The sequence below is a fragment of the Psychrobacter coccoides genome (genome assembly GCF_017498085.1).
In the GTDB taxonomy this organism is placed as follows: Bacteria; Pseudomonadota; Gammaproteobacteria; order Pseudomonadales; family Moraxellaceae; genus Psychrobacter; species Psychrobacter coccoides.
The window spans coordinates 57,672-100,046 of the sequence record NZ_JAGBKM010000010.1 but is presented as its reverse complement, the minus strand read 5'-3'; the positions used below and the strand labels follow the sequence as shown (position 1 = coordinate 100,046).

Annotated in this window: 36 protein-coding genes, 1 pseudogene and 2 riboswitches (1 of these 39 cut by a window edge); of the genes and pseudogenes, 16 read left to right on the top strand and 21 right to left on the bottom strand. The window is 44.5% G+C overall.

Annotated elements, in window-relative coordinates; genetic code table 11:
- From J3492_RS07155 to queC, 4 genes and pseudogenes are all read right to left on the bottom strand, one after another.
- A pseudogene (locus tag J3492_RS07155) lies at positions 1-329 on the bottom strand (transposase family protein); the annotation flags it as partial.
- Between the two features lie 8 nt (positions 330-337).
- Positions 338-778: a transposase family protein gene (locus J3492_RS07150; RefSeq protein WP_207990864.1), complete on the bottom strand. Its 441-nt coding sequence runs from the start codon at positions 776-778 to the stop codon at positions 338-340.
- A 180-nt stretch (positions 779-958) separates the two neighbouring features.
- Positions 959-1,288 (bottom strand): hypothetical protein, encoded by a 330-nt coding sequence (locus J3492_RS07145; RefSeq protein ID WP_207991119.1) that lies wholly within the window; start codon positions 1,286-1,288, stop codon positions 959-961.
- A gap of 213 nt (positions 1,289-1,501) precedes the next feature.
- A complete protein-coding gene (gene queC / locus J3492_RS07140) occupies positions 1,502-2,287 on the bottom strand; it encodes a 7-cyano-7-deazaguanine synthase QueC (protein WP_207991118.1) in 786 nt (261 codons plus the stop codon).
- Between the two features lie 415 nt (positions 2,288-2,702).
- On the opposite strand from queC, the gene ttcA reads away from it, so the two are divergent.
- Complete coding sequence (gene ttcA / locus J3492_RS07135) at positions 2,703-3,815, top strand: tRNA 2-thiocytidine(32) synthetase TtcA (RefSeq protein ID WP_207991117.1); 1,113 nt, start codon at positions 2,703-2,705, stop codon at positions 3,813-3,815.
- Between the two features lie 145 nt (positions 3,816-3,960).
- Here ttcA and J3492_RS07130 read toward each other — a convergent pair whose 3' ends face one another.
- The 6 genes from J3492_RS07130 to ccoN all read right to left on the bottom strand — a co-directional run bounded on the left by J3492_RS07130 (position 3,961) and on the right by ccoN (position 10,009).
- Positions 3,961-4,551, bottom strand: coding sequence for a FixH family protein (locus J3492_RS07130; protein ID WP_207991116.1), 591 nt, complete (start codon positions 4,549-4,551; stop codon positions 3,961-3,963).
- A gap of 188 nt (positions 4,552-4,739) precedes the next feature.
- A complete protein-coding gene (gene ccoG, locus J3492_RS07125; protein WP_207991115.1) occupies positions 4,740-6,149 on the bottom strand; it encodes a cytochrome c oxidase accessory protein CcoG in 1,410 nt (469 codons plus the stop codon).
- A gap of 382 nt (positions 6,150-6,531) precedes the next feature.
- Positions 6,532-7,701 carry a cytochrome-c oxidase, cbb3-type subunit III gene (gene ccoP / locus J3492_RS07120; RefSeq protein WP_207991114.1) on the bottom strand — a complete coding sequence of 390 codons (1,170 nt, stop codon included), beginning with the start codon at positions 7,699-7,701 and terminating at the stop codon, positions 6,532-6,534.
- Positions 7,698-7,880: a cbb3-type cytochrome oxidase subunit 3 gene (locus tag J3492_RS07115; RefSeq protein WP_207991113.1), complete on the bottom strand. Its 183-nt coding sequence runs from the start codon at positions 7,878-7,880 to the stop codon at positions 7,698-7,700. The genes ccoP and J3492_RS07115 overlap by 4 nt, the downstream gene beginning before the upstream one ends.
- Positions 7,880-8,518: a cytochrome-c oxidase, cbb3-type subunit II gene (gene ccoO / locus J3492_RS07110; protein ID WP_207991112.1), complete on the bottom strand. Its 639-nt coding sequence runs from the start codon at positions 8,516-8,518 to the stop codon at positions 7,880-7,882. The genes J3492_RS07115 and ccoO overlap by 1 nt, the downstream gene beginning before the upstream one ends.
- A gap of 9 nt (positions 8,519-8,527) precedes the next feature.
- Positions 8,528-10,009 (bottom strand): cytochrome-c oxidase, cbb3-type subunit I, encoded by a 1,482-nt coding sequence (gene ccoN, locus J3492_RS07105; protein ID WP_207991111.1) that lies wholly within the window; start codon positions 10,007-10,009, stop codon positions 8,528-8,530.
- Between the two features lie 1,020 nt (positions 10,010-11,029).
- Between ccoN and J3492_RS07100 the strand changes: the two genes are divergently transcribed.
- Positions 11,030-11,419: an SCP2 sterol-binding domain-containing protein gene (locus tag J3492_RS07100; protein WP_207991110.1), complete on the top strand. Its 390-nt coding sequence runs from the start codon at positions 11,030-11,032 to the stop codon at positions 11,417-11,419.
- A 168-nt stretch (positions 11,420-11,587) separates the two neighbouring features.
- On the opposite strand, the gene J3492_RS07095 is transcribed toward J3492_RS07100, so the two are convergent.
- Complete coding sequence (locus J3492_RS07095; RefSeq protein ID WP_207991109.1) at positions 11,588-12,559, bottom strand: hypothetical protein; 972 nt, start codon at positions 12,557-12,559, stop codon at positions 11,588-11,590.
- Between the two features lie 493 nt (positions 12,560-13,052).
- Between J3492_RS07095 and J3492_RS07090 the strand changes: the two genes are divergently transcribed.
- Together J3492_RS07090 and lolD are read left to right on the top strand one after the other, a co-directional pair.
- Positions 13,053-14,288 (top strand): lipoprotein-releasing ABC transporter permease subunit, encoded by a 1,236-nt coding sequence (locus J3492_RS07090; protein WP_207991108.1) that lies wholly within the window; start codon positions 13,053-13,055, stop codon positions 14,286-14,288.
- A 116-nt stretch (positions 14,289-14,404) separates the two neighbouring features.
- Positions 14,405-15,085: a lipoprotein-releasing ABC transporter ATP-binding protein LolD gene (gene lolD, locus J3492_RS07085; RefSeq protein ID WP_207991107.1), complete on the top strand. Its 681-nt coding sequence runs from the start codon at positions 14,405-14,407 to the stop codon at positions 15,083-15,085.
- 36 nt (positions 15,086-15,121) lie between these two features.
- Here lolD and J3492_RS07080 read toward each other — a convergent pair whose 3' ends face one another.
- Positions 15,122-15,682 (bottom strand): DUF2062 domain-containing protein, encoded by a 561-nt coding sequence (locus J3492_RS07080; protein WP_207991106.1) that lies wholly within the window; start codon positions 15,680-15,682, stop codon positions 15,122-15,124.
- 238 nt (positions 15,683-15,920) lie between these two features.
- On the opposite strand from J3492_RS07080, the gene J3492_RS07075 reads away from it, so the two are divergent.
- From J3492_RS07075 to J3492_RS07060, 4 genes are all read left to right on the top strand, one after another.
- Entirely contained in the window at positions 15,921-18,941 is a 3,021-nt protein-coding gene (locus J3492_RS07075; RefSeq protein WP_207991105.1) for a ComEC/Rec2 family competence protein, read from the top strand.
- A gap of 210 nt (positions 18,942-19,151) precedes the next feature.
- Entirely contained in the window at positions 19,152-20,213 is a 1,062-nt protein-coding gene (gene sppA, locus J3492_RS07070; RefSeq protein WP_207991104.1) for a signal peptide peptidase SppA, read from the top strand.
- 141 nt (positions 20,214-20,354) lie between these two features.
- Entirely contained in the window at positions 20,355-21,242 is an 888-nt protein-coding gene (locus J3492_RS07065; protein WP_207991103.1) for an alpha/beta fold hydrolase, read from the top strand.
- 162 nt (positions 21,243-21,404) lie between these two features.
- Positions 21,405-22,223 carry a CPBP family intramembrane glutamic endopeptidase gene (locus tag J3492_RS07060; RefSeq protein WP_243453153.1) on the top strand — a complete coding sequence of 273 codons (819 nt, stop codon included), beginning with the start codon at positions 21,405-21,407 and terminating at the stop codon, positions 22,221-22,223.
- 215 nt (positions 22,224-22,438) lie between these two features.
- Here J3492_RS07060 and dusA read toward each other — a convergent pair whose 3' ends face one another.
- The 3 genes from dusA to J3492_RS07045 form a co-directional block, all read right to left on the bottom strand.
- Complete coding sequence (dusA, locus tag J3492_RS07055) at positions 22,439-23,410, bottom strand: tRNA dihydrouridine(20/20a) synthase DusA (protein WP_207991102.1); 972 nt, start codon at positions 23,408-23,410, stop codon at positions 22,439-22,441.
- Positions 23,411-23,471: 61 nt separating this feature from the next.
- Complete coding sequence (locus J3492_RS07050; RefSeq protein WP_207991101.1) at positions 23,472-24,773, bottom strand: MFS transporter; 1,302 nt, start codon at positions 24,771-24,773, stop codon at positions 23,472-23,474.
- 193 nt (positions 24,774-24,966) lie between these two features.
- On the bottom strand, positions 24,967-26,712 hold the full coding sequence (locus tag J3492_RS07045; RefSeq protein ID WP_207991100.1) for a phospholipase D family protein: 1,746 nt from the start codon (positions 26,710-26,712) through the stop codon (positions 24,967-24,969).
- 451 nt (positions 26,713-27,163) lie between these two features.
- Here J3492_RS07045 and J3492_RS07040 point away from each other — a divergent pair, with 451 nt between their 5' ends.
- From J3492_RS07040 to J3492_RS07025, 4 genes are all read left to right on the top strand, one after another.
- Positions 27,164-28,429 carry an O-succinylhomoserine sulfhydrylase gene (locus tag J3492_RS07040; protein ID WP_207991099.1) on the top strand — a complete coding sequence of 422 codons (1,266 nt, stop codon included), beginning with the start codon at positions 27,164-27,166 and terminating at the stop codon, positions 28,427-28,429.
- Positions 28,430-28,503: 74 nt separating this feature from the next.
- Positions 28,504-28,833 (top strand): YbaB/EbfC family nucleoid-associated protein, encoded by a 330-nt coding sequence (locus J3492_RS07035; protein WP_207991098.1) that lies wholly within the window; start codon positions 28,504-28,506, stop codon positions 28,831-28,833.
- Positions 28,834-28,938: 105 nt separating this feature from the next.
- Positions 28,939-29,532: a recombination mediator RecR gene (gene recR / locus J3492_RS07030; protein WP_207991097.1), complete on the top strand. Its 594-nt coding sequence runs from the start codon at positions 28,939-28,941 to the stop codon at positions 29,530-29,532.
- 128 nt (positions 29,533-29,660) lie between these two features.
- On the top strand, positions 29,661-30,992 hold the full coding sequence (locus tag J3492_RS07025) for a ribonuclease D (protein WP_341534092.1): 1,332 nt from the start codon (positions 29,661-29,663) through the stop codon (positions 30,990-30,992).
- 3 nt (positions 30,993-30,995) lie between these two features.
- Here the strand turns inward: J3492_RS07025 and J3492_RS07020 are convergent, their stop codons facing one another.
- The 6 genes from J3492_RS07020 to gcvT all read right to left on the bottom strand — a co-directional run bounded on the left by J3492_RS07020 (position 30,996) and on the right by gcvT (position 38,500).
- Positions 30,996-31,670: an esterase/lipase family protein gene (locus J3492_RS07020; RefSeq protein WP_207991096.1), complete on the bottom strand. Its 675-nt coding sequence runs from the start codon at positions 31,668-31,670 to the stop codon at positions 30,996-30,998.
- Positions 31,671-31,738: 68 nt separating this feature from the next.
- Entirely contained in the window at positions 31,739-32,443 is a 705-nt protein-coding gene (locus J3492_RS07015; RefSeq protein ID WP_207991095.1) for an alpha/beta fold hydrolase, read from the bottom strand.
- A gap of 171 nt (positions 32,444-32,614) precedes the next feature.
- Complete coding sequence (gcvP, locus tag J3492_RS07010; protein WP_207991094.1) at positions 32,615-35,509, bottom strand: aminomethyl-transferring glycine dehydrogenase; 2,895 nt, start codon at positions 35,507-35,509, stop codon at positions 32,615-32,617.
- A gap of 113 nt (positions 35,510-35,622) precedes the next feature.
- The gene (locus tag J3492_RS07005) at positions 35,623-36,375 is read right to left on the bottom strand and encodes a nitroreductase family protein (protein ID WP_207991093.1); all 753 of its coding nucleotides are present in this window, start codon (positions 36,373-36,375) and stop codon (positions 35,623-35,625) included.
- Between the two features lie 401 nt (positions 36,376-36,776).
- Positions 36,777-37,157 (bottom strand): glycine cleavage system protein GcvH, encoded by a 381-nt coding sequence (gcvH, locus tag J3492_RS07000; protein ID WP_207991092.1) that lies wholly within the window; start codon positions 37,155-37,157, stop codon positions 36,777-36,779.
- A 152-nt stretch (positions 37,158-37,309) separates the two neighbouring features.
- The gene (gene gcvT / locus J3492_RS06995; protein ID WP_207991091.1) at positions 37,310-38,500 is read right to left on the bottom strand and encodes a glycine cleavage system aminomethyltransferase GcvT; all 1,191 of its coding nucleotides are present in this window, start codon (positions 38,498-38,500) and stop codon (positions 37,310-37,312) included.
- A 168-nt stretch (positions 38,501-38,668) separates the two neighbouring features.
- Positions 38,669-38,824: riboswitch (glycine riboswitch) on the bottom strand.
- A gap of 70 nt (positions 38,825-38,894) precedes the next feature.
- A riboswitch (glycine riboswitch) is annotated at positions 38,895-39,005 on the bottom strand.
- 214 nt (positions 39,006-39,219) lie between these two features.
- Between gcvT and J3492_RS06990 the strand changes: the two genes are divergently transcribed.
- The 4 genes from J3492_RS06990 to J3492_RS06975 all read left to right on the top strand — a co-directional run.
- Positions 39,220-39,540, top strand: a complete 321-nt coding sequence (locus tag J3492_RS06990; RefSeq protein WP_207991090.1) for a YcgL domain-containing protein — start codon at positions 39,220-39,222, stop codon at positions 39,538-39,540.
- A 420-nt stretch (positions 39,541-39,960) separates the two neighbouring features.
- Positions 39,961-40,554 carry a hypothetical protein gene (locus J3492_RS06985; RefSeq protein WP_243453152.1) on the top strand — a complete coding sequence of 198 codons (594 nt, stop codon included), beginning with the start codon at positions 39,961-39,963 and terminating at the stop codon, positions 40,552-40,554.
- 245 nt (positions 40,555-40,799) lie between these two features.
- Positions 40,800-41,666, top strand: a complete 867-nt coding sequence (locus J3492_RS06980) for an AAA family ATPase (protein WP_207991089.1) — start codon at positions 40,800-40,802, stop codon at positions 41,664-41,666.
- A 10-nt stretch (positions 41,667-41,676) separates the two neighbouring features.
- Positions 41,677-42,375 carry the 5' portion of a vWA domain-containing protein gene (locus J3492_RS06975; RefSeq protein ID WP_207991088.1) on the top strand. The gene runs 534 nt beyond the window's last position, so 699 of the gene's 1,233 nt are visible here — the first part of the coding sequence; the start codon lies at positions 41,677-41,679; the stop codon falls past the right edge of the window.

Below are 42,375 nucleotides of genomic sequence, written 5' to 3'. Positions count from 1 at the left end.
TAGCGCTGACGACGGTTGCGATATTTATGAGCCACGATTTTAAACAACTTGATTAAGCCTATTTTGTGTTCAACCACAATACGGAACTTTGCCAGATACTGATTGGCTTGTTTGCATATCTCCAATAACTGACCACCACGAGGTTTCTTAAATGGTGTGAAAGTTTGGTTATGTCGCTTTGCTAACCCTTGATAACCACTGTCTGCTAGATAGTTAGTGTTCTCAGGTAACCAATCAGGACAAGTATCTTTATACAGCTTAAAATCGTGGATGGACCCTTTACAGGTTTGCACATCAAGTATCAAACCGGTTTGCCAATGAACGATAACCTGCGCTTTTAAGGTGTGTTGTTTTTTCTTGCCGCTGTAGTAGTCTCTTTGGTTTTTTTTGGACGCTCAATTGGGGTTTCGGTGGCATCGACAATGACGACTGACCAATTGATGTCCTCATCGACACGACTAGGCAGCTTTTTGGGCAATTCAAACTTGCCAGAGTTAATCAGTGTGTCTTCTACTTTACGAATGATACGGCTAGCAGAAGACTCATGAATACCAAAGTCCATACTGATATGATAAAGCGTGCGGTATTCACGCCAATAAGTCAGGGCTAGTAGTATCTGCTCCTTAAGACTGAGCACACTTGGTCTACCTGATTTGGTCTTAGATGCTTCATGCTTTTGCATGGCCTCAAGCATGTCATAAAAAGTGGCTTTATGAATGCCAGTGTAGCGTTTAAAACCAGCGTCACTTTGTTTGAGTAGCTTATCTATGTTTGGCATATCTATTAAGTAAGTAGAGTTCAATAATATACGTTGTGTCTGACAACTACTTTTGCAAGAGGTCTAATAGATTAGGTATTTATTATCAAAGATTAGTTTCACACTTTGTTCTTTTATTAGCAAGCATAAAAAAGACTGACGATTGCCAGCCTTCTTTGTGGTAACTTTTTGGAAATGCAATTAAGCAGGTTTTTGAGGCTGCTTTAGGTCCAGTCCTTTCGTACACTGCTGTAAGTCTTTTTGCATTTTTTTGACATAGGGCAGTGAAGATGGGTCTTTTTTATCCTGTGCGTAGCTCTCGATCTCCCACATTTGACCGATGGTCATCTGACTACGAACATTGATAGTACAGTTACATAGTTTAGTCGCAGTGCTCTTATCAGCAACATTGTATTTGACCGCACCACTGACGCACTGATTGATATTGTCTTGCTTGATATCAGTCGCATTTGCCTGTGGTATGGACATCAGGCCGATTAGAGCTAACGGTAGGACTCGCAACAACTTCATAAACATTCTCTCAATTACTATTAATACAGTGGCTCATACGATAGCAAGTAAATCTACTAAATAACACCGTGCACATGCTGTCTTGATGCAAGTAAATGTTACGCTTTTGTTTATAAGGTCGTCAGATACTCTGTAACGAGACGTATTTACCTTACTTATTAATGCTTAATTCATGGTGTTGGGCGTGCATTTGCAAAGTTTAAGTCGTTTAAGTCACGCCTGATAATGAGTAGGATCAGAGACACCCGCTTGAGCAAACCCTTGACGGCGTAGCGTGCAGCTATCGCATACTCCACAAGCACGACCTTGAGAGTCTGCTTGGTAACAAGAAACCGTTTGTGCATAATCCACTCCCAGTGACAGCCCAAGCTCAATCGTCTTGGCTTTTGACAGCTGCTGGAGCGGCGTCTGGATGGTTAAGCGCTGACCGGTAACCCCAGCTTTGGTGGCTAAGTTTGCCATACGTTCAAAAGCAGCAATATACTCTGGACGACAATCAGGATAGCCTGAATAGTCGATTGAACTGACACCAATAACAATATGGTTGGCATCGGTCACCTCTGCGACAGCGAGCGCATAGGATAAAAATATCGTATTACGGGCAGGCACATAAGTATTAGGAATCGCCTCGTTATCGATCGCATTATGTTTTTTATGAGCAAGATTATTAGCATCACTGTCTGGCACGATCATGGTGTGGTCGGTCAACGAAGAGCCACCCAGCTGAGCGATGTCGATATCAATGATACGATGATTGACTGCCGCTGTTTCGGCAATCCTTTTTGCTGCCATAAGCTCACTATTGTGACGCTGGCCATAGTTAAAGCTGACAGCGGTGACAGATGCATAACGTGCTTTTGCCCAATACAAACAAGTGACTGAGTCCAGTCCACCTGATAGCAGAACGACCGCATTTTGACTGGGTGCAGGTGCAGATAAGGTAACCTCAGGCTCTGATACTTGAGGAGATGAGGAGGGTTGCGACGAAACATGGGTCATAATTTTAGTCTGTTTTTTAGTAAAGGATAAAAAATGCGTATTTTAGCAAACTTAGTAGCACTACATAACCTTTGAGTACAGAGCGCAGCAGTAGGGAAGGATGAAGGTTGGCTGTCACACATTTGCTCGCATAATTTAATTGTCGTCTTTTCAATCTGTTAGCAAAATTTGGTATAATCACTGAGCTTTTTGTAAAGCGATTTTTTAATCTAGCTATAGTCGATACTACATAAAATGGATACGTTACTTAATAATGCGAAACGGGTATAAATTTTTCTAGCTTGCTGTGCCTACGCCGACAGAGGCTGCAAAACCAACATTAAAAAACTAAGCATCCCAGTTCCGCTGTATCTTTTTCATATTAGATTGACTATATTTATTTGCAAACCCTTCCTGTATAGATATTGAGTAATATATGACTGCAGCTAATATATATGTGCCTAAGCTTTCACCATCCTCTGATGTCGAATCTACTGAGATTGAATCATCTGATGAGGGATTGGTTGATAAAGGTATAAAAAAAAATATTACTGAGCAAGTAGCGACCGAGTCAGCCGATTTTCGTAAGTTACAAAAAAAGCTGCGTCGTCAGGTATCGTGGGCGATTCGTGATTTCAATATGATCGAAGACGGTGATGTGGTCATGGTCTGTGTATCAGGAGGCAAAGACAGTTATACGTTGTTAGATATTCTGCTGCTACTAAAGCGCATTGCCCCGATTAGCTTTGATATTGTGGCAGTGAACTTAGACCAAAAACAGCCTGGTTATCCGGAGGATATCTTGCCTCAATACTTAAATGAGCAAGGTATCGCTCATTATATTTTGGAAAAAGACACCTATAGTATCGTAAAAAGCGTGGTACCAGAGGGTAAGACTTATTGTTCGGCGTGCTCACGTCTGCGTCGGGGTTCGTTGTATGGATTTGCCAAACAAATTGGCGCTACCAAAATCGCCCTTGGCCATCATCGTGATGATATTTTAGCTACTTTCTTTCTTAATCTCTTTCATGGCGGTGCTCTCAAAGCGATGCCACCGAAGCTATTAAGTGATGATGAACAAAACATTCTTATCAGGCCGCTGGCTTATGTCGAAGAAAAAGACATTATCGAATATGCTCGCATGAAAGCGTTTCCGATTATTCCGTGTAACTTATGTGGCAGTCAAACCAACCTACAACGTGCCATCATCAATGATATGTTACGCGAATGGGACGATGCTCACCCACAGCGGTTAGCGTCTATCTTCAAGGCCATGCAAAATGTGGCACCATCGCAGCTGGCAGATCGGGACTTATTTGACTTTGAAAAGTTGAGTTTAAATCGTGATGATGATGAGCGCTTATTTGAAGGTGATAACATTCAAGCAGGGCAGACTGACAGCCTTGCTGATATCGGGCTGCCAGTTGCACCAAAAACTCAGACCTTTAACCCAAAGTTTGCGACAGGCACTGAGTCATCAGATAGATATAGCATCAATGATGACCATAAAAGGCCTCAGAAAATACCGACAATTAATCCTGTCATTTAATCACATTAGCTCGTAATGTATGATCGTAACGCATAAAAACACCCCCATAAGTTGTGTCTAACTTATGGGGGTCAGCTCATTGATAGCTGGTTTTTATATATAGGGGTCTAAATCTTAAGGCCTGACAGTTTAGTCAGGATAAAACCTAGGAGCTTTTTTCAAATACCGGTAATGGGTTAAACTTCACCGTTGCACTTGGTAGCTTAGCGACATCTTGCATGCGCCAATCATCTTTGCCATCATTGCTGACTTGTAGATAGTATTTAGCTTTGAGTGGATCAAGATCGACTTGTGCACTGTACTTATTGCCACTTTGATGCTTAAGAATCACATCACGGTCTTTTTTGATATCGGTCGCATGCGAGATAGATAACTCCAACTTATCTGGATAAGTGAGCGGCTCACCATTTAAAAGCTTGCCAGTTTGTAGGCTTTGCTCTGGATAGTTGAGCTCAAAGACGATATTCCCTTCAGGCGAAAACCGTAAGTCACCACGCAAGTCCAGATCATAAGTGAGCTTATCACGTGAGACATCATGGTATAGGGTTTTACCATCCATATACCAGTCATCACGTACCACGCTATCACGGATTTGATAAGAGTAATAAACGAAAAAAATACAAGCCACCACGACAAAGGCGGGTAGCCCAATCACAAAGATAATCACCATGTAGTTTTTATACCATGGCTGGCTATCTTGATGTTTAAAGTTAGGTGCTTGAGTTGATGTAGACATAATATACCTATTAACTGTAGCGATTACTTAAAATCACTCGATAAATAGCGATAAGTGCAAATAAATCATAACGATCAGTATAGCTTGATTGTAAGCGCTCTGCATCTACCGAGTAGGTACAGAGACCTACTTAGCGTATTAGATCAGAGCTTGTATTACTACTGGCCGGGCCAATAGTAATGGTTGAATTATTGCCCTTGGGTAGTAAACACATTTTGCTTGCTCACTTTGTACTTGCCGTCCTCACTGGTTACGGTTAGTACAATAGGAGTCTGGCCTGATGCAACCACATCGGGATCACCATAGATACTGACGGGCATATCAAAGCTTTCTCCTGCTAATAGTGGCACATCGTTAAACCGTAATTGCAAACTTAGACCGTCTTGTGGTTCAAGTGTAATCCTGTAGGTATGTTCATCTTGAGTTTTATTGGTTAATTTTACGATGTAGCTGTTTTCAATCATGCCTTCTCTATTAATAGACGACAACTGGTTACGATCACGGCGGATATCAATTTCTAATGGTACTCGGCCTATGAGCGTATATAAGAGTCCACCACACAATAAGGTAAGTACTGCCAAGTAGGCAAAAAGGCGTGGACGAAAGACACGACTGGGTTCGTTTTCTACTAACTGGCGCTCAGTCGTATAGCGAATGAGTCCACGTGGGTAGCCCACTTTATCCATGATCTCATTACAAGCGTCGACACAAGCTGCGCACTGAATACAAGCCACTTGCAGACCATCACGAATATCAATACCAGTAGGGCAGACCTGCACGCACATGGTGCATTCAATACAATCACCCAAATGCTCTGGGTTTGTGCCTTTTTTACGAGGGCCACGAGGCTCGCCGCGCTCATAGTCATACGAGACGATCAGGGTGTCTTTGTCAAACATCACACTCTGAAAACGGCCATAAGGGCAGATCTGTACACACATTTGCTCACGCATGTAGCCGGCGTTTGCATAAGTAGCGAAAGTAAAGATAAACATAGAAACCCATACCCATGTTGGCCAATCGGGGAATGGGACGAAGCCTATCATTTGCCAACTGCCATACATAAAATCAGTACCGGCAACATAACTGACAAAGGTGGCGGCGGTGATGACTGACAATACAAACCAAATAAAATATATTAAAAAACGCTTAAAAACTTTAGTTGCGCTCATTGGCGACTTATCGAATTTGATACGTTTATTACGGTCACCAATTACCCATTTCTCAACATATTGATAAAGATGAGTCCAGATGGTCTGTGGGCAGGCGTAACCACACCAGACACGACCTGCATATACAGTCACCATAAATAAAGTAAAAGCAGAGATAATGGCGAATGCTGCTATAAAATAGAAGTCTTGCGTCAGGAAGGTTAAGCCAAAAATATAATAATGCTGAGAGGGAACATCAAACCAAATGGCTTGTCTACCATTATAACGTAGCCACGGCAGTATCAAAAACGCAGCCAAAAGGGCATACATGGTAATGACACGGATGTTTTGATAAAACCCAGTCACAAATCTAGGATGAACCCGTTTTTTTTCGGCGTTGAGATCTACTTGTTGTACGGGGATTTTATTGGGTTGTTGTGCTGACATAAACTTGCCTCTTTAAATAAAGAATCAGTCTGCTGGCATGGGTAACAAGCACCTACGATACTATGTGTTGGCTTGAATTGTTATCAATGTCAGTAAATAGACGGATGGTCTTTTATCGACCTATTTATCTATCAAATGAGCGATTGTAAGTAACTGATTATTATAGTAACTATTTTATCATCTTCCTTCTTATAAGTGGGGTAGGCGAATGAAAAAACAATCGATATAAAGTATTAGGGTTTTGCTAGGTTGTTCCTATACTCTTGGGTTTAACAAAAGAGTAGATATAAAGTTAAAAAGAAAAAAGGAGAACTGAAATGACAGTCCTCCTTTTATAAAGCTTTCCAAATGATCTTAGATCTCGAGTATCAATAAAGCGTTATTAATTCGTAACAGTGGTTTCGCTGGTAGAGGCTGCTGTAGCCGTCATATTAGCGTTGGTTGCAGTAGATGCGTTGTCTGATAATGAGTAAACATAAGCAGCAAGTAGCATAATGCGTTCATTACCTAACTTGGTTTGCCATTCAGGCATGACACCAGCACGACCATAACGCAAGGTATCACGAATAATCTCACGTGTCCCGCCCCATAACCAAATGTCATCCGTCAGGTTTGGCGCTCCTGTTGAGAGCATACCTTTACCATCTTCACCGTGACAAAGCACGCAGTTGGTTGGCTCTTTAAACAGTACCTCACCTTGCGCAACCATCGTCTGATCTAGATCATAATCATTTTGATTACCAGAGATTGAAAGCACATATTCCGTTACAGCACGTATGCCATCTTCACCAAGGTCTTCACGCCAAGCAGGCATCGGTAAAGCTTCAGGATTTTTACTGTAGTCGATATCAGCATTACGACCATTGTGCAGCGTTAACAAGATGTTTTCAGGCTTGCCGCCATGAATCCACTCATTATCCGTCAGGTTTGGATAACCCGTAGCACCTTTGGCGTTCGAGCCGTGACATACAGCGCAGTTCTGCAAGAAAAGACGACTACCCACTTTCAGTGCATTTGGATCTGAAGATAGCTTTTCGACGTAAGGGGCCAACTCAGTGACCTTTTCATCAATTTGAGTCTTTAAGTCTGCAGGTGGCTCTTCGCTGCGACGCAATGTTTTTTGCATATCAGCCAACTGTGCCAGTGTTTGTGTCGCATCGCTGGCATTGGCTCTGGCTAAAATGTTTTTTTCAAAGTTATCGGTGAATACTTTGTTGTTTTCTTCAAGCTCACTGTATAACTCGTTTTTAGACGTCCAAGGCACGGTTTCGCCATCGACTTCTACCGTAGCAATACCCTTCCAATTCGCTGGTTGGATAGCAGGGAAGAAAATCCAGTAGGCGGCACCCCAAATGATTGAACCAAAGAATATTACTAACCACCATTTAGGCAGCGGCTTATCATATTCTCGGATACCATCGTACGTATGACCAGTCGTACCGTCTTCTTCAAGGTCTGGCTTGTATTTTAATACAAATAACAAAACCCCAAGAATACCTGCCCAACACATGATACTGAGGATGGTAATCCAAGAACTCCAAAAAAATGTCATCGTTCATCCTTATTGCGCTGCTCTTCAGATAAGGATTTTTTATCCTCGTCATCAAGCGCAAGTTTTGCATCTTCTTCGAAGCGTTTTTTGTTTTTTGGCGAATACGCCCACCATGCAACGCCTATAAACGCAATGAAGGCAGAGACGGTTGCGATTGTTTGTAATTCACCAATACTCATTAGCGCTGTCCTTCCATCGCAGTACCTAACTGTTGCAGATAAGCAACTAAAGCATCAAGCTCAGTAGCGCCAAGCACTGCATCAGGTGCGCCGTCGATATCTTCTTCAGTATAAGGGACGCCGAAACGATCGCGGAATAGACGCATTTTAGTTTGGACTTTTGCACCGTTAACTTCGTTGGTGGCAAGCCATGGGAAACCTGGCATCACTGATTCAGGGACGAGTGATTGCGGGTCTATCAAATGCTGTTTTTGCCACTCTTCAGAGTAGCGCTGACCAACACGTGCCAGGTCAGGTCCAGTACGTTTTGATCCCCATAAGAAGGGATGATCCCATGTTGACTCAGCAGCGCGTGAGTACGGTCCATAACGCTCAACTTCAGCACGTAATGGGCGAATCATTTGAGTGTGACAGACGTGACAACCTTCACGAATATAAATATCACGCCCTTCAAACTCAAGCGCTGTCCAAGGCTCCATAGCAGGCAGGGGGGCATTTACCCCGCCTTCTTCAGGGCTTTTGTTATCATAAATCAGTGGTACGATTTCTACCAAAGTTGCAAAGCTGATTGCGATGACAATAAAGATGACCAATAAGCCTGTATTTTTTTCAATAATTTCATGCGGTGTACCAGCCATGATCGCTCCTTATACGTTAGCTGTCTGTGGTGCATCGACACTAGGTTTATGATCTGTTGGATCAGCCACATCAACTGGTTTACCTTCTGGCATTTGCAGTGTCTTATAAACGTTATACGCCATAACGAACATACCAGTCACATATAATAGACCACCAAAGGCACGACCGATATATGGGAAATGCGAGAACTCTACTGTATCAACAAAACTATATACTAATGTACCATCTGGATTGGTTGCAAGCCACATCATGCCTTGACCGATCCCTGAGATCCACATAGATACAATATAGAAGATAGTACCGGCGGTCGCAAACCAAAAGTGGGTATTAATCAAGCTGATAGAGTACATTTTTGGCTTGTTATAGATACGTGGTAGCAGTACATATAGCGAACCGATTGTAATCATTCCGACCCAGCCAAGTGCGCCTGAGTGTACGTGACCGACTGTCCAATCAGTGTTATGCGATAGCGCATTCACCGTCTTAATAGACATCATTGGGCCTTCGAAAGTTGACATCGCATAGAACGACAATGCCACAATCATAAAGCGAATGATCGGATCAGTACGTAGCTTATCCCAGCTACCAGACAAGGTTAAAACACCGTTAATCATACCGCCCCAAGAAGGTGCGAATAAGATAATAGAGAACACCATCGCTAAAGACTGTGTCCAATCTGGCAGCGCTGAATAATGCAAATGGTGTCCACCAGCCCACATGTATGACGCAATTAATGCCCAAAAGTGAACAATAGACAAACGATAAGAGTAAATAGGACGACCAATCTGTACCGGAACGAAGTAATACATCATTCCAAGGAAAGCAGCTGTCAAATAAAACCCTACTGCGTTATGCCCGTACCACCACTGCACCATGGCATCGGTCGCACCGCCAAACAGTGAGTAAGATTTAAACGCACTAACAGGAATGGCCATACTATTTACGATATGCAGTAGGGCAATCGTAATAATAAACGCGGCAAAGAACCAGTTGGCCACATAGATATGTGAGGTTTTACGCTTAATCAAAGTACCAAAGAAAACGATAGCATAAGATATCCACACCAAGGCAATCATAATATCGATTGGCCATTCAAGCTCAGCATATTCTTTAGTCGATGTTAGACCTAATGGCAATGTAATAACAGCGGCTACGATAACCGCCTGCCAACCCCAAAAGGTAAACCATGCCAAATATGGCGCAAAAAGCCTGGTTTTACAGGTGCGCTGAACGATATAGTAAGACGTTGCGAACAGGGCAGAGCCACCGAACGCAAAAATGACGGCATTGGTATGCAGTGGTCTGAGACGACTAAACGTCAGCCATGGAATGTCAAAGTTAAGTGCTGGCCATGCCAACTGTGAAGCAATGAACACACCAAGACTCATGCCGACGATGCCCCATACTACGGCCATGATCGTAAAAAAACGTACGATAGTGATTTCGTATTCACGGTCCACTGGGGCGACTGCTGTGTTTTGTAAACTCATTGGATGATTCCTTTACAGCCCGAATTATCAACAGAATTAACGAACTTTACGTGATGTGTATGCTATAGCAATATTCTAAAAAAGCCATGGCATCATCGCAGCACATATTGTGGTCTTTCTCGTTTTTCACTGTAACGGTTTATTAACTATCTGGTTGGATTCTCGTGGTACCAGTTGGAGCTGATAAGAGATAAGTGTAGAAAAACACATGATCTCTGTCGAGCACAACTAAGATGATTAATACATCGTTAAAGTTGATTGAGAAGCAAGCTGTCTTTTAGCATCAAACATCTACCTATATCTCAGTAGCGATACTTAAAGGAATATAAAGAAGCTTTTAGTATTCATATCAGTATCTATAAATGTATGCTAGCGGCAGCTGACAAAAACATGTTTACGTAACGTTTGGTTAAGACTCCCGACTCTGTTTGCAGGTATTGTAACGCAATCTTAATGAAATATCATTAGGACTATACGTCAAATACGAACTCTTTTATAAATTATCTAACCAACAATTTTTGCTAGTCATTTAGTAATGTGCTGATTACCCGTTACGTCTGATGCTAAAGCAATCGTGTGAAGCTCTATTGCACAGGATCAATAGGCGTAGGTAACCATATGATTTAACTTATGATACTCCGATAAAGCATAGATGTTAAGGGTAAATTTATCAAAGACTCGTTCTATCATGTTGGCTAAATGCGACAATATGACAGTGGCACTAAGCGCTTAAGGCAGTACTTGGCTATGATTAACGCCGCTTATCATAGCAAATTAAATGAACATATCAATATGAGAGGTAAGGGATTGTTATTGTAATCAACAAGACATCTCTAGTGCGCCAAAGACTTATAGCAGAAACCTAAAATGAGAGTCCATTAATCCGTTTTATGACAGATTAATTTATGATAATTTGTTACAATTCGGCACACAGTCGCACTTATGAGTTTTACTTACTTATAAAACCACGCCATAATGAGGTGGGGTAATATCAATCGATACTTTTTAAGGGATAATAATATGGCAGTTTTTTTAACAGACGCATGGTTTGAGCAAGTCGAGCAATTGGGGAGTGAAGCTGGTGAGCTGAACTTGCCACCTGCACTGGCCAACATGGTGATCAATCTAAAAGTGTCCGATACTGGACAAGATATTGAAGCGAACTATGCGGAAGGTTTACTGCATAAGGGACTAAACGACAACGCTACTACCACTTTATTGTTGGATCGTGATACTTTGCAGTCTATCGTCACTGACTTTGATATGAATCAAATTATGGGTGCATTTATGAGTGGTAATATCCGTGTTGAAGGGGATATGTCACAGTTGATGGCGCTACAAAGTGCTCGTCCAAGTGAAGAGCAAAAAGCACTATTCAAAAATATTAAGTCAATGACAACATTGGCTTAAAGCGATTAATTTGGTCTAAGGACTCTTTATCTAGAAAACAAAAAAGCCCTCAGCGATGAATTCTGAGGGCTTTTTGTTTATTTCTATTCATATGGCCGATACAAAGCCATAGGGCGTGTGCCAGCTTTATTTACAATAGACTATATCTTGAATGAACGTCGATAGTCATCAGCTGGCTTGTGACTGCTCTTGCGAGGTCTGGTTTTCTTTATAAATAGCCGCTTGTAACCAGATGTTGGCCTGAATATAATCATTGACTTCGATAGCTTGAGTGTCTGCTGTACTTACTGCTCCGATTCGCACCACAAATGGCGTAGCATCTTGTTCTCGTAAGATAACCACATCAAACAAGATAATCGGCTTGCCGTTAAAGGTTGAGTCTTGTTTGCCTAAAACCTGACCCTGACACCAAGCCTCGTCTTCTTGCCCTAAGGTGTCGCCAAATAAATAAGCGCACATATGACCTAAGTTAATCTCGACTGGCGCCATTTGTTCTTTGGTTTCTGGCTGCCAATCTTTGATTTGCTCTTGGATATCGTCTGGTACCTGTCCATCGTTAGCAGCGACAATGTCATTAAAGGCACGGTGATAACGAATGGCTTCTTGATCCTCAACTAGAATAACTTCATCTTGTTGGCTGATAGCAATCTCGTAGGCCCAAGCGCTAAAGTTGACAAAATATGGTGTGTTTTGTTGATATAAATGACGGTTTGCAGTGTATAGCTGATCAAAAGCATAAATGGTGCTACCATCAGCGCTACGCAGACGTAGTACGGCATCTTGTGTGTTGTCATTGACGACCATACGCTCAATGGTACAGGTGAGACCATAGGGGCCATCAATGCAAGGGTAGGCGTTAATAAAACACTCCGGCTTACCTTCTTTCATGGCCAAGACTTGTTTGATATGGCAGGGCTGCTCCTCTGACAGCAATAAGCAGCTGTCTTGAGTACTCACGTTAGGGTTTAGCCCTTTTGGCAACGTCGCCTGCTCGATCATTTGCTGTAGCCACTCTGGGACGTCTTGACTGATGTTTTCAGTTAAAATACGCCAATGATCAGCATGACCAGCAGTTTGCTCGTCAGAGAGGGTGATTTTTATAGGAGACTGTACGTTCTTATATTGATAATTGATGGTCATGAAAACACTCAAACTTTAGTCAGCAATGTCGTTTGGACGCCAAGCTTGTTTGCTAGTATATATGACTAGCGCAGTCAGCCTTGTCTAAGCAATCTCTTATAATCTTGCTAGCTAGTGTGCTATGTTTGTGCAGCAACATCAGTAGCAAAAGCGCAGCAAACGGCAATAATGGGTTAATGACAATTGTCCTTAGCATATAATATATAGGTATAGACACAACCAATAGCAAGTCCCTCACAAAAAAATAATAACAAAGTGAGTGGTTTTACTGGAAAATACCGGCAGTTTTTATTAAAGGTATAGCAAATATTGGATAAGTTGTGTCAAACTAGCCCCTTTTTGCCAGTTGCTATTAAGTATAATGCGTGACATCAAGTAAGTCCCCAATAAAAAGCCAGATCAGTCACTGGCGTGTCTTAAACCAGATGAATGTACCTAACAAAACCTTACTACATAGACTGATAGGTATGTGCATAAGAAAAAGAGTTTGAATATGTTTCGTCCTTTAGCTTTATTTATCGGTTTACGGTATACCCGAGCAGAGCGTAGTAATGGCTTTATTTCTTTTATATCGCTGATATCAATGGTAGGCCTGACTCTAGGCGTTGCAGTGCTGATCACTGTGCTGTCAGTTATGAATGGCTTTGACCGTGAGCTAAAAACTCGAATTCTAGGCATGGTGCCACAGGCAACAGTGACTTCTCCTGAGGTTATTGGTGATTGGCAGCTGCTGGCGGATCGGATTGAAGAGGATCCGGAAGTCACCGCTGTTGCGCCTTTTATCCAGCTACAAGGTATGCTGACATCCAATGGTCAGGTTGCTGGTATTATGGTGACTGGCATAGAGCCAGAGTACGAAAAAAACGTCTCTATTATTAATGAGCACATGACCGAAGGCAGTATCGATACCTTAAAAAACGGTGATTTTAGTATCGTGCTTGGTGAGGAGATGGTGCGTTCGCTGGGTTTAGGTATTGGCGATAAGGTAACTTTGGTTTTGCCAGAAGCATCGCCATCACCAGCTGGGGTAATACCACGTTTTAAGCGCTTTACCTTGACGGGTATTTTTAGTATCAGTCCAGAAGTCGACAGTCTGATGGCTTTTATTCCGATGAATGATGCGGCTAAGCTTTTGCGCCTACCAGAGGGTGCCCAAGGCGTACGTATGAAGCTCGATGACTTGTTTAATGCACCGATAGCGGCACAAAAAGCGGCGGCTATTGCTCCAGATCAGCTGTATCCAAATGACTGGACACAAACACATGGCAATCTGTTTGGGGCGATCCAAATGGAAAAGGCGATGGTTGGTTTATTGCTGTTTTTGATCATTTTAGTGGCGGCTTTCAATATTGTCTCAAGCCTGGTTATGCTGGTAACAGACAAAAAAGCAGACATTGCTATTTTAAAAACCTTTGGCGCCTCTCCACGTTTGATTACACAAGTGTTTATGGTGCAAGGTGTGGTTATCGGAGTCATTGGCACTGTGGCTGGGACTATCTTAGGGGTGGTGTTTGCGCTTAGTGTCAGTGATATCTTAAGCTGGGTTAATCAAAGCTTTGGCTTAAATTTATTTGATGCTTACTTTATCAACTATCTGCCGTCACAGTTGCGTTTGGCTGATGTGGTCTTGATTACGGGGGCGTCGTTTGTTTTGAGCTTTTTGGCTACCATATACCCTGCACGTCGTGCCGCCAAAATTCAGCCTGCACAAACACTACGTTATGAGTAATATGCCCTCATGGTTTTTGAGGTTTTATTCATCAGTAGTCTAGCGACTCAGACAGTTATAAATTCTACAGCTCAGTTTTGATTGAGCTGGCGGTAAGTGAAAATCAAGGAAGCAGTATGGCAGCGATATTAGAAGCAAGTAACATCAGTAAGATATACGATGAGGGGGCGGTACGTACGCAAGTTTTGACTGGTCTAGATCTGTCTGTCAATGCTGGCGAGCGCATCGCTATCGTTGGTACCAGTGGTTCAGGTAAAAGTACCTTGTTGCACTTACTGGGTGGCTTGGATACCCCAACCAGTGGCGAAGTATGGCTACACGGCAAGTGTTTGAACCATATGAACGAGACGCAGCGTGGGGCGATGCGTAATCAGTACTTGGGGTTTATTTATCAATTCCATCATCTATTAGCAGAGTTTACAGCGGTAGAAAACGTGGCGATGCCTTTATTGATGCGTCCCAAAGTATCTACCACTGATGCTAGGCAGCAAGCGATTGATATTTTAGAAAACGTGGGCTTGGGACATAGGTTGGATCATAGACCAGGTGAGCTATCAGGCGGCGAGCGTCAGCGGGTGGCTATCGCCCGTGCTCTAGTGACTAAACCGTCCGTTATATTGGCAGATGAGCCAACGGGCAACTTAGACTATGATAATGCTCAAAGTGTTTTTGGATTGTTGTCAGAGTTGCAGAGTACCATGCAGACAGCATTACTGATGGTCACTCATGATCGGAGCTTAGCGGCATTAGCAGATCGGCAATTATTATTGCGCAATGGGCATTGGGAAGACTATTAGGGTCTGTCAAATCTTTAGATAAGAGACGAATAATGATTATTTCTTAGGATTGCGTTGACGCTTTTGCCAACTGGTAACGGTCTTATAGCGCCAAATACCTTTAAAAGCCAAACCGCAGATGATACTAGCGACGATAGCGAGTATCGTGAGTCCAAGACAAAAAGCGGTTAAGGATACAGTGCCCTGATAAGTGACAAATGGGTTGGCGCCATCAGATAATAGCCACAAGCTAAAGTCGGCAATCATCCTGCCTATCACTCTTAAACTAATCATAGGCTCACCCAAAATCTTGGCGCCGACATAGTAGCCGGCATAAAAAATAGGTAAGGTGGTGAGCGGATTGGTAATCCATGTCAAACCAAGTGCCATAGGGACATTGGCACGAAAGATAAGCGCTCCAATCAAGGCCAACAACATCTGTCCGGGTAAAGGAAAAAAAGCACTGAGCACGCCGATATATACTGCCTTGTTTAGACTATGACGGTTGAAATGCCACAAACGAGGATCGACAAGATGTGGCGCAAATAACTTTAACGTGCGACTCTCTAGTATGGTTTCGGGCGTGGGCAGCAGTTTTTTAAGACGTTTATTGGGCACAGGCTTGCCTTAAATCATTATCTACATTCCGCTAGATTATTGCGAAAGACTGGTGTTTAGAGTGTAAGTAGAAAAAAAGACGGACAGGGTAAAAAATAGTGAATAAATCTATTCTTTAAAAGGTGCAAATAGTATAGGGTAATATAGTGATAAATGCTATTGTCGGTACTTGATTGTCGGATATAACAACGGCGACTGCGGATAAAGCGGTACTATTTTTTATAAGCAAGGAGCGCTGGTGTACTGGCTAGTTAGCATCTTAGTGATTACGGTCATGATGGCAATATTAGGCGTCGCTGACGATGTTGATTTGCCAGCTAATTCTTTATTAGACAAGCTGCTGATAGATAGCCTATCAATAATCAGTTTACCCAAAGCGTTCACTTGGATATTCCTGATCCTCGTGACTGCTGTTTTATTATTGCTGCTTCAGCGTAACGCTTTTTTATCAGACGTCAGTCATTGCCATCGCCAAAATAACCCATCAGCCCCTAAGACGTTTATCGTTCGGTTTTTTCGTTATTTGCCGAGTCGTTTATTTACAATGGCAATAGCGAGTCTTGTGGTCATTGGCAGTGCGCTACAAGCATTATCTGCTCATCAGCAAGCAGCATCTACAGCAATTACAGAACCCATGCGGGTACAAGCTTGGGTCACTATTGAAGGTATTAGTGACAGTGTATATGACCCTGCTAGCAATAGTGGCTATCGTCAAGTGGCGACAATACAAGCATTAACACCGTTGGTCTCAGAGTTAACTCGTCAAGATTTAAACGCTCAAACATTAGATTATCTGAGTAAAAACAGCCTAAATAGCTCAGATAAAGATACTGATAAGACATATCGGGTGCTGTTGAATGCTTATCCGCAACAGCACAGTAGTCATGATAAAGAGTTGCAGGCGCTAAACGATTTGGCGCCTAACGACAAGCTACTGATGACCTTGAAGCTTATGCCTTTGGCAACCTCACAAACGGCTGTGAATAATCCATCAGGTTTTGATAGCTATCAATGGTTGCGTAGTCGTCATATCGACGGTGTGGCGACTGTCATAGCGACAGGAGTACCTGTTGCTCATGTCTATCAGGATTCGACTTTAACCCCTGCCACCACTGCGGCTATACCTGCATTTGGCTCTGGCTCTGCATCTTATCTCAGACGCATACGTATCAGCATTGACCAATGGCGCTGGCAGCTGCGACAGCACTTCTATCAGGACTGGTCATCACAGACCACAAGCCAGCAGCAAGCAACAGCGGTCACTCTCAGTCTGCTTACCGGAGATCGAAGCCTAATCAATCGTGATACCAAAGACCTCTATCAGCTGGCAGGGATCTCACATTTACTGGCGATTTCAGGAACGCATGTTTTGTTTTTAGCGATTATGTTGGCAGGTGCTGCAGTACTGCTATTCGATCGTCTGTGGCCTCCACTGTATCGTCTCTTGCCACGTTGGCAAGTGCGCTGGTGGGTAATGATGAGTGCTGCTTTTATTTATGCCTTGTTCACAGGGTTTGACGTCCCTGCGGCACGTACAGCGTGGATGTTGTTGGCAATCGGGCTCATGAGGTTAACATTACTGCCTATTAGCACCATGCGTATATTGCTGGCGCTGGCAGTAATAATGGCTTGGATGGACCCTTATGTGTTGTGGCAGGCAGGGTACTGGCTGTCATTTATTGCGGTGGCGCTGTTACTAAAGTACGATGACAGTGCATACAAACAAGCCAGTGGCCAATCCATTAAAGGGCAATCAGCTCCTTTGCCTTTATCTCAGCAGTCCTATACAAGCCGAATTATTGTCAATAAGGTGGGCGTCATAGCAAAGCGCCTCGTCAAACTGCAGTTTTGGTTATTCATCGCCTTACTGCCTATGACATTGTTATTGTTTGGTAAAGCATCGCTATGGGGATTGGTGATTAACCTATTTGCCATTGGTTTATTTGGTTGGGTGATAGTGCCACTGAACCTACTAGCAGGGCTTTGTTATCTATTATTGCCTAGTGTTGCCGATGGTCTCTGGGGTTTGGTCACTAAGATAGTTACTGGCTTGCACGAGTTGATAGCATGGCTCACGTCAGTGCCAGCGCTGTCGGAGGCTTGGTTGTATACACCAGTAAATATGGCAATGATAATCATGGCTTTGATGGCTATGTCGCCTTGGTTGCTCCCTCGAGGGCTTGTTAGCCGTTGGTTGGTGTTGCCACCATTGGCGTTATTGATGATGACAGTTTATGCCAATCAGCAGTCATTTTATAAAGCACCAACCTTGTATATGCTACCAACAGGAGATGCCTACATTAGTGCAGCGCTGCTGCAGTATCCGGTGAGTGATAGTCAAAGTGGCACGGTTGACCGGCAGCAAGCAACTGCAGACAACGTCAGCTGGTTGTTTTTAGCAGATCATCGCCGACAAGACAAACCGACAAGAGCAAGTACGCTCACGGCTCAAAATCTCTCTGCGACTTTAGAGCAACAACTGCGTACCTTGTCCATAAAACGTATCGAGGGTATCGTGGTGCAGACCAGTGCCCTTAGCTTAACTGATACATTCGCCAAGCCGTCTCAAAAGAATTCAGCGCCTGAGCTACTTCCCATGGTGGTTTTGCAGTTAAGTCAGAGCCTGCCGACTAAACAATATTGGCAAGCGGGGCGTCATGAGCGTTGGTCGAGCTATCTACAGCTATATAGTGACAGTCATCCATCTACCATAAAAGCCACCATCAGTGCGCAGCGCTGTGATCAAGGTAAGCTCTGGCAGCTGCCAAACGGGGATTTGGCATTGCAAGCCGTGACAGGTTGGATTGAAGTTGAAGATAGGAGTGTTTGGGACTGTAGTATAGCGATCCATAGTGAACAGCCTATAGAGGTGGTTAAATACAATGCCGCTAATCCACAGCAGCCCTTACTACCAAATACTCAGCAGCTGATAGCGCCGCCAATACTGCACAGCCAGTCAAGTGTACAGTCCAGAGTCCAGCCATCTGAGCAGTGGCAAACACGATTGGTGCTTGATACGGCGACGCATCAGCGGGTATGGCAGCTGTGGTCGCTGCTATGTCCAGCTGAGTCGTTGGACACTGAGCGGCCAATCATGGGCAACCATGCCAGTGCTGCATCTAAACGCTCGACTCAATGGCTGGCTCACAGTGCCTCACAAGTCTCTGCTGATATATTAGGCCATCAACACGCCATAAAGGTTATGAGCTATGACGATAAAGACTTAGCAGTGGCGCTATCGCTTAGCTCTGCACCATAAAGCATGTACCATAAAGATGCGCATGTCTATTTTATGTATAACTGGTTATAATATTGCTAATTATATAATAACATGTCACGTTTTCACTATTGAACCCTAACCAAAAAGCCACCATACTTAGCAGCTTATTGTTTTATTAGTATCTATTTTATATCAGTATTAAATAGATATTCTTTTATTGTTTAGATTGATTCTTACCTAGGAAGTGTTATGCCTAACTGGCCGCCAGACCCTAATAAACGTCCTGAAAACAGGACTAATCAGCCAGCACCAATCCAACAAGTGTCGCCAAACCAACCGAGTGGGCAGGAGTGGCGCCTGATTGAAAAAACCCTACTCGCTAGCGTGGAAGAGCAACGTCGCTCCAGACGCTGGGGTATCTTTTTTAAGCTGTTAACATTCGGTTATATCTTACTGGTGTTTTTATCTATCGGCCGTGGCTGTAGTACTGACAAACCGGCGACCTTGGATGGTATCGATACCAGTAAGCCGCATTTGGCGGTGGTGGAGGTTCAAGGAACGATAAGTGCGAACGATATCGCTAACGCCTACGATATCAGTAAAGCCTTGACCCGGGCCTTTGAAAATAAAAACTCAAAAGCGGTGGCACTAGAAATAAACTCACCTGGCGGCTCACCAGTACAGTCGGATGAAATCTGGCAGACCATGATGGACTTGCGCCAGCAGTATCCAGATAAAAAGCTGTATGCGGTCATTGGTGATGTTGGTGCCTCTGGCGCTTATTATATCGCTTCTGCTGCTGATGAGATCTATGTCAACCCTTCAAGCTTGGTGGGCTCGATAGGCGTCATTATGCCAAGCTATAATATTGAGAGCCTGATGGATAAGTTGGGTATTGAAGATCGTACCTTAACTGCAGGAGAGTATAAAGATATCCTAAGTTTGTCACGGCCCCTAAGTGACTATGAGGAGGAGCACGTCGAAAAAGTGCTAGACAATACTCATAAGCACTTTATTAATGCTGTCAAAGAAGGCCGTGGTGAGCGCCTAAAAGACCCAGAAGACAATAAGCTGTTTTCAGGGCTGTTTTGGACAGGTGAGCAGTCGATCGAGCTTGGATTGGCAGACAAAAAAGGCAGTATCGCTAGTTTAGAAAGACAATTAGAGCTTGATAATGTGGTCAACTATTCGCCGCGAGATCCCTTCCAGTTATTTATGGAGCGCTTTGCTGTCAAGCTGGGCGCAGGTGTGGGCTCAAGTATTAATCTTGATGTACTGCCAAAAGAGGATGGTCATGCTGAGATGCGCTAAGTCCTTTATATCCTAAATTTTATGTGTATGATTGTGAAGGCTGAGCATGGGTTTATGCTCAGCCTTAATTGTATCAGTGTTTAGACTCTGTTGAATACGATAAAAATAATAAGCCATTATATGACCTTGCGAGAGCCTGTTATGAGCCAGATAACGCCCCATACCTTTGCTTCATTGCCTGTATCACAAAAAACCCAAAAACCTGTGATACATTTTGCCCATGCTAATGGGATGCCTAGTGCCGTTTATGAGCCGTTTTTTGTTGGTTTAGCTGAGTTTTTTACCATCGAATATATTCCGATGCTCAGTGTGGACCCTGATTATCCTGTTGATGATCATTGGCGTAGTCTTACTCAGCAGGTGATTGATAGCGTAGAGCGTACTTGCGAGCAACATGGGGTCGCCAAGCTGGTGGCTGTGGGGCATTCATTGGGGGCTATGTGTACGCTACAAGCTTTGTATCGTCAGCCCAAGCGTTTTGAGCAAGCGGTACTGATGGATCCACCGTGGATTTATGGTACGACCAGCTTGGTTTGGCATTTGGCAAAGATAGCAGATAAGCTGCCTTTGATGAATAATCGCTTTATGGATAAATTATCGCCTTCTGGTATTTCTAAAAACCGCCGAGACGTCTGGAATAGCCGTGAGGAGGCTTATGAGAAGATGCGTCATAAAGGGTTTTTTAAAAACTTTGATGAGCGCAGTTTTCAAGGTTATATTGAACACGGTCTGCATGAGCGAGCAGATGGTAAGGTGACTCTCGCCATCCCTAAAGCAGCGGAAGTGGCGGTTTTTCGTACCAATCCCTCTTGGTATTGGTTGGTACCAAATCGTCGACCCAAACCGCCTGTGACCTTGCTCATTGGCGAGGACAGTCTGTTTTTGAAACGTCAGTTTCCAAAAATGGTACAAACCAGATTGGGCATTCCTTATGTCACGCATGCAGGCGGTCATATGTTCCCTTTAGAATATCCAGAATCTGTCTCCATGCAGGTGTTGAAGCTTATCGAACAGCAATTGGTGCCTTAAAGGGCATGTCTATGCGCTCAGAACATATACTAGTGTGCATGGACATGGTATGAATGGACAATGATCTCAGGGTTTTTGGATGAAAGGTTTTCTAGAGACAGTGTTGTTAGGCGACGGACTGTCCGTATGCGTTAATAGATTGCGATTGCGAGTGTCTTTTTTATGACAGATCGATCTAAAGTTAGTGCTTTTTCTCATGCAGATTACACGATAGGGTCTAAGCGTTCGTCTTTGTTTTCACCTTTGGGCGCATTTGTGCTAGTCATCGGTATGGTGGCAGCGTTTTTTCTCAGTCAATTGGTAGGGGTTTATTTGGCTGGCAAGTGGCTGTTGCCAACCGTCAAAACGATGACAGTCGGTGATGTCTTTGTTTTTGGGGGAAGTAATGGGACGGTAGTGAGTGTATCGATCGTCATTAGCTGTCTGCTGATCTTGCTTCTTAGCGCCTTGATTTTACGTCTCAAGTCTGCTGATGTTTTTCAGTATTTGGCATTCAAGCCTTTTTCGTTAGCGGTTGGCATGCAGATGCTTGGGCTGCTTATTCTCTTTATGGTGGGTAGTCAAGTACTGACGTATGCTTTGGATAAGTCTCCCTTGGTATTTGTCGATCCTTTATATCACTCTGTCAGCTCAGTGTGGCTGCTGGTATTTGCAATGGTAATAGTTGCGCCGATATATGAAGAGCTTGTCTTTCGTGGCATCTTATGGACGGCCATTGCTGAGCAGTTTTCTACGCCAAAGCACTTAAAGCGGCGCAGCTTAAATAGAGCACGTGGCGCATTAGCCGCTAGTATGATTACCAGTGCGATCTTTGCAGTGATGCACCTACAGTACGGTATCTATGAGATTGGTACTATCATGGTGTTGGCTTTGATATTTTGCTATGCGCGTTTCAAGTCGGGCTCTTTAGTCCTACCGATGTTGTTACACATACTCAATAATGGTGCAGCGATGTGGCAGTATTTATCGCAAGTGTCCTAGGGCATGTCTTCAATTCGAACGAGAAGATCTAAATGGGCTAAAAATGGCTAAATCTTGACAAACGTCGTCAAATAGCTGGCTAACACCTTGATATTATCGGCGTTATTTTGCTTGTTTGACATCGATTTATCTCATTCTTATTACCATCTTTAAAATGAAGGCACGCCCTAGTCTGAAGCTTAGTCTTTTAGTCTGGTGCTGAGCCTTATACAGGTTTAAGCCTCTGGGTTTAGTGCTAGCACTTCGGACGCCGCTTGCTTGATATCGTCAAGCGTGAGACTTGGCTTGCCGCTCAAAGCTTGTCGCCATTTACGAGCACCCTTCAAGCCTTGAAACAATCCTAAGTAATGACGTGCCATCGTAGGTAGGGCCTCACCTTTTTCGACTTGTGCTTCGAGGTAGGGATAGAGGCTCGCCAAAATATCTGAGCGTTTGGGTACGGGCTCGCCCCATAAGCTGTTGGCCTGCGCTAGTAGATAGGGATTGTGATAAAAAGCCCGCCCAATCATGACCCCATCGATGTGCTGTAGATGGGCAGCAATGTCTGCTACTGTGTCGATACCGCCATTGATTTCAATATCAAGCTCTGGGAAGTCTTGTTTTAACCGGTAAACATCATCATAGCGCAGAGGGGGTATTTCACGGTTTTGTTTGGGGCTTAGCCCTTGTAGCCATGCCGTGCGTGCATGTACGATAAAGCGTGTACAGCCAGCTGCTGCGACGGTTTGTACGAAGTTTGACATAAACTCATAACTGTCAAAATCATCAATTCCGATACGATGCTTGACTGTTACCGGAATATCCACCGCCGCTTGCATATGCTTGACCAGCTCGGCCACTGTCTGAGGTTCAGCCATCAGACACGCACCTATCTTGTTATGTTGAACACGGTCTGATGGGCAGCCAACATTAATATTCACTTCATCGTAATCATACTGCTGCGCAAACTGGGCGCACTGCGTCATCTCATCAATATCTGCACCACCAAGCTGCAGCACTAGAGGGTGTTCTAGCGTATCAAAGCGCAGATGTCGAGCACGATTGCCATGAATCAGTGCACCTGTACTGATCATCTCGGTATACAGGTAGACATGGGGGTTAAAGAGCCGTGCAAAATAACGATAATCAGTCGTGGTCCAGTCAATCATAGGAGCGACCGAAAGACGTTTGTTGGTCATATCAACCATAGTATTACCCTTGAATGTATTATGCATGTGCTATCGACCTGATATGAGTATTCATGCAAAATTAAATCAGCTGATCGATTTTTTTGTATTCTTGTAGATTGTAGAAATAAAGCCCAATGATTATCCCAATAAATCCAATAAATGCAATATAAAGCGCTGGTGAAAAGCTTACAAATACAGTGGCATAGCTAAGAGCAAAGGGCAGTAGGCCACCCACGATACCATAGGTCACGCTATAAGAGATCGCCATCCCCGTTAAGCGCACATTTGTAGGAAATAGCTGGACAAAAATTGCCGGTATCATACCAATGATGCCGGCACAAAAACCAAGCAGCGCATACATGATGAGGATATAGTCGCCACCAGCTTCTAAGTGATAGAAAAAAGCAAAAACTTGGGTGATAAGTAACACGGAACCCATGACTAAAATCTTACCAAAGTTTTGATAATTGGAGAGGATGCCATAAAAAAGACAGCCAAAAATCATAAATATAACACCAAGACTATGCGAAAAACCAAACAAGTCACTGTCGATGGTGAAGCGTAGAGTGATCAGCTTTGGCAGGAGCAGTACGACTACGATGGTTATACTAGAAATCATCAGTGTCAGTATCATACCGATGAATAATGAGTGCTTACAGTGGCTAAAGAGTAGGGTGAAAGGTTTAGCAAAGCACTTACTAGGTTTTTGTTTCTTCATTTCAACAAAAAATGGCGATTCGCTAATATAGCGCCAAGCCAGTAGTGGTAAAAAGCTGAGAATAGCGGCGGCGATGAACGGTAAGCGCCAGCCATTTGTCACTAACTGCTCGGTGGTCATAGACGCAGTAAGCCATGTAAAAAAAGTACTGGCAAACAATACCCCTATCAAAAAACTGGCTATGACGTAGCTACATCCAGCCGATAAGTACTGACGCGGGACATGCTCAGCTACAAAAATCCAAGCCAATGGAACAAAAATTCCAAAAGCCATGCCTTGTATGATACGCAATATAATAAATAGGATCGGTGCGGACAGCCCCCATTGAGCATAAGTGGGCAGACAGGATATCGCTAGCATACACGCTGCGGTCACCAGCATACTGATTAACAGGACTGGTTTGCGGCCATATATATCGCCGTAGCGACCAAAAATCACACCACCTATAGGACGGGCCAAATAGCCTATAGCAAATAATCCAAGCCCTTGAAGTTTTGTAATGCTAGAGCTGGTATCAGCAGGAAAAAAAGCTGCCGAGATAACATCTACCATAAACAAATAAATCAAAAAATCAAAGAACGCCACAGCACTGCTAAAACAAACAAACAGTACAATGTTTCTGTCTTTTGGATCCATTAATGCATATTGAGAACGAGAAGGCATAATAAATCACACACTCACACATAAAAAAGCGGTCATTAAGTCAATTGTCATAGTGACAAGCAACCTCATAAAAGCGATAAGCCATTATGGGTCAGTAGTGGCTCAACACAGAGAGTTGTAAAGGGTCTAAATGGAGTAGCGTTAGAGTAAGTCAAGCCTTAGAGTCATTAAATCTTAAAACAAGGCCTTACCATTAAAGCAGCCAATCGATAGGTAACCATGACATAATGGTCAGCCAAATATGATCAGTAAAATCTACCCGTGGCTCTGAGGTATATACGACCTTTTCGCCATTCTCAAGGGTATGCCACTGCAGCTGGTTGTTATCTGTTAACCTGACTTCATAGGCCTGACTCAACAGGTTGTCGTCAAGCGTTTCGTGTAACTGCCGTGCCAATTCATCATCATTGATAAGTACACCCATCTCAGTATTGATATTGGCAGAGCGAGGGTCAACGTTGTACGACCCGATAAACACCTGATGGTCATCGACTGCAAAGGTTTTGGCGTGCAGGCTCGTCGACGACTGGCTGCGAGCTTTCCAAAGTTTGTTTTCTCGTTTTTCTTCACCAGCCGTGGATTTTAACTCATAAATTTTAATGCCTGATCTTAACAGTTTAGGCCGCCATTGACTGTAGCCAGAATGTACTGCAGTGACGTCGGTGGCGTCAAACGAGTTGGTTAAAATCTTGATATCGATTCCAGACTCTGCCAGCTGCACTAAAGTATTCACACCGTCTTTGGTAGGGACAAAATATGACGAGATAATGGTTAGGTTTTTGGACGGGTTGCCTAACAAAGTACGCAGCTGATGGACTAGATTGGTATCGGCTGGTACAGACTTGGTCAGCTTGCCGACATCATCACTCAAAAACTGCATGTCTGTCCAGCGAAAGGGCACTCGCTTATTGACCAAGTCAGAATCAATAGAAGAGTCTTCGATAGCCGCTTTATATACTGCTAAGCTGCTGCGAGCGTTACTTTTTTCATCTTCATCTAGCTTATCTAATCCAGTCAAAAAGTCAGAGGTATCTCCCTTGTTCAGGGTTGCCAAGGTTTCGATATCAAAAGAGATGGGCGCTGACCAATAGCTGGCAAAGCTATTATCAATATCAGCCACCACCTTGCCTATCAAGAGCACGTCTAGGTCGGCAAACTGGCTGTTTTGATCGTTACTTAGATATTCGTTACCAATATTACGGCCACCGATAATGGTGATTTGCCTATCAAAGGTCATGCTTTTATTGTGCATCCGTCGATTGATACGAGGTAGTCCGGTAATATAATTGAGCGACTGAAACTTACGATGCATCAATGGGTTTACAATACGAACCGCAATATTAGGGTGGCTTGAGAAGCGCAGCAGGTGCTGATCAAACTTGGCATCATTGTTAAAGTCATCCAACAACAGGCGCACAATGACCCCGCGTTCAGCAGCTTCCCACAAGTCCTTTAGCATCAACTGACCGGCTTGATCGTTATGCCAAATATAGTACTGTACATCAATACTACGGGTGGCCATATCCGTTAAAATACTACGTGAAGCAAAGGCATTGGCGCCAGTAACGATAGGGTGATAGCCAGACAGCTCCGGGTGGTTTTCGTTTTGTTCACTGATGGCTTCTACCAGTTCGGTCTCGGGGCTCGAGTGTTCATCAATATCATTATCGGTCTTAGAGTCAGAGCTTGAAGCCTCGGCATTGTCATTCATGTTTATATTTTGAGGGCTTATATTTTGAGGGCTTATATTTTGAGAGTTTAGTAAGTGGCTTTCCTCATCACGCTTTGATTGATATAAAGCATTAACACGTGCCGACAAGGCTTGGCTCTCAGGTAAATGAGGCTCGATAGGCAGACTTTGACAGGCACTAAGCCCCAATGTCAGACCAAGCGTCAGGCTTAGCGATAAATTGCCGGGCTCTATATTTAATATGGACATAACTGTGTTTACCTTGATGCGCTTGATTTGATATAAAGTGTACTGTAATTCAATAAGATGAATCCAGTCCAAGCTATGCAACCGACTCTGAAAGTATGGCTCAAAACCGCAGTGAAATGACTGCTCAGCTTAACAGGTATGAGGATATCTGCCTATAAAAAATATGGCCTCCTTTAGCTCTATCCTGCATGTAGTCGGTGATAATCTGCAGGGTAAAGTGTGGATATGCCCAGTTTTACTCATCCGATTGAATAGTCATAAAACCGTTTTGTAACTCATCAAAATAAGATGTTTGGAATAAAGTGACGTGATATGATAGCGCTGCATTTACAGCAACTCTATAGTCAGGGATTAGAGAGTCGTTGATGAGTTTTAGTTGTGGTTAACAAACCCCAGTATAAACGCTAAGACGAGTATAAACGCTAATATCAATAATAGTAATGGAAGAGTTATGAGTCAGTCGCAGACATACGATGATAATGGTTTAGATTTAAACTGGCGCAGTGACGCTTTAGACCTAGGTCTTGATTATGGTATGCAAACCATAGCAGTACGAGCAGGCCAACATCGTACCGATGAAGGTGAGCATTCAGAAGCCATATTTACGACCAGCTCTTATGTCTATGCTTCAGCAAGTGATGCCGCAGCACACTTCAATGGGACTAAGACCGGCAACGTCTACTCACGACATACCAATCCTAGTGTGCGCACGTTTGAACGTCGTTTAGCGGCACTCGAAAACGGCGAGCGTGCTGTGGCGACCGCCTCTGGTATGGGTGCTATTTTGACCATGTGTTTGGCATACCTAAAAGCGGGAGATCATCTACTGGCTGCCAATCAATTATTTGGCTCATCTATTGGCTTGTTTAATAACTATATGACGAAGTTTGGTGTTGAGGTCAGCTATGTCGACTGTACCGACAATGAAGCTTGGGCTCGTGCTGTACAGTCAAACACCAAGGTGATTTATTGTGAAAGTCCGAGCAATCCTTTAGCGCAGATTTGTGATATTGGCTATTTGAGTCAACTGTGTCAAGCCAACGATATTTTATTGGTCGTTGATAATTGTTTTGCTACACCGGCGCTACAACGTCCACTAGACTTGGGTGCTGATGTGGTTATTCATTCTGCCACCAAATATTTGGATGGGCAAGGTCGAGTACTTGGCGGAGCGCTGGTAGGCAGTGATCAGTTAATGCAACAAGCATTCACAGTCGTACGCTCAGGCGGTATCAGCATGAGTCCTTTCAATGCGTGGGTATTTACCAAGGGGCTTGAAACACTCAAGCTGCGTATGCAGGCCCACTGTGCCAATGCAAATAAAGTCGCCGCGTTTTTGGTCAGTCATCCTAATGTCAGTAAAGTCCATTTTTCAGGCTTGTCTGATCACCCCGCTCATGAGCTGGCAAAACATCAGCATCATATGAGTGATGGTTATGGCGCTATCATGGGTTTTGAGGTGCAGAGCGGCAGCAATCGTGATGCGACTGCGGCTGCTTGGCATATCATTGATGCGACCAAAATGATCTCAATCACCAACAATCTGGGCGATGCCAAGACCACGATTACTCATCCTGCTACCACCACGCACTTTCGCCTGACTCCTGAAGCACGGGCCGAAGCAGGTGTTAATGACAGCCTGATTCGTCTGTCAGTAGGGCTAGAGGATGTAGAAGACATCATTGATGATTTGGCACGTGGTTTAGACAGTTTGTAAAGATGACTGTATAATCGCTGCTATCGTACTGGTTTTATGATTCAACACATCACCTATCATACAAAGAGGCAATTATGAATATTCAAGCATTAATGCAGCAAGCACAAACCATGCAAAAGAAAGTCGAAGCAAACGTAGAAAATGCTAAAAAAGAGCTGGCCAATAAAGAAGTGCAAGCGGAGTCGGGTAGTGGTCTGGTCAAAGTCACCATGACAGGTCGCCATGTCGTCAAGCGTCTAAGTATTGATCCAAGTCTGCTTGAAGATGAGCCTGATATGATCGAAGATTTGATTGCTGCTGCCATCAATGATGCGGTGCGTCAAGCGGACGAGCTGTACGAAGAAACCATGGCTGGCGCGACCTCAGGCATGGGTCTGCCACCAGGTATGCAAGGTTTGTTCTAAGCTGTAGTTTGGTAAACACAGCATATTGAAAGCCATAATGGGGTTGTTATCTGGACGATGCGACCCCATTTTTATAGCTACGGTTTATAGAGAAAGGAAACCACCTTGCTAACAGCCAAATTTGATCAACTGGTGAAACAATTGCGTGTTTTGCCTGGTGTCGGCCAAAAAAGCGCCCAACGTATGGCGCTACATCTGCTCAGTAAAAAACGTCCACAAGGCATGGCGCTTGCGCAAGCACTTGATGAGGCGATGCGTGATATCGTAGAGTGTCAGCGTTGTCATAGCTTTAGTGATGATGCGATTTGTCCATTATGCCAAGACCCAAGGCGTGATGGTACAGTGCTGTGCGTGGTTGAAACCGCTGCCGATGTGATGGCTATAGAACAAACAGCAAATTACCGTGGGCTTTATTTTGTGTTAGGTGGACATCTGTCACCCATCGATGGTATTAGCGCAGATGATTTGAATATCGATCAGTTGGTATGGCGGGTCAAGCAGGAGCCTATTGAGGAGCTGATATTGGCAACAGGTACCACTGTGGAGGGTCAGACGACCGCTCACTTTATCAGCGAGGCGGTGAGCCGCCATGTCAAAAAAACCACTCGTTTGGCGCAAGGGGTGCCGATGGGCGGTGAGCTTGAGTACCTTGATAGTATGACTCTTGGGCAAGCACTGCAAAATCGCTCTTTCTTATGATATGTTATCGCTTCTCCAGTTAATGGAACTTTTGTAGACCAAAAATCACTATAGACTGAAAGCTCAGTCTTTTATCTAGGCGCTATTTTTAGCGCTTTCTTTTCTTCTAATTATGCAGGTATCTGCCCGTGTCTGACCCTTTATCCAATATAAATACTCAATCTGACTCTTCCTCATACACTAACTCTGCTGATTCTATGCAAGAACAGCAGGGAAAAACAGCGACAAGCACAAATGATGCAGCGTTACCTGCTGAACCTGATATCGATGCATTATTAGACGTTGCGGACGAAGTCGCCATCACGTGGGTGCGAGAGCAAAGACAGTTGGATGAAGTGATTGATGCGTTAGAGACTTGCGGGCGAGTGGCACTTGATACAGAGTTTATCAAACGTGATACTTATTATCCTCGTTTGGCTTTGGTGCAGCTCAATATCGGCGATCATATTTATCTGTTAGATGCCCCCAAGCTGCAGTTAGAGGAGTTGTGGCAGGTGCTAAGCGAGGTTGATATCGCTATTTGGCATGCTTGCGGAGAGGACCTTAGTATTTTTTATCTGTTGTCTGGCTGCCCTCCATTGACCAATATCTTTGATACTCAGATAGCCTTGTCTTATCTGACAGGACAGCTACAGATGGGCTATCAGCAAGCGCTTGCTGAACAGCTAGATATGCATATTGATAAAGAACACAGTCAGTCTGACTGGTTACAGCGTCCTCTTACAGAAGAGCAAGAGCAGTATGCGATTGATGATGTGCGTTATCTGCCTGCCTTGTATCTTAGTATTGAGTATGCACTAAAATCGCAAGGATTATATGATTACGTGTGGGCAGACTGTCAGCTTTATGCTGATGAGCTATATCAGGCGCAGCAGGTTGCAGATGACGCCATGTATCATACCATGGCGGATTATCGCTATACCTCGCAGCAGATGGCGATATTAAAGTCAGTGTCTACTTGGCGTGAAGAGCTGGCACGAGCGACCAATCAGCCGCGCACTTTTATAATCAAGAAGCAAGCGGTGCGAGAGATCATCACTGAGCAGCCAAAGAGTATGCGTGAGTTGGCGCATAAAACCACGATGCATCGCAGTATGCTCAGACTGTATGGTGAGGAGCTGCTGAAGGTCATCAAAGACGCCAAAGCGCTTGCACCCGTTGAGCAGCCCAAGCCGCCACTACCGCCTTATCGTTCAAAAAACAAAGCGCTGGCAAAAGCCGTACAAGCGGCTGTCGATAAGCAGGCTGAAAAGCTTGGTATGCCAAGTACGGTATTAATGCGCAAAAAATGGCTGCATCAGTTGTATGAGGTGGTCGCTTATGACAAGGACTTATCTGAGATGCCAAAGGGGTTGCAAGGCTGGCGTTTTGAGTGGGTCACCCAGACTTTGATACCTGTCATTGAGACGCACAAGGCTGAGCTGCAGCAGGGTATGGGAGTAAAAACTAGAGACGCTTGACCATTAACGTTTAAACTGTCCGTTTTTTAAGAAATGTGCTGTCTGCCAAGCGACCTCTTTATTGATCAGCATACCCGTATGCGTAACGGGCATAATCAGATGGTCGCTTGCAGCGTCCAGCTTGGTCTCTGAGACGTACACCGTGCCATCGTGAGCCAGTTCATCATCTGTCAGTACCGAGCCTGCCTTATGTTGCTTACGATTATGATAACTCAAAAACGGCTGTCCCAATCCTTGGGGTTTATTGCCCGCAATGACGCCCAACTCTATGTGCTCAGGTAGCGGCGCCACGCTGCCATCTAAGGCGTTTTCATATGACTTGCCGACGATCGCTGGTGTGAGTTGCCAGACATAATCTGCGCAGACACTGCCATTGTGCGGGGTGCCAAGTGTCACACAGCGCCCAATCTGCCACTGTGGATAATTATAAATAAAGTCACGAACAATTAACCCACCTAAGCTATGTGCTACTAAGTCTATCATCTGCTCAGGATGGTGGTTGGCTTCAAGCCAACTATTGAGGCGAGCGCTGTTGGTCTTGATACCATCACGCATACTGCGATAGCCATATCGATGCGTACCAAACCCTTGTGTTTGTAGGCGCTTGGCCATAGGGCGCATGATAAAGGGTGCTTGGTGTAGACCATGGATAAGAATCACCTGGTTTTTTTTGCTCATGTTTAATCCAAGGTTTTTGGTGAAATTGGTGGATATAGCTACCACATTTTACAACAGATGCTATAAAACTATCTCTTAAATTTGCCCTGCTTTAAAAAGTAAGCGGTCTGATAGGCGACTGTATCATCTACTAGCATCTCCATATGTGAGACCGGCAAAACAATATGATCTGCAGCGCTTGGCAGCCGTGTCTCATAGACAAAAACCGCGCCATCGTGCTCACGTTCATCGAGAGTCAGTTTGGCCTGATAGCCATGATACACCAAAACCACTTGACTCAGGTTATTAGGGACATTGCCTGCAATGACGCCCATACAAATTCCTTTTTTTAGGGGTGCTATATTGCCGTCTAAAGATTTTTCGTAAGACTTACCAATCAGAGGGGGTATTAGATCTTTGATGTATTTCGCTTTGATACTACCGCTGTGCGGTGTCCCTAGAGTGACGCAGCGGCCAATCTGCCATTGTGAATAGCGAGCGATGAAGTCTCTGATCACCAAGCCACCCAAACTATGCCCCACCATATTTACGGTCACCTGTGGGTCGTGGTGGGTTTCTAGCCAATCGTTTAAGCCATCACTATGTTGGTCAAGGGTCTCACCCAAGCTATCATAATCAAAACTAAACGTATGAAACCCATGGTTTTGCAGTTTTTTGGCCAAAAACTCCATATACAGCGCACTTTGATGTAGTCCATGAACAAGCAGGATGAAGGGTTCTGAGGTGTCAGGCTCAGTTGGCGGCGTATTATTAGACAATAGACTGGTAAACATGATATTTCATTCCGTAGAATGCTGGTGGTGCTTTGAGAGTGAGAAGCCGGGTAGCACTCTAATTATTGATAATTATACGGGTCATATCAAAAAACCTCCAAATCAGCGCTGACTTGGAGGTTTTTCTTTTACTTATAACAGATTAAAGTTTGCATCTGTCACTACCGAAGACTACATGTAGTTTTCGATACCTGGGCAAGAACACATTAGGTTCTTGTCACCATAGACATCATCGACACGGCCGACTGATGGCCAGAATTTGTTCTGACGCACATATGGCAGTGGGAATGCAGCAGTGTCACGACTGTATGGATGTGCCCACTCATCAGCAGTAATAACCGCTTCCGTGTGCGGCGCATTGACCAAAGGGTTGTCCTCTAGCGTCCAACCGTCCTCGCCTGCTTTGGCTTTCATGGCTTCCGCTTTGATAGATTTAAGTGCACTGATAAAGCGATCTATCTCTTCTTTAGACTCAGATTCTGTTGGCTCGATCATCAAGGTGCCTGCTACTGGGAAGCTCATGGTCGGTGAGTGGAAACCATAGTCCATCAAACGCTTAGCAATATCGCTTTCTGTGATGCCAGTCTCTTCTTTGAGCGGACGAATATCGATGATACATTCGTGCGCCACACGACCGTTTTTACCCGTATACAAAACAGGGTAGTCGTCTTTAAGCTGATCGGCAACATAGTTGGCGTTTAGCAATGCAAGCTTGGTGGCTTCAAGTAAACCGTCACGTCCCATCATGGCGATATACATCCATGAGATTGGCAAGATGCTCGCTGAGCCATAAGGGGCTGCTGATACTGCTGAGCAGTCGTTTTGCGCATTATGTACAGGGCTAATCGTATGGTTGGCGATAAAAGGGGCTAGATGCGCCTGCATACCGATAGGACCCATACCAGGACCGCCGCCGCCATGTGGAATACAGAACGTTTTGTGCAAGTTCATGTGCAAGACATCGGCACCGACATCAGCAGGTTGCATGATGCCCACTTGAGCGTTCATATTGGCGCCGTCCATGTAGACCTGACCGCCATGTTTATGAATGAGATCACAGATATCACGGATACCTTCTTCAAACACGCCATGTGTAGATGGGTATGTAATCATCAATGCGCCTAGATTGTCGCTATGCTCCTCACATTTGGCAGTGAGGTCCTCGATATCGACGTTACCATTGTCGTCAGTCTTGACCACCACCACTTTCATACCCATCATGATTGCGGTAGCAGGGTTGGTGCCGTGTGCCGATTGAGGAATCAAACAAACATCACGCTCAGTCTCACCCAATGATGCGTGATAGCGGCGAATAGCAAGCAAGCCTGCGTATTCACCTGACGCCCCAGAGTTGGGTTGCATGGAGATCTCATCAAATCCTGTGATGGCTTTTAGCTGCTCTTGTAAGCTATCAATCATTGAGATATAGCCGGTGACTTGATCGCGCGGCGCAAAGGGGTGCACGTTGGCAAACTCAGGCCAAGTAATAGGTAGCATCTCGCTGGTGGCATTAAGTTTCATGGTACAGCTACCCAAAGAGATCATGCTGCGGTTCATCGCCAAATCTCTGTCTTCGAGGGTCTTTAGGTAGCGTAGCATCTCATGTTCGGTGTGATGTGAGTTAAACACAGGGTGCGTTAAGATGTCGTCAGTGCGCAGGTGCTCTGCATTGAGTGAAACGGTCGCTTTTGCAGGCAAGTCGTGCGCTTTATTGACAAACAACTGAGTTAGGACATTAAAGTCCTCTTGGTTACTCACTTCACTAAAGGAGACGCTGATTTTGGTGTGGTCGATCCGCCATAAGTTAAAGCCGATATTATCTGCATTTTCAAAGATTTGGGTGGCCAGTTTTTCTGAGCCGCAATCAACGACGACGGTATCAAAAAATTGATCATGTACCACATTTAATGAATCGCTGTTGTTTTTAATCACATCAGCAAAAGCGGTAGCCATCGCATGGATACGAGTAGCGATGCGCTTGACGCCTGTTGGGCCATGATAGACGGCATACATACCTGCTAGGTTGGCCAGCAGTACTTGTGAGGTACAGATGTTTGAGTTGGCTTTTTCGCGGCGGATATGCTGCTCACGAGTTTGCAAAGCCATACGTAGAGCGGTATTGCCTTGCGCGTCTTTGGAGACTCCGATGATGCGACCAGGCGCTGAGCGTTTGGCTTTATCAGTGAAAGCAAAGTAAGCGGCATGTGGACCACCAAAGCCCATAGGGATACCAAAGCGCTGGGTGCTTCCTAATGCCACATCAGCGCCCATATCAGCAGGTGATTTTAGCAGAACTAAGCTCATAATGTCGCTGACGACTGAGGTGTAAGTTTTGTTTTGCTTTACAGCGCTGATGACATCGGTTAAGTCTTTGACATCGCCTTCTTTACCGACATACTGAAATAGGGCGCCGAAGTAATCACCAGACTTGGCGGTTTCAAAGTCACCGACGACCACTTCCCAGCCAAAGTATTTGGCACGAGTACGAATCACGTCTAGGGTTTGTGGGTATATGCGCTCATCGACAAAAAACTGCGTAGATTTGCTTTTGCTCATGCGCTTTGACATGGCCATCGCTTCAGCGGCTGCAGTCGCTTCGTCTAGTAGTGAAGCACCAGCCAGCTCAAGGCCAGTTAGGTCGATACATACTTGCTGGAAGTTTAATAGTGCTTCAAGGCGACCTTGGGCAATCTCAGCTTGATAAGGGGTATAAGCGGTATACCAGCCTGGATTTTCTAGGACGTTGCGCTGAATGACGGCAGGCATACGTACCGGTGAGTAACCTTGACCGATATAGCTTTTATTGACAGTAATATTGTCCGCCATCGCTCGTAGTCTGGCGAGTGCGCCATGTTCGCTCATCGCTTTAGGTAGGTTTAAGGCTTTATGCATACGCACAGGTTCAGGGACAGTACTATCGATAAAGCTGTCCATGTCTTTATAACCAATAGCATCCAGCAAATCAGCCTGCTTAGCATCATTAGAGCCTAAGTGACGGTAGACGAACTCCGCTTCATTAAATAAACCTTCAAAGGTGTCGAGCGTCGGGTTTTGAGAGGTAGTCATGACATTCCTTAATAGAGTCGATGAAAAAGACAGTAAGTGTGGCAAAAACAAGTTTGATAAATAACAACTTGCTAAAAGACGGTTTTAGCAAGGTAAAACGATATAAAACAGATCTATACGTAATGTACAAGCTGATCTGGATCAAAGCGAAACTGCGTATGGTAGATACCATTATCAGCACGTGCGCCTGCACCTATCATCATGACAATATGATGATCGTCGCCAAGTCCAAGCAGCTTTTTCATAGCAGGTTCATCAAAGCCGCCCATCGGGCAGCTATCAAACCCATGCGCACGTAACGCTAGCATCAGGTTTTGTGCCGCAAGTGCTGCATTGTTGGTCGCCCAGTTTTTGACATCATCAAACGTATAATACGGCGATTTGATCGGGCCTTTTGCTCGTCTTATCACTTGAATAGTGCCCCATTTAGCAGCGGAGACGATGTTGACAGGCCCTCGTAAGAAGTCTAACGTGACGACTTTGTTATAGTAGTCCTTGACTTTTTTTGGTACGGGGTTGACTGGATATTCACGCAACACTTGTTTGGCGTGATCATGCCAGTTATCGGTGCGTGCCACCACAGCGATTAAACGTGCAGACGTTTTTGCGGCGTTTTGATTCATGCAGTTTTTGATAGCACGTTTTCGGCTGTCTACGCTGTCTATGACGTAAAACTCCCACGGCTGCAAGTTGCTAGAGTTTGGGGCGAGCATGGCCAATCGCAAACAATCAGCGAGCACGGCATCAGGAATCGGCGTATCGGTAAAGCGGCGCACCGAGCGACGCGACTCAACGACTTCACGAAACGCTTGTAGATTTGGAGTGTGAATGGATGCTGCTGTTCTGTCTGCTTTGTCTATACTCATATTAATAGTATCCGCTTTATGATTAAGAGGCATTAACTTAAAGGCACTAGTTGCGAGCCACTACCAGTCGTACTGTAGTGTTGTCAAAGTATTTGGACCATAAAATCGTGTGACAGTTAGTCGAATGTTTGAACTTAAGTATGGGTAATACCTAAAGGCAGATATCAACAGACCGCTAATATCTGCAAGCGCTATAGTTGGTTCGCTTTAAAACCGATACGGGGCTACTGGGGGCTTCGTGGCTTCGTTTGACATTGCTATCGCTGCCTTTGTGCAGCAGCATGTAAAGAAAACCTATACCAGTAGCATGTGTCATTAGGCTATCGGTTTTATTTTGAACAGATTATATAGCTATATAGCTACTGATTCGGCAGCAGCTTATTAGTATTGGCATTTATCGCCTACAGCTCGTTTTCGTACTCTTCAGCAGTCATTAAGGCTTCGTAGTCTGCTATATTGTCAGGCTTCATTCTAAAGAACCAGCCTTCACCATATGGGTCTGAGTTGATGATTTCTGGATCATCCTCTAGGGCTTCATTAATAGCAACCACTTCGCCTGAAAGAGGAGCGTAGATGTCAGAGGCCGCTTTTACCGACTCGACGACCGCTATCTCATCGTCGACAGCGATAGTATCTTCCACATCAGGTAGCTCGACGTAGACGACATCACCTAGCGCATCTTGTGCATGGTCCGTGATACCAACGGTGATGGTGCCATCTTCTTCTAGGCGCAGCCATTCGTGACTGGCGATATATTTGAGTTCTGCTGGGATGTTGCTCATAAAGTACTCCTTTGAGGATAAAGATCAAAAATGAGAATGATAGGCTAACCGAAGGCATCAGCGAAAATATCGGTTAACCCATAATCAAACAGTATTGCTTAAAATTAGTCAATACTAAAACCAAAACAAGGCACTATCAATTAAAGTTGTATTTAGTCAAACTGCTGCTTGCCATTACGGACGAAAGGCAGCTTTAGGACACGAGCATCAACAAACTTACCTTTACCGCGCAAGTCGATTTGTACCTTATCATCATCTGATAGGCTGGCAGGCACACGGGCGATAGCGATAGATTGCTTTAAGCTAGGAGAGAAAGTACCACTGGTAATGAGGCCTTTTTGCTCATTGTCTTCTCCTTGGTTAATAGTCACTTCCATGCCTTCACGCAATACGCCACGAGTGGTCAGCAATAGGCCAACTTGCTTCATCGCTGTATTGTCTTCTTTTGCTTGTTTGCGCTTGCTCACCAATGCTTCACGCCCAACAAAGTCACGCTCGTCTTTTAATGCCAATGTCCAGCCCATGTTGCACTCATAAGGGCTGACGTTCTCATCCATATCATGGCCATACAGGTTCATACCTGCTTCCATACGCAGAGTATCACGAGCGCCAAGTCCAGCAGGCTTGATACCCGCTGCTTTTAATTGTTTGAATAAATCAGCCGCCTCATCAGCAGGCATGATCACCTCGACGCCGTCTTCGCCAGTGTAGCCAGTACGTGCGACGAACCAATCTGGCCCTTCAAGATCAGTCAGATCAGTACCAACAAAAGGCTTGAGCTCAGCGATAATGTCAGCCCAGCTTGGCTTGACTTGGGTGAGCTTGGCAACGGCATTTGGGCCTTGAACGGCGAGCATAGCAAGCTCGTCCCGCTCAGTGATGGCAACATCAAAACCCGCAGCAGTTTTATGGAAGTGGGCGATGTCTTTGTCACGAGTCCCTGCGTTCGAGACGATACGGTATTCGGTTTCATCTGCATTCGATAGATAGACGATAAGGTCGTCAATGATGCCGCCTTGTTCATTAAGCATAGGAGAGTACAAGGCCTTTCCGACTGTTTTGAGCTTGTCGACATCATTTGCCAGTAGCTTTTGTAACCATGCTTTGGCATCAGGACCTTTGACGTCAGCGATGACCATATGTGAGACGTCAAACATGCCTGCATCAGTGCGCACGGCTTCATGCTCTTCTATTTGTGAGCCATAATGAATGGGCAGCTCCCAGCCAGAAAAGTCCACAATTTTGCCACCGCTATCGACATGAGACTGGTATAAAGGCGTACGCTGAGGCGCTTGGGTGTTGGTGTTTTGAGAGTCAGTATTTTGAGAATTGGTATCGGTCATAACAAATCCTTATGTAGACGTCATCAGCACCAAATAAGATAAGTATGGTGTTCGATAAGCGTCGTAACAATAGCGAGAAGCAAGTATGCAGGGTGCAAACATTGCGCTAAAAGGTGCCACAAAAAACAAAGCCGTGTGCCAAACAGACGCCAAACGTCGGTTTAAGCAAAAGCCCCATCTGTCCTGTGACCTGAGATTTTCAACACGATAGCTTTATCTCAAAGGCTAAGTACTCAATATGAGCTCAAAACCTGTAGCGTCGTGTTTTCTCCCCTTCGGTGGATAAGGCGTTGTCTATCCTTATCGCTCTCCAGATTTGTTATGCCGTACTATGACTGATTTAGCAGTAAAAATGCTTTTCAGTAAGCAAAATGAATATATCAGCCGAGTAGACATGTGTTTTTCAGTCCTTTTACCTGAGCGATTGGCAGGGTGGATGCGCCTTCGGTGGTCTTTTAGCCGTAGCAAATAGCGACTGTACAAGACTCTCTCCTGAAAAACCCTTTTATTATGAAAGGTTCATCATGCTTTTACAAGTCATCCGCTCGATTAATCGTAATAATTTTATAGCGAGCGTCTTTGACAAGCATCAGTTGTGATATAAATTACTATAGCCAAACGTAAAGCCACTAATGCTTATGTGGCAAATTATGCTAGGCTAGTACCCTATATTTTATGACTTTTGATTTTTTCATTTAAACGACGGATAGGTAGCAGTTATGCATTGTGATATTTATAAGTTTCCCAAACATGATGATATGTATGTTTACATCGCACGCCCTGACTATCCTGATGATACTGACGATATTAAGGATTGGCTTGGTGTACTGCCAAAAGACTTTCGTCGTAGCTTAGGGACGAGTAAGTTTGTGATGCATCTGGATTTACAAAGCACGCCCAAGCTTGCTCGTGTCGATAAAGAAGAGGTGCTGGCAAAGCTAAAGTCACAAGGTTACTTTGTACAAATGCCACCGCAAGATGTCATGCGTCGGCAGGCCGAGTTGCGTGCTCGTGAGGCTCAAAGCAGTATTTATGACTAGAGCCGTTAGAAGGTATCTGGCTATTTGTACATGGGTGGCTATTTGCACATGTGCTAAACGGCCAAGATGAGTTGGCCGTTTAGCAGACTTTATAATCATACAGCCATATGCCTATTTATTATAAAGTCATGATAAACTAGGGCGTGTCATCAATTAGCACATATAGGTATTTGACGGCAATTTATTTCATTTTAAGCCTCGCCATCTAAATGATGACACGTCCTAGTCACTTATCAAACGTGCACGTTTGAAGTCATTCAACAGGCCCTAATCGCCACGTGCTACTGATAAAATGTTTACTTGCTTGCTGTGCCTACGCCGCCGGAGGCTGCGCAACTGTATTTTAAAAGACAGTATCCCAGCAGTACTGTATCGTTTTTAGAGTGAATTAACTATATAAACGCAGGTGTTTAAACACGCATGGACTGGTTAAAAAGTATTTTACAAAGCTTACCCCTAGATAAAATCAGTGACCTTCTCGGTGAGATCGTCATTTGGTGGAGTCAGATGGTAAAGGGTGTGCCGCCCGAAGATCTCCCAATGTATGCTTACCTTGGTGGCAGCGTTATAGTGCTGATTCTATGGATACTGGTTGCCCGCATGCTACCACGCCCATTGGGCGGTATGAGCTGGATGGTGTTGTTTGCGGTATTATTGGCGCCAGGTACTGCCCTTGGAGACCCAAGTCAAATCGCACCAGCCAGTATCAGTGTTGTCTATGCGATTATGATGAAAGATACCACAGCTGCTATCGCCAACTCCTTACCTATTTTAATGGTATTGGTCATTGGCTTGTTTGTCGGTTTTCTCTGGCAGCTCATTCGTGGTGCTTTTGAATCAAGTCTAGATAAGGCACGCCGTCATACTGCTGATGATACTCAAGCAAACTTGCAACTGGCGGCAGGTCATGATCTAGAGACGGAGGCGTCATCAGAGGTTGTCGCTCCTTCCTCCAACGTCTCTGCTAAAGAAAAAGCCACTACCACAACGGCAGATAAAACAGATAAGCCGTAACCCCATAGCCTCATAGTGACGCAGTCATTAAACGAACCATAACAGGATAAAAGACACTTTTCGTGTCTTTTTTTCTGATGTCTTATGCTGATGAGCGTGCTTTATAAAAGCCAAAACACGCAAATAGCGTCAACACCTGCGAACGCATGAGTATTTTGGCATTTACACAGGCTATGCTAACCTAAACCATTATTTTCTATATCAATTCCTATCTACCTTTTGATTATACTGACTGAGATTTAACCATGAGCACTAATAACAACATCGAAAATCCAAGCTTTACGGGTACCAGCAGCTATATTGCAACTGATGATCTACAGTTAGCAGTCAATGCTGCTATGACGTTACAGAAGCCGCTACTTATCAAAGGTGAGCCCGGCACAGGGAAGACATTACTGGCAGAAGAGGTCGCCGAAAGCTTGGGAATGCCATTGATTACCTGGCATATCAAGTCGACTACCAAAGCAGAGCAAGGGCTATACGAGTATGATGCAGTGTCACGTTTACGTGACTCTCAGTTGGGTGATGATAAGGTCTATGAAATCAGTAACTACATCAAACCTGGCAAACTGTGGGAAGCCTTTACCAGTGAACAACGTAGTGTGTTATTGATTGACGAAGTAGATAAAGCCGATATCGAGTTTCCCAATGACTTGCTGCATGAACTTGATAAGATGTCTTTTTATGTTTATGAGACTGGTGAGACCATCACCGCTGCGCAGCGCCCAGTCGTCATCATCACCTCAAACAACGAAAAAGAGCTACCCGATGCGTTTTTGCGTCGCTGTTTTTTTCACTATATTGACTTCCCTGATGAGCAAACCATGCGTCAAATCATTGAGGTGCATTTTCCCAATATTCAAGAAAAACTGGTTAATGATGCGCTGGATGTCTTCTATAAATTGCGCAATATTCAAGGTCTTAAAAAACCGCCTTCAACCTCAGAGTTGGTCGACTGGCTAACCTTGTTGCTGGCTGATGATATGGCACAAGATGAGCTGGAAGAAAACCTGCGTGGCGAAAAATCTATTCCGCCACTGTATGGCGCACTTCTTAAAAATGAAGCCGATGTCAGCTTATTGCAGCGCTTTGCCAATATGATGCGCCGCTAAGGTTAAAACTATGTTTATCAAGCTTTTCTACACCTTGCGTACTTATGGCGTGCCAGTCAGTACCCGTGAGCTGCTTGACCTCAATGCTGCGCTCGAGCAGGGGTTAATGATGCAGCCTCACCCTGAATATCCTGATGACCCAGAGCTACGTCACTTCGCCAGTCGTGAAGACATGTATCGACTGATTCGCTTATGTATGGTCAAAGATGAGCGCTATTTTGATAAGTTCGATCGAGCGATGGCAGATTATTTTGAGGGGGTCGACAGCCTAGATATTGATGAACTAATGGCAAAGCTGACTGATATTCCTCAAGAGTGGCTCGACTTAAAACTTGATCCCAAAAACCTGACCGAAGCGCAGCGGCGACTGCTAAAGAAGTATGGTTCGCTCGAAGAGCTGATGAAAGCACTTGAAGAACGTCTTAAAGAACAACAAGACCGGCATCAAGGCGGTAGTAAATGGGTGGGCACTGGCGGCACCTCGCCTTTTGGTGCTTATGGCGACCATCCAGAAGGCGTACGTGTCGGGGGAGAGTCACGTAAACGCAGTGCGGTTAAAGTCTGGGAACAGCGTAAATATCGTAATCTTGACGATGATAATCTATTGGGTACTCGTCAAATCCAGATGGCGCTGCGTAATCTGCGCCAGTTCGCACGTACTGGCAGTGCCGATGAATTAGATATTCATGAGACCATCAAACGTACTGCC

Excerpts from the sequence above, each read along its gene's own strand:
- J3492_RS07150 (WP_207990864.1), bottom strand. The coding sequence starts at position 778 with ATGCCAAACATAGATAAGCTACTCAAACAAAGTGACGCTGGTTTTAAA.
- J3492_RS07145 (WP_207991119.1), bottom strand. The coding sequence starts at position 1,288 with ATGAAGTTGTTGCGAGTCCTACCGTTAGCTCTAATCGGCCTGATGTCC.
- queC (WP_207991118.1), bottom strand. The coding sequence starts at position 2,287 with ATGACCCATGTTTCGTCGCAACCCTCCTCATCTCCTCAAGTATCAGAG.
- ttcA (WP_207991117.1), top strand. The coding sequence starts at position 2,703 with ATGACTGCAGCTAATATATATGTGCCTAAGCTTTCACCATCCTCTGAT.
- J3492_RS07130 (WP_207991116.1), bottom strand. The coding sequence starts at position 4,551 with ATGTCTACATCAACTCAAGCACCTAACTTTAAACATCAAGATAGCCAG.
- ccoG (WP_207991115.1), bottom strand. The coding sequence starts at position 6,149 with ATGTCAGCACAACAACCCAATAAAATCCCCGTACAACAAGTAGATCTC.
- ccoP (WP_207991114.1), bottom strand. The coding sequence starts at position 7,701 with ATGACATTTTTTTGGAGTTCTTGGATTACCATCCTCAGTATCATGTGT.
- J3492_RS07115 (WP_207991113.1), bottom strand. The coding sequence starts at position 7,880 with ATGAGTATTGGTGAATTACAAACAATCGCAACCGTCTCTGCCTTCATT.
- ccoO (WP_207991112.1), bottom strand. The coding sequence starts at position 8,518 with ATGGCTGGTACACCGCATGAAATTATTGAAAAAAATACAGGCTTATTG.
- ccoN (WP_207991111.1), bottom strand. The coding sequence starts at position 10,009 with ATGAGTTTACAAAACACAGCAGTCGCCCCAGTGGACCGTGAATACGAA.
- J3492_RS07100 (WP_207991110.1), top strand. The coding sequence starts at position 11,030 with ATGGCAGTTTTTTTAACAGACGCATGGTTTGAGCAAGTCGAGCAATTG.
- J3492_RS07095 (WP_207991109.1), bottom strand. The coding sequence starts at position 12,559 with ATGACCATCAATTATCAATATAAGAACGTACAGTCTCCTATAAAAATC.
- J3492_RS07090 (WP_207991108.1), top strand. The coding sequence starts at position 13,053 with ATGTTTCGTCCTTTAGCTTTATTTATCGGTTTACGGTATACCCGAGCA.
- lolD (WP_207991107.1), top strand. The coding sequence starts at position 14,405 with ATGGCAGCGATATTAGAAGCAAGTAACATCAGTAAGATATACGATGAG.
- sppA (WP_207991104.1), top strand. The coding sequence starts at position 19,152 with ATGCCTAACTGGCCGCCAGACCCTAATAAACGTCCTGAAAACAGGACT.
- J3492_RS07065 (WP_207991103.1), top strand. The coding sequence starts at position 20,355 with ATGAGCCAGATAACGCCCCATACCTTTGCTTCATTGCCTGTATCACAA.
- J3492_RS07060 (WP_243453153.1), top strand. The coding sequence starts at position 21,405 with ATGACAGATCGATCTAAAGTTAGTGCTTTTTCTCATGCAGATTACACG.
- dusA (WP_207991102.1), bottom strand. The coding sequence starts at position 23,410 with ATGGTTGATATGACCAACAAACGTCTTTCGGTCGCTCCTATGATTGAC.
- J3492_RS07050 (WP_207991101.1), bottom strand. The coding sequence starts at position 24,773 with ATGCCTTCTCGTTCTCAATATGCATTAATGGATCCAAAAGACAGAAAC.
- J3492_RS07045 (WP_207991100.1), bottom strand. The coding sequence starts at position 26,712 with ATGTCCATATTAAATATAGAGCCCGGCAATTTATCGCTAAGCCTGACG.
- J3492_RS07040 (WP_207991099.1), top strand. The coding sequence starts at position 27,164 with ATGAGTCAGTCGCAGACATACGATGATAATGGTTTAGATTTAAACTGG.
- J3492_RS07035 (WP_207991098.1), top strand. The coding sequence starts at position 28,504 with ATGAATATTCAAGCATTAATGCAGCAAGCACAAACCATGCAAAAGAAA.
- J3492_RS07020 (WP_207991096.1), bottom strand. The coding sequence starts at position 31,670 with ATGAGCAAAAAAAACCAGGTGATTCTTATCCATGGTCTACACCAAGCA.
- J3492_RS07015 (WP_207991095.1), bottom strand. The coding sequence starts at position 32,443 with ATGTTTACCAGTCTATTGTCTAATAATACGCCGCCAACTGAGCCTGAC.
- gcvP (WP_207991094.1), bottom strand. The coding sequence starts at position 35,509 with ATGACTACCTCTCAAAACCCGACGCTCGACACCTTTGAAGGTTTATTT.
- J3492_RS07005 (WP_207991093.1), bottom strand. The coding sequence starts at position 36,375 with ATGAGTATAGACAAAGCAGACAGAACAGCAGCATCCATTCACACTCCA.
- gcvH (WP_207991092.1), bottom strand. The coding sequence starts at position 37,157 with ATGAGCAACATCCCAGCAGAACTCAAATATATCGCCAGTCACGAATGG.
- gcvT (WP_207991091.1), bottom strand. The coding sequence starts at position 38,500 with ATGACCGATACCAATTCTCAAAATACTGACTCTCAAAACACCAACACC.
- J3492_RS06990 (WP_207991090.1), top strand. The coding sequence starts at position 39,220 with ATGCATTGTGATATTTATAAGTTTCCCAAACATGATGATATGTATGTT.
- J3492_RS06985 (WP_243453152.1), top strand. The coding sequence starts at position 39,961 with ATGGACTGGTTAAAAAGTATTTTACAAAGCTTACCCCTAGATAAAATC.
- J3492_RS06980 (WP_207991089.1), top strand. The coding sequence starts at position 40,800 with ATGAGCACTAATAACAACATCGAAAATCCAAGCTTTACGGGTACCAGC.